This is a genomic window from Mycobacterium sp., from assembly GCF_002863225.1.
In the GTDB taxonomy this organism is placed as follows: domain Bacteria; phylum Actinomycetota; class Actinomycetes; order Mycobacteriales; family Mycobacteriaceae; genus Mycobacterium.
On record NZ_PKEK01000041.1, the window covers coordinates 173014 to 230684 of the forward strand.

The following is a 57671-nucleotide window of genomic DNA, read 5'->3' on the forward strand; positions in this document are numbered from 1 at the left end:
GGGCTTGCATCACGGCGTCGAGCTCACCCGCCGTACCGGACAGCCGCGGGACCACCTCGGTCGCGGCGAAGCGCAGGCAGGCACGGACATCCGGTGCCTCGTGCAGCGCGTCGACGGCCGCGGCGTCCCAGCCGGCGGCCTCCATCGCCTCGACCAGTGCGCGCGCCCGGCCCTCGATCTCGTCGACCGCGGCGATCTCGGCGCCGTCCTTCAGGCCGAGAGCGGTGCGCAATCCCGGCACGGCGTGGTCCTGCCCGCCCCACACCTGAGCGGCCCGCAGGATCGCCAGCACCAGGTTGACCCGGGCCGTTCCGGCGGGCGCCTCGCCCAGCACGTGTAGCCCGTCGCGGATCTGAGCGTCTTTGATCTCACACAGCCAGCCGTCGACGTGCAGGAGGAAGTCGTCGAATTCCTCGTCGTCGGGCCGGTCGTCGAGGCCGAGGTCCCGGTGCATCTCCGCGGCCCGCATCAGGTTCCAGATCTCGCCGCGGATCGCCGGCAACTTGGCCGGGTCCATCGCCGCGATGTTGCCGTACTCGTCGAGGAGTTGTTCGAGTCGCGCGATGTCGCCGTATGTCTCGGCGCGTGCCATCGGCGGTATCAGGTGGTCGACGATGGTCGCGTGGGCGCGCCGTTTCGCCTGCGCTCCCTCGCCGGGGTCGTTGACCAGGAACGGGTAGATCAGCGGCAGATTTCCCAGCACGGCGTCGGTGGCGCAGGCCGCCGACAGCGCGGCGTTCTTGCCTGGCAGCCACTCCATCGAGCCGTGCTTGCCGAGGTGCACCACCGCGTGGGCGCCGAAACCGTGCTCCAGCCAGCGGTAGGCCGCGAGGTAGTGGTGGGTGACCGACAGGTCCGGGTCGTGGTAGATCGCCACCGGGTTCTCCCCGAATCCGCGCGGCGGCTGGATCATCAGCACGACATTGCCCGAACGCAACGCCGCGATCACCAGATCACCGTCGTCGTTGACGAACAACCGTCCCGGCGCCGGGCCCCACGCCTGCGCCATCGCGTCGCGCAGTTCGGCGGGCAGGTCCGCGGTCCACTCGGCGTACTGCGCCGGTGTCACCTTCACCTGTGCGCCGGCGACCTGTTCGGTGGTGAGCCACTGCTCGTCCTGGCCGCCCGCGTCGATCAGCGTGTGCATCAGACGGTCGCCGGCCTGTGTCTCGTCTTCGATGCCGAGCACCCCGAACCCGTCGCCGACCTGGTAGCCCTCCTGCGCCAGCCGGTGCAACAGCCGGACCGCGGACGCCGGGGTGTCGAGGCCGACGGCGTTGCCTACCCGCGAATGCTTGGTGGGATAGGCCGACAGCACCAGCGCGAGCTTCTTGTCGGCGTTGGGGATTCGGCGCAGCAGCGCATGGTTGACCGCGATCGCGGCCACCCGTGCGCAGCGCTCGGGGTCGGCGACGTAGTGGGGTAGGCCGTCGTCGTCGACCTCCTTGAAGGAGTACGGCGCGGTGATGATGCGGCCGTCGAACTCGGGAATGGCGATCTGCGTCGCAGAGTCGAGCGGTGTGACACCGTCGTCGCTTGCTTCCCACTCCTCGCGGGATGACGTCAGGCAAAGTCCTTGCAGCACAGGGATGTTCATCGCGGCGATGCGCTCGATGTCCCACGACGCGTCGTCCTCACCCGCGCCGGCGCCCGCCGCCTTCGACCCGCCGGCCGCCAGCATGCTGACCACCACGGCATCCAGCGAGCCCAGCGCGTCGAACAGTTCGTCGGGTGCGCTGCGCAGCGAGGACGCGAAGATCGGCACGCCGACCGCACTGCCGGTTGCGTCGACCGCGTCGGCAAGCGCGTGCGCGAACCCCGAGTTGCCGCTGACTTCGTGCGCCCGGTAGTACAGCACCCCGATCCGGGCCGGTGCGCTCACGTCGGCGGCCCGGGCGCCGTAACCCCACTCGGGGATCACCACCGGCTCGTCGAAGCCCTGACCGGTCAACAGCACGGTGTCGCACAGAAAGGCATGCAGCTGAGCGAGATTCGTCGGCCCACCCTCGGCGAGATACGAGTGTGCTTGCGCCGCAAGCCCGATCGGCACCGTCGAGCATTCCATCAGCTCGGCACTGGGTGTTCGTTCGCCGCCGAGCACGATCAGTGGCAGCCCGGTGGCCCGCAGCGTGCCGATTTCCGCGGCGACTTCCGCCGATGAACCCAGCACCCGCAGCACCACCAAGTCGACGCCGTCGAGTGCGTCCTCGACGGGTTGGCGCGCCGGGTTGCCTAGGCGGTACGGCGCCAGTGACGCGCGCGCCGACAGCAGATCGGTGTCCGACGTGGACAGCAACGCGATGCGATGGGTCGGCGTATCGACGGTGTTCACTCAGGTCCTCCCCGGGGTTCTCGCCCCGTGTAGTGGAGCGCCCCGTGACCAGTGTCTGGCTCGGACCGCCGGCTGGACGCCGAGGCCCTCACAGTGGCGGAACCGCCCCGGGCTTTCACCGGATTCCTGTTGCCACGAGACGTGCGGGAATGAGCTTAGTAGGGTGAGCGCGATGAACGCGATCCTGAACTGGTGGGACGGCGTCGAGCTGTGGCTGTCTGGCCTGGGGTTTGTGTTCCAGACGATCGTCGTCATGCCGGTCGTGCTGGTGCTGGCGTTCGTGATCGCGGCAGCCCTGGACGGGGCGTTGGGCCGGGGCCTTCGGGTGATGCGCGGCATCCGGCACAGCGATGACGATGCCGGATGAGCGGAAACACCGGAATGCCGCGATCGAGGGTCACGCTGGTGCTGGTCGCGCTGATCGTGCTGGTCATCGTCGCCTGGCTGTTGACCCGCTGACCTGCATCGGGCTTGCGCTGCGGGCCGAAAAGATTCTGTTACGCTTCGGCCATGCACGCAGTCTCCGGTAGTACCGAGTGCCACATCCTGGCGCTCATTGCCGTGGGAAATTGCGCCGTCGCTGACGTGCATTGTTGTCGCTGACCTTCTGCCCACGCGCGCCGAAACTCGCTTTCCTTCGCACTGGGATCCGTCAGATGTCAGGCACACCCTCCGAAAGGTCGACCATTGTTCGACGACAACAAGAAACCCGTCGGGTGGCGGCACGTTGTCGCGTTGAGCCTCGCCTCGGGTCTGATCGCGGCGTGCCACGGCGGCGCCAGCGATGTCGTCGGAGGTGGGGGACCCAGCGGCGCGAACACCAGCATCACGCTGGTGGCCTACTCGGTTCCCGAACCCGGCTGGAGCAAAGTGATCCCGGCGTTCAATGCCTCGCCCGAAGGCAAGGGCATCCAGGTTATCGCCTCCTACGGCGCCTCGGGTGACCAGTCTCGCGGTGTCGTCGACGGCAAGCCCGCCGACATCGTCAACTTCTCGGTCGAACCCGACGTCGCGCGACTGGTCAAAGCCGGCAAGGTCGCCAAGGACTGGGATTCCGACGCCACCAAGGGGGTCCCGTTCGGGTCGGTCGTCACCTTGGTGGTGCGGCCCGGAAATCCGAAGAACATCAAAGACTGGGACGACCTGCTGCGGCCCGACGTCGACGTCGTCACCCCGAGTCCGTTGAGTTCGGGCTCGGCGAAGTGGAACCTGCTGGCGCCCTATGTGGTCAAGAGCAACGGTGGCCACGATCCGCAGGCCGGCCTGGACTACATCCGCAAGCTCGTCGGTCAGCACGTCAAACTCCGGCCCGGGTCGGGACGCGAAGCCACCGACGTGTTCGTCCAGGGCAGTGGCGATGTTCTGATCAGCTACGAGAACGAGGCCCTCGCCACCGAGCGACAGGGAAAGCCGATCATCCACGTCAACCCGCCGCAAACCATCAAGATCGAGAACCCGGTGGCGGTGGTGACCAGCAGCCCCCACCTCAACGCCGCCGTCGCGTTCAAGAACTTCCAGTACACCGCGGCGGCCCAAAAGGTCTGGGCAGCAGCGGGATTCCGCCCGGTCGACCCAGCAGTCGCCGCCCAGGTTCGTGACCAGTTCCCGGCGCCGCAGAAACTGTGGACGCTGGCCGATCTGGGCGGCTGGCCCACGGTCGACCCGCAGCTGTTCGACAAGAAATCGGGCAGCATCACCAAGATCTACACGAAGGCCACCGGATGACGACGGCGATCTCCCGACCGATCCCGGGCGGCAGCGGCGGCGGTAAACCGCTGGGCCGCAACAAGTTGATCAACAACGGCACATCGCTGCGGGTCGGCGTTTCGGTGGTGTGGCTTTCGGTCATCGTGTTGCTGCCGCTCGCTGCCATCTTGTGGCAGTCGATCGGCGGCGGCTGGGACGCGTTCTGGCTCGCGGTCACCTCGAACGCGGCGATCGAGTCGTTCCGCGTGACCTTGACGATTTCCGCGGGCGTGACCGTGGTCAACATGATTTTCGGGCTGTTGATCGCCTGGGTGCTGGTGCGTGACGACTTCCCGGGCAAGCGGGTGGTCGACGTTCTGATCGACCTGCCGTTCGCCCTGCCGACCATCGTCGCCAGCCTGGTGTTGCTGGCGCTCTACGGCAACCACAGCCCGGTCGGCGTGCACCTGCAGCACACCAGTTGGGGTGTGGGCGTGGCCCTGGCCTTCGTCACGCTGCCGTTCGTGGTAAGGGCCGTGCAGCCGGTGCTGCTCGAGATCGACCACGAGACCGAAGAAGCGGCGGCGTCGTTGGGCGCCAACAACACGACGATCTTCACCACCGTGGTGCTGCCCTCGCTGACCCCGGTGCTGCTGACCGGAGCGGGCCTGACGTTCGCGCGGGCGATCGGCGAATTCGGTTCCGTGGTGCTGATCGGTGGCGCGGTGCCGGGCAAGACCGAAGTGTCCTCGCAGTGGATCCGCACCCTGATCGAGAACGACGACCGTACCGGTGCCGCCGCGATCTCGATTGTGCTGCTGCTCATCTCGTTCGCGGTGCTTTTCGTGCTGCGCACGGTGGGATCACGCGCAGCCAAGCGTGAGGAGTTGGCCTCGTGACCCTCTCGCCCGCCGTCAAATACCTGCTTCGTTTCCTGGCGCTGGCGTATGTGTCGGTTCTGCTCGTCGTCCCGGTGGGGCTGATCCTGTGGCGGACGTTCCAGCCCGGCATCGGTCAGTTCATCGACTGGGTCAGCACTCCGGCGGCCGTCTCCGCGCTCAATTTGTCGGTGCTGGTGGTCGCGATCGTGGTGCCGCTCAACGTTATCTTCGGAATCCCGACCGCGCTGATGTTGGCGCGCAACCGGTTCCGCGCCAAAGGCGTGCTGCAGGCGATCATCGACTTGCCGTTCGCGGTGTCACCGGTCGTGGTCGGTGTGGCGCTGATCGTGTTGTGGGGATCGGCCGGGCTGCTCGGTTTCGTCGAGAAGGACTTCGGCTTCAAGATCATCTTCGGGCTGCCGGGAATCGTGCTGGCCAGCATTTTCGCGACGCTGCCCTTCGTGGTGCGCGAGGTCGAACCGGTGCTGTACGAGATTGGCACCGATCAGGAGCAGGCGGCCGCGACGCTGGGTTCCAATTGGTGGCAGACGTTTTGGCGGATCACCCTGCCGTCGATTCGCTGGGGATTGACCTACGGCGTCGTGTTGACCATCGCGCGGACACTCGGCGAGTACGGCGCGGTGCTCATCGTGTCGTCCAATCTGCCGGGGCAGTCGCAGACCCTGACGCTGCTGGTGTCCGACCGCTACAACCGCGGCGCCGAGTACGGCGCCTACGCACTTTCGACGCTGCTGATGGCGGTGTCGGTACTGGTTCTGATCGTTCAGGTGATTCTGGATGCTCGCCGCAACCGCGCAGCCAAGCAGGCATGACAGGGAGGAGTGGCGCTAGATGCGCGCCAACGACGATGCAGAGCGACGCGATGAGGAGGAGTGGCGCTAGATGACTGAGAATGCGATCACCGTGCGGGGCGCCAACAAGCGCTACGGCGACTTCGTCGCACTGGACAACGTCGACTTCGACGTCCCCACCGGATCTTTGACGGCGTTGCTGGGGCCCAGCGGGTCGGGTAAGTCGACCCTGCTGCGCGCCATCGCCGGACTCGACCAACCCGACACCGGGACTATCACGATCAACGGCCGCGACGTCACCACCGTCGCGCCGCAACGCCGCGGCATCGGTTTCGTGTTCCAGCACTACGCGGCGTTCAAGCACCTGACCGTGCGCGACAACGTCGGCTTCGGTCTCAAGATCCGGCGCAAGCCCAAAGCCGAGATCGCTGAGAAGGTCGACCATCTGCTGGGGGTCGTAGGCCTCAGCGGCTTCCAGACCCGTTACCCCAGCCAACTTTCCGGCGGTCAACGGCAGCGGATGGCGTTGGCGCGTGCACTGGCGGTCGACCCACAGGTGTTGCTGCTCGACGAACCTTTCGGCGCCCTCGATGCCAAAGTCCGCGACGATCTAAGGGCCTGGCTGCGCCGACTGCACGACGAGGTGCACGTCACCACCGTGCTGGTCACCCACGACCAGGCCGAGGCGCTGGACGTCGCGGATCGGATTGCGGTGCTCAAAGACGGGCGCATCGAACAGGTGGGATCGCCGAGCGAGGTCTACGACACCCCGGCCAACCCGTTCGTGATGTCGTTCCTGGGTGCGGTCTCGTCGCTGAACGGGACTCTTGTTCGCCCGCATGACATCCGGGTGGGCCGCAACCCCGACATGGCGATCGCGGGCGACGGCGCCGCCGAGGCCACCGGCGTGATCCGGGCCACCATCGACCGGGTCGTCGTGCTGGGCTTCGAGGTGCGCGTCGAACTCATCAACGCCGCCACCGGCAGGCCGTTCATCGCTCAGATCACGCGTGGCGACGCCGAGGCCCTCGGCTTGAAGCAGGGCGACACGGTCTACGTCCGCGCCACCCGGGTGCCGACTCTGCCGCACACGACCCTGCCGGGCCACGACGCGGACGTCGACGCGGAGGCGGACGGGCTCAGGGTGAGTTCCAGCTGAACGCTGGTCCGAGCTTGATCGACTGGGCCCGGGCATTACTGGAATGGGCGACGCATCCGGCCGCGTGAGTGTCGAGCTGTTTCCACTCCGCGCCCGGCGACCACGCGTCCACCCGGATGCTCGGGTCGCGACTGGCGATCGGTGAATACTTCGGGAGCTCGGTCTTACATCGGTTGTCGATCTCCCGCTGTTCGGCGTCGTCGTCCGGGAAGCGCGACAACCCGAGCATCGCGAAAACCTCGTCGGTGTGCGGCTTGTCGCAGCTGACCGGTGAATTGACGTCCCCACGGAAGCACGTGCCGACTCGGTCGGAGTTGAGCGTGCCGGTGATCAGACCGTTCTTCGGCCAAAAGCTGTACGCCCACACCGCCGCCCACAGCATGCAGATCACCAGGCCGGCGAACGCGAGGCCCCGTCCGGACTCCTTGCCATCCCGGGTCTTGACCAGCGCGACGACGCCGGAGAGCAAGCTGAGCGGGATGAGGCTGACCAAGCCGAGTGCAAACGTCGCAACCGCCCATCTGTTGACGGGGCGATCGGGACCGGGCGGGCCGAGTTCCTCGGGTTCTGATGCTGCTGGCGATGTCATGATGCTGGCTACCGTAACCCTCCGTTAAGGCTGCATCAACGTACCCGCAACCCCCGCCGGGCGTGTTCGGTTACGCCGCGACGCGCTGAGCAATCGCGGTGTCGAATCGGTCCAGCACTGTCTCGGCGACCAATCGATGCGCGCCGAGCGGCGCCGCCATCGGAATGGACTCCGCGGCCGCGTATCTCGCGACCCGATCGGTCAGCAGGCCGGGTGCCAGAAACCAGGGCACGATGACCAGGCGCTGGGCACCATGCCGGCGCAACTGGAGCGCGGCCTCGGCCGGCGATTGCCCGCCACCGGTGGCGAACGCCATCGTCGTAGCGGCCCACTGCGATCCTGTGCTGAGCTTGTCGGCGACCTGCGCGGTGCGGGCGTTGGCCGCGGCATGCGTCGAGCCGATCGCGACCACGATCACCCCACACTCCGGGTCGTGCGCGCCGACACCGGCTTCGGCCAGCCGCTGCCGCATGACCGCCACCAGTCGGTCGTCTTCACCGAGCACTGCGGCCTGCCGGGCGGGGACACCACTGCTTGCGATCTGCTGCGGAATGTCGACCTGTGCGTGGAACGCATCGGCCAGAAGAAAGGGCGTCACCACCGCGTCCGGGGTCAGAACGTCCGGTATGCGCGGCGAATTCAGATCGCAGAACGCGACGCGGACCCGCAGGTCGGGTCGCATGAAGCGAATCTGGTTGGCCACGGCGCGAGCATTGGCGGCCGACCGCGGATCCCTGCTTCCGTGGGCCGCAAGGACGAGTGACGTCACGACGCGTGCAGCCCGCATTCCGTCTTCGACAGGCCCTGCCAGCGTCCGCTGCGCGGGTCGGCGCCCTCCACCGGCTTGGCCGTGCACGGCGCGCAGCCGATCGACGGATAACCTTCGTAGACAAGCGGATTGACCAGCACGTCGTTGTCGTCGATGTAGGCCTGGAATTGTTCGTCGGACCAGGCGGCCAGCGGGTTGATCTTCACCAGGCCGAACGCTTCGTCGAAGCTGACCACCGGCGCATTGGCGCGAGTCGGAGCTTCGACCCGCCGCAGACCGGTGACCCAGGCTGAGTAGCCGCGCAGCGCCTTACCCAGCGGGGCGACCTTGCGCATCCGGCAGCACTCGCTGGGTTTGCTGGCGAACAGGTCCTTGCCCAGCAACTGGTCCTGCTCGGCGACGGAATGCTCGGGCGTGACGTTGAGCACGCGAATGTCGTAGACGGCCTCGACCGCGTCCCGGGTGCCGATGGTCTCCACGAAGTGATATCCGGTGTCCAAGAACAGCACTGGCACACCCGGGCGGACCTTGGCGGCCAGGTCGACCAATACGGCGTCTTGCATGTTGGAGGCCACCACGTAGTTGCACGTGGCCGAGGACCGGGGGCCTCCGACACCGCCGAAGTTCTCGTCGGTCCAGCGCAGCAGGTCGTCGGCGCTGGCGCCTTCCAATTCTGCGGCGCCCTTGTCGGCCAGTTCCCGTAGTTCCGCTTCTGTCAGGTTGCTCATCGCAAATCTGCCTCCTCGGCACGCAGTGCCCAGTTCGCGAAACGCTCGTCACCGTCGCGTTGCTTCACGAAGTTGCGTACCACCCGATCGATGTAGTCGCCGAGCTCGTCGCTGGTGACCTTGTGCTGGCGCAGCTTTCGCCCGAATCCACTGTCGAGTCCCAGGCTGCCTCCCAGGTGAACCTGGAACCCTTCGACTGAATTCCCGTCGCCGTCGTCGACCATCTGACCCTTGAACCCGATGTCGGCCACCTGGATACGGGCGCAGGAGTTCGGGCAGCCGTTGATGTTCACCGTGACCGGCACGTCGAGCTGTGTGTTGAGGTCCTCGAGCCGGCTCTCCAGCTCGGGTACCAGCGTCTGCGAACGCACCCGCGTTTCGGCAAACGACAGCTTGCAGTATTCGATTCCGGTGCAGGCCATCAGGTTTCGGCGCCAATGTGACGGCCGCGACTGCAGACCCAGCGCATCGAGGCCGGCGGTCAGCGCGTCGAGCTTGTCGTCGGCGACGTCGAGGATGATCAACTTCTGGTACGGGGTGAAGCTGACCTTCTGCGATCCAGCCTGCTCGGCGAGGTCGGCGACAGCGGCCAGGATGGTGCCGGACACTCGGCCCGCGATCGGCGCGACCCCGACGGCGTTGAGGCCGTTTTTCAGTTTCTGCACGCCGACGTGATCGATCGGGCGGGTGAGCGGCTCGGGGGCCGGGCCGTCGATGAGTTTGCGCTGCAGGTACTCGGTTTCGAGCACCTCGCGAAACTTCTCGATGCCCCAGTCCTTGACCAGGAACTTGAGTCGGGCCTTGGCCCGCAGCCGTCGGTAGCCGTAGTCGCGGAACAGCGAAGTGACGGCCTCCCAGACATCGGGAACCTCATCGAGCGGCACCCAGGCGCCGACTCGTTGCGCCAGCATCGGATTCGTGGACAGCCCGCCGCCGACCCACAGGTCCAGACCGGGACCGTGTTCGGGATGGTTCACGCCGATGAACGCGATGTCGTTGATCTCGTGGGCGACATCCTGCAAGCCCGAGATCGCGGTCTTGTACTTGCGCGGCAGGTTGGAAAAGTCGGGGTTGCCGACGTAGCGCCGGACGATCTCCTCGACGGCCGGCGTGGGATCGAGCACCTCGTCGACGGAGAGACCGGCCAGTGGGGAACCGAGCACGACACGCGGGCAGTCGCCACACGCCTCGGTGGTCTGCAGGCCGACCGTCGCCAACCGCTCCCAAATCTGTGGAACGTCCTCGATCCGGATCCAGTGGTACTGAACGTTTTCGCGGTCGGAGATGTCTGCAGTGTCCCGGGCGAACTCGATCGAGATCTCCCCGAGGGTGCGCAGCGCCGCGGTGCTGATCGCGCCGCCGTCGCAGCGCACCCGCATCATGAAGTACTTGGCCTCGAGCAGGTCGATGTTCTCGTCGCCGGTGTAGCTGCCGTCGTACCCCTGCTCGCGCTGGGTGTAGAGCCCGGCCCAGCGCATCCGCCCACGCAGGTCGTTCTTCTCGATGCTGTCGAAGCCCGCGGCGGAGTAGTGGTTCAGGATTCGGTCGCGCACGTTGAGTGCGTCGTCGTCCTGCTTGAACTGCTCGTTGGGGTTGAGCGGTTCGCGCTCACCGAGCGCCCACTGGCCTTGGCTCTTCGTGGGGCGGGGTGACGTCATTCGGCAATCTCCTCTAGTGGAGCAGCCGGCGTGGGACGCGCAACCACCGGAAGGCTGTACCGGCGGCGCAGATCCGGAAGCCAGCTGAAGGTGCAGGTAGGCGGGTCTACGACATCAAGCCGGACAGCGACAGCTGCAAACACGCTTGAAATCGACATGACGACGCGCCACCAATGGGATACGAACTTGGCTGTGGTGGGCGACGGTCACTCGTCCATTGTGCCACGGATATCGCCTGGCTCTGCTACCAGGGGTGACTTTCGCTCACCATGAGCGAAAGTCGGGAAGACTGCCCAGGTGAGCCCTGCTGTGGTGGTGAAGCGCGTACTGCGGAATATTGAGCTGACGTGACGGCATCCTCGGCGCCGGCCGCCCTGCCCGGTGTGCAGGTCAGCCCTGACGCGCCCTTCGGTATCTACCTGCACGTGCCGTTCTGCTTCACCCGCTGCGGTTACTGCGACTTCAACACCTACACCCCGGCTGAGCTGGGCGGCGTCAACCCCGATGCGTGGCTGCAGAATGTCGCGGCTGAGCTCGAGCTGGCCGCGGCCAGGCTCGGCGGACCGACCGTGCAGACCGTCTTCATCGGCGGTGGCACCCCATCGCTGCTCGGCGGTGAACGCCTGGCCGCCCTACTGCGGGCAGTGCGCGACAACTTCGAACTGGCCGACGACGCCGAGGTGACCACCGAGGCCAATCCCGAGTCGGCGTGGCCGGACTTCTTCGCCGCTGCCCGCGAGGCGGGCTGCACCCGGGTGTCACTGGGCATGCAGTCGGTGGCGCCGCATGTGCTGGGCGTGCTGGACCGGATCCATACCCCCAACCGTTCGGCGGCCGCGGCCCGCGAAGCGCTGGCCGAGGGCTTCGAGCACGTCAGCCTCGACCTCATCTACGGCACACCGGGGGAGTCCGACGACGACCTGCTCTGGTCGGTCGAGACGGCGATCGAGACCGGCGTCGATCACGTGTCCGCCTATGCCCTGGTGGTCGAGGACGGCACCGCGATGGCGCGCCGGGTTCGCAGCGGCGAATTGGCCGCCCCGGACGACGACGTGCTGGCGCACCGCTACGAACTGCTGGACGTCCAGCTGTCGCAGGCCGGCCTGGATTGGTACGAGGTATCCAATTGGAGCCGCCCCGGTGGGCAGTGCCGACACAATCTGGGCTACTGGGACGGCGGACAGTGGTGGGGCGCAGGCCCGGGCGCACACAGCTTCGTCGGTGACACGCGCTGGTGGAATGTCAAGCACCCCAACGCGTATGCCCAGCTGCTCGGAGAATCGACGCTTCCGGTCGCGGGTTTCGAGCAGCTGGACTCGGTCACCCGCCACACCGAAGACGTGTTGCTACGAATCCGGTTGCGTCAGGGTCTGCAGGTGGACCTGCTGGACGAAGCCGAGCGCGAGCGCGCCGGCACGGCGATCGCCGATGGCTTGCTGACTCGCGAGGGCGATCGACTGGTGCTCACCAACCGGGGCAGGTTGCTGGCCGATGGAGTTGTCCGCAATCTGCTGGGGTGAGTCAGGCGGCGTGTCGCGCCAAGGCTATGCCGACCCTGACTTCGAGTTCACCGACCACGATGGCGGGGGCGCGTGGCGGCGCAGCTGATCGGTGACGCCCGCCGGTCGGAGTGATGTATTCGGCCGTGTGCCGGCCCATTTCGTCAACTCGAGCGTGCACTTCCCACCCGGCGGCTTCCTTGGCGTAGTTGCAGCGTGCACACGTCCCCAGCCCGTTGGCAACCGCGGTCAGCCCTCCCCGGGCGTATGGGGTGGCGTGGTCACGGTGTCGGATCGGAGCGTCGCAATACGGGGTGCGACATCGTTCGTCACGCAGTCCGATGAAGTCGGCAAGTCCCTTCGGAAAATTCCGCGCCCGCGACTCCATGGCCACCAGTGCACCGGACTGAGGATGGGCGTACAACCGTCGCAACGTCGCCCGCGACCGCGGGTCGGTGACGGCCGATGACACCAGTCCGCGGGCGACTTGGGCCGGAATCGGGCCGTAGTCAACAACATTCGCCGGCGTGGTGTCGTCGCTGAGCAGCGCGCGGTCCGTGAGGACCAGGTTGACGGCGATCGGCGCGGGTGTGTTTGCACTGCGGCCCGTCACGCGTTCGATGAGGGTGTCGGCCATGACCTGGCCGCGGGACCGGTCGTCTGACGTGGTGTCCGCCACGCGACGCAGCGCCGCGTATACCGAGACGCCCTGGGCGACAGGCAACAACGCCGTCAGATACGTCATCGTGTCGGGGGCGGGCCGAATGGTCACCGTGCGTTCGGTTTCGGCTCTGGCAGCTCGGTCGACAACCGCGCGCGGATCGATTCGGTAGGCGATGGACTTCGCCGCGGCCGCAATCCGCGCATCGCCCAGGCCGTCCAAAGTGGTTGGATCGGAACATAATTCGGCATCGAGAACTCGCCTGTCCTCTACGTCCAAGCAGGCACTTTCCCGCACGATGAGAGTGGCCCGCCACTCCGACAGCACGCCGGTCGTCAGTGCCGCCAGCGTGTGCGGCATCTCGTGCACCAGCGCCTTGGCAAAGCCAAGGTGCCGACCGCCCCTGGCTGGAGAGTCGCGACGCGCCAAAGCGATTTCGCTGCCAACTCCGCGTCCGCGTCGTGCGGCCGGCATACCCGCCGCGGCTTCCGCCGTTCGCCGAGCGGCATCGAGAGCGGCCGCCGCTCGAGCCTGGCCGGCAGCCGCAGCAGATTTCAGCCGTTCCAGCTCGGCGATGCGCTCAACCAGGACAGATTCCGGGGCCGAGACGTCGACCGCCACGATGCTATCGAACATACATTCGATTGTAGCGACGGCCACCGACAGGTAGATCAATATGGCACCGCTGGAAGGAGAATCGATGCCACCGACCCCGACCCCGACGCCGAAGCTGCCGCCGGTCAGAGTGGCCCGTGCGATCGAACGAGTCCGTCACCACGTGGGGCGGTTGTACCAGCGCCTGGCGCCTCCGCCGATCACGGTCCTCGACATCATCTTCGGAGCTTTCCTGTCGCAGGCCGTCTCGGCGGCCGCGCAACTGGGCATTGCCGATGCGCTCGCCGCGGGCCCATTGACCAAGGAGGAACTGGCGCAGCGCGTCGCGGCTGATCCCGACAGCCTGGCGCGGCTCATGCGTCTGCTCGTCAGCCGTGGCGTGTTTCGCCGACGTCGCGACGGACGTTTCGCGCTCAATGCGCCGGCCGACACACTGCGGACCGACTCGCCGACCTCGATGCGGGCGGCCGCCCTCTTCTACGGATCGTCGCCGCACCGGGCGAACTGGACGCTGTTGGCCGATGCGGTGCGCACCGGAGAGCCGAACCCGCCGAAAGTGTTCGGGAAGGAGTTCTTCGAGTACCTACCCGAAGACCCGGCGTTCGCGGAGATTTTCAACAACGCGATGACCTCGACCTCGGCGGTATTGGAAGCGGCCGTGATTGCGGCGTACGACTTCAGCACGTTCGATGTCATTGCCGATATCGGAGGTGGCCACGGCCTGCTGCTGTCGTCGATCCTGACGGCCGCGCCCGATGCCCGCGGCATCCTGTTCGATCTTCCCGAGGCGGTCGAGGGTGCACCGCCCGTGTTGTCCGCGCACGGTGTCGCCGATCGAGTCACGGTGACCGGGGGGTCATTCTTCGACAGCGTGCCGTCCGCTGACGCATACGTGCTGAAGAACGTCATCCACGACTGGGCCGACGACAAAGCCACCGCCATTCTCGCCACCATCAAAGCCGCGGCCCCGCCGGGCGCAAAATTGCTGCTGCTGGAGATGGTCGTTCCAGACCACGACCGCGAATTCCTGGGCCATTACGTCGATTTGGAGATGCTGGTGCTGGCGGGCGCGTTGGAACGCAGCCTCGGGCAGTGGACCGATCTGATGCGGCGGGCCGGTTTTCGGCTGCAACGCGTGGTGCAGACGGCAGGGCCGCTCTGCGTCATCGAGGCCGTGCCCGAATAGGCGCCTACCTGTTGTTGGCCCCGGCCAGCGGTCGCCGCACGACCGGCTCCTTGACCCGATGCGTCACCGAAGCCCACGCCGACGGCGAATAGTGGGTGGTGACTTCCTCGAACCCATCGACCCGGTGCACGGTGAGCACGCCGGTGTTCTCGTTGACGGTCAGCTTGTCGTTCTCGGACGCGCGGATCTCTTCGCCGTCGAGCAGTCGGATCACGAACACAGTGCTGTCCTCTCGTCTGAGCGCGGCGTCGCACGAGCCTTCCGGCCGGCCCGCCGCAGGGCTGCAGTCATTGTGGAGCCGGGGTGTGAACGGAGCGGAAACGCCACGTGACAACGTCGTCGACGATTGGCGCCACGGTGCGAAAAATAGTGATCGACCAGCGCAACAGTGGTTGCGGGTGGCTGGCGGTGGACCGGAGTTACCCGTCCGTTAATAGGTTAGGCTAAATTTACTAAGCGTGACCCAAGTTGGCGTCGAAACCAGCCCGGCAGGTGCCGCTTCGTTGTCGTTTCCGCTGCCGGCCGGTATCGCGCCCGCGGATCTGGCGGCCGAGCTGGTGGCCGTCCTGGCCGAGACCGCCGGTGAGGAATACCTGCTCTACGAGCACGACGGCGAATGGGTGCTGGCCCTCGGTGCGCTGGCGACCGTCGAGCTGGACAGCGACGAGTTGCGCATCATCCAGGATGGTGTCACGCAGCGGCAGACCTGGTCGGGTCGTCCGGGACAGGTCCTGGGGGAGGCCGTCGATCGATTGCTGCTGGAGACCGGCGAGGCGTTCGGCTGGATAGCCTTCGAATTCGGCGCCTACCGCTTCGGACTGCAGGAGCGCCTTGCGCCGAAGACTCCGCTCGCGCGGGTGTTCTGGCCGCGCACGCGCATCGTTGTCGCCGACGCGGTCACCGTGTTCGATGCTGACCATCGTCACATCGCGGCGCTGAGCCAAATACTCAGCGTCGGTGTGCAACCCGCACCGACCCCCTCCGGTGTGGATGTGTCGGCCGACGACTCGAATTACCGGGCTCGCGTTGCCACCGCGATCGACGAGATCGTCGCCGGTGACTATCACAAAGTGATTTTGTCCCGCTGCGTCAATGTGCCGTTCGCGCTGGACTTTCCGGCCACCTATCGGGTCGGGCGCAGGCACAACACCCCGGCGCGCTCATTTCTCTTGCACCTCGGTGGTTTTCGCGCCCTGGGCTACAGCCCGGAACTGGTGGCAGCGGTGCACGACGACGGCCTGGTGGTGACCGAACCGCTGGCCGGCACCCGGGCATTGGGCCGCGGCGCCGAGCTTGACCGTGAGGCCAGGGAGGACCTGGAGTCGAACACCAAAGAGATTGTCGAGCATGCGATGTCGGTGCGCAGCTCAGTGCAGGAGATCGACGAGGTCTCCGAACCCGGCAGCTCCGCCGTCGTCGACTTCATGACGGTGCGGGAGCGCGGTAGCGTGCAGCATCTCGGCTCGACAGTCACCGGGCGGCTCGACGCGTCCAAGGACCGGATGGATGCGTTGGAGACGCTCTTTCCCGCGGTCACCGCCTCGGGCATCCCGAAGGCGCCCAGCGTGGATGCCATCCTCCGGCTCGATGAAAGCCCCCGGGAGTTGTATTCCGGTGCGGTGGTGCGCTTCTCGTCCGACGGAGCACTGGACGCGGCATTGACGTTGCGGACCGTCTACGAGCGTGACGGCCGTACCTGGCTGCGCGCCGGCGCGGGCATCATCGCCGCTTCCGATCCCGACCGGGAGTTCGAGGAGACCTGCGAGAAGCTGACGACGCTGGCGCCCTACCTGGTCGCGCGGCGCGAGACGACCTAGCCGGCGTCGGCCTCGGGTGAGCGCTCGAGATATTCGCCCAGGATCTGGCTGACCAACGACTCGATGGTCGTCTCGATCGACGACGCCAGCGTGGCGGTCACCGACGACACGGCCTGCGTGCGAAAGCGCACCAACATGGTTATCAGCTCAGCGATTTCGGTGTCGGCGGGCAGTGCCTCCCCGGGTTTGATCCGGTCGGAGACGTGTTCGGCTCCGGCGCGCACCAGCATTTCGCTGATCTGGTCGATCAGCGGGCTGATGTTCTCGTGCAGGTCGACGAGCGTGTCCATGCTCATGCCGTAGCCGCGAACCTCGTTGAACGCCTCGATCAATTTCGGCCGGGTGATGGTGGCCTGCGCATCGTCGACGTGGATCACCTGCAGATTGACCAAGCGGTCGAAAGCTTTCGGGTCGTTGATCAGTCGCTGGGCCTCGGCTACCGGCATGGTCTGGGATTTCTCGCTGGTCCAGGTGCCGACGATGGCAGTCTCGAGGCCGAGCACGTCGCCGAGGTTCTTGCCTTCCTCCCAGGCGCTGAGCATCTCCCGGACGTGGGCGATGTTGTAGCCCCGGTCGAGCATCGAGGTGATCAGCCGCAACCGGGTCAGATGCGTGTCATTGAACAGCGCGATCCGACCGACCCGCAACGGTGGCGGCAGCAGGCCACGGTCGCGGTAGACCCGGATGTTGCGGGTGGTGGTACCGGCGAGCCGGGCCAGATCCTCGATCCGGTATTCACCCGAGCCGAGTGCACCGTGGGGGTAGCGGACGGCGGCGTCGAACAGCTGCGAGACCGCGTTCTCGATGACCTCCCGCGACTGGCGGCGCACGCGTTTGGGCGCGCGCCGCAGGTTCGCCAAGACACCGGCGATGGTGCCGGTTTCAGGGCGGTGCGGCCGGTCAGGCGACATCGTGTCAGGCAGACGAACTCACGCGGACGGCGGCATGTTCGACCGCGTCGTAATCGGCGTACTGGAAATCGCGCATCTGTCGAAGATACTGGGTGGCGAATCCCGGGTACATCGAGACGTTGCGACCGTCCTTGGTCAGGTACCAACTGCTGCAGCCAGACATCCAGGTCGTCTTGGTGAGCCGCGCCTGGATGCGTTCGTTGTAGCGCTGCTGCACGTCCTGGCGGACATCGAGGTAGCGCAGGTCGCTGTCCAGAATCGTGGTGATGCCGCGCACCGCGTAGTCCAGCTGACCTTCGACGTAGACCAGCAGCGAGTTGTGCCCGGGCCCCGAGTTCGGGCCGGTCATGAAGAACAGGTTCGGGTAACCGTGTGCGCTGGCGCTCTTGTAAGCCTGTGCGCCATCGACCCATTCGGCGCTCAGCGAGCGACCACCCAGACCGGTGACCGGGAAGGGCGGACCGGTGAGGTGCACGTCGTAACCGGTGGCGAACACGATGCAGTCCAGGTGGTGCTCGATGCCGTCGCTGGTGCGCACACCCACCGGGCTCAACGTCGCGATGGGCCAGTCGATCAGCTTGCAGTTGTCGCGCTGCAGCGCGGGGTAGTAGTCGCTCGACACCAGCATGCGCTTGCAGCCCGGGGTGAAGTCGGGCGTCAGCTGGCGGCGCAGCCAGGGATCTTTGACTTGGCTGCGCAGGTGCATCTTGCCGAGCCTGGCCACCACTGACGTCAGCGGTGTATTCCACACCAACGCGGTCGCGCTCGCCTCGTGACCCCAGAACAAGGCCTGGCGTGCAAGCTGTTGCACGGCAGGCACTTTGCCGAATACCGATTGGACGGCAGGCGGCGTCGCGAAATCCAGGCGGGGTAGCACCCAACCGGGGGTGCGCTGGAACACCTTCACGAATTCGGCTTGCTTGACCAGTTCGGGGATGATCTGGACCGCGCTGGCGCCGGTGCCGATCACGCCGACCCGCTTCCCGGCGAAGTCGTAGTCTTTGTCCCACCGGGCGCTGTGAATCTTATGGCCCTCGTAGGTGTCCAGGCCGCGGATGTCGGGGAAGCTCGAGTCCGGCAGCGGCCCCGACGCCAGGATCACCGTGCGGGCGCGAAAACGCTTGCGGGTGGCCGTGGTTGCGGTCCAGACGCCTGCGCTCTCGTCGAAGGACAACCCCGTCACTTCCTGGCCGAACTGGATGTGGCGGCGTACGTCGAACCGGTCGGCCATGTCTTCGATGTGGTGGCAGATCTCCTCGGCGGGCGAGTAGGTGCGCGACCAGGTCGGGTTCTTGACGAACGAGAACGAATACAACAGCGACGGGATGTCACAGCTGGCGCCGGGATAGCCGGTGTCGCGCCAGGTTCCGCCGACGCGGTCGCCGCGCTCGAGGATGACGATGTCGTCGACGCCGGATTGGGCCAACCGGATGGCTGCACCGAGCCCGGCGAATCCGGCTCCGACGATCAGGGTTGCGTAGGTGTGCGTCTTGGCCACGGTCATGCCGCCGGCTCGTGAGTGACTTCGCGGACCCAGCTCGGTACCGACGGCAGCAGCGGCCGCGGATAGCGGTCGGACAGCCAGACCATCGAGTTGGCCAGCAGGTGATAGGGGTGGTTCGGGTTCGTCACCACGGCGGCGTAGCGCCGCAGGAACCGGTACGTCGGTACCCGGCTGGTCTTTTCGCCGCGGTCGCCGAGTTCCTTGAACCGCTTGACGGCCTTGAAGAGCCGCTCGGGCTCCAGACCCATCGCGGTGATCTCGTTGGCGATCCGGTTGATCAGCGGTGCGCCCATGATCGCGCCGATGATCAGACCCGGGGTGGCGTTGCGGCCGATGAAGTCGATCAGCAGCCGGCGGATCTTCGCGTGTCCGATCATGTCGAGAACTTCGAAATCGACGACCAGGTGCCGTGACTCGTCGTTGTTGATCTTCTCGAACACCTGATGACAGACCGGGTCGTGCACCTCGTCGAGGAGGAACTTCAACAGGGCGCCGTCCAGTGCGACTTCGAGCATCGGGATCACCGTGCCCAGCAGTGACAGCGGCATGTCGTCGGCCCAGCGGTCCAGCCAGTCGATGGCCAGCCGGATGTTGACGTTCGGCTCCGGGACCTCACCGTCTTCGAGCATGCCCCAGCGCTTCATCAGTGCCAGCTCGGCGTTGGCGTGGCGCTGCTCCTCGGCGTGGAAATACCGGTAGATCTCACCGATGGTCGGCGTCGGCGCTTTCTTCGCCAGCGCCGCGAAGCCCCGGGCGCCGATGTTCTCGATCCAGCACAGGTCGGCCATGAACGCCTTGAGCTGCGGTCGCTGCTCGTCGGTGATCATCTCGGCGCCCGGTGCGTCCCAGTCGATGTCGGCCAGCGCCCATTGGCGGTCTTTGATTTTGGCCAGCATCTTGTCCATGTCGATAGCCATCAGTGCCACTCCTTCATTCGATCGGTCTTGGTCAGAGCCCAGAAATGCGGCCCAGCAGGCCGGCCGCGCGGGTGTAGGTGCCGGGCACGAGTCTTTTGATGCTCCAACCGATCTTGGCCTCGAACTGCGGCATGCAGTACAAGTCGCCACGGTCGTGGGCGTCCAGGCAGGTCTTGGCGACTTTCTCCGCGGTCAGCCCGGTGAACCGCATGACCTGGTTGGCGAGGCGAGTCGCGCCCGCTGAGATGCGGCCGGATTCGACGATGTTGGTCTTGACGAACGTGGGGCACAGCACGGTGACTTTGACTCCGCTGCCGGACAATTCGGCAGCCAGAGTTTCCGACAGCATCAACACACCAGCCTTGCTGACGTTGTAGGCGCCCATCCCCGGTGCCGCGCCGAAAGCCGCGGCTGAGGCGACGTTGATGATGCCGCGCGGCACATTCGGCTCGCCGGTCCGCAGGATCGGAGCGAACACGTGCGAGCCGTGGATGGGGCCCCACAGATTGATGCCGAGCACCCACTGCCAGTCCTCCAGGGGGAGTTCGCCGATCGGGGCGCCGCCGGAGCCGACACCGGCGTTGTTGATCACCAGCGTGGGTGCGGCGCCGAACCACGACTGGGATTGGGTGGCCAGATCCTGGACGGCGTCGAATTGGGTGACATCGCAGGCGATTGCGATCGCTTCGCCGCCGCGGTCGATGATCGAGGTGACGGTTCGCTTGGCAGCGACTTCGTCGATGTCGCTGCACACGACCCGGCCGCCGCGCTTGGCCAACTCGGTGGCGAACGCCGCGCCGATCCCACTGCCCGCACCGGTCACCACCGCGCGCGCGTGGTGGCTCACCTTGGGCGATCTGCCGAACGGTCCGATCATGCTCAGCCCGCCTTTCCTGTGACGTTCTCGATGTCGTGCTCCTGCAAGGCGGTCTCGACGAACGAGGCGACGTGCGCCATGGCCTTCGCGGCTTCAGGCGTCAGCCGGGGAAGCGCCTGGAACACGTGCACCTGGTCAGGCCAGACCTGGAGGGTGCAACGGCCACCCGCGGCGCGGATGTCGGCGGCCAGGTGCCGGGAATCGGCGAGCAGGAATTCGGCGCCGCCGGCCTGAATGAGGGTGCGCGGCATCGGCGGCCCACCCGCCACGTCGAGTCGCAGTCGCGGATGGGCGGGATCGATTCCGTTGCTGTACAGCCGGACCAGCCGGGCCGCATCGGTGGCCCGGATCGCCGGGTCACGGCGCAAAACCTCACGCGCACGGGCAAGCTCGAGGGTGAGGTCGATCAGCGGCGAGAACAACACCAATCCGGCCGGACGGTGGGTGGCCACATCCGGCTGCAGCAGCAGATCCACTGAAAGGTGGCCGCCGGCCGAATCACCGGCGATGACAAGGCGTTCCGCGGGCACCTGGGCGGTCAGCCAGTCCCACCCGGCCCGCACGTCCTCGGCTGCGGTGGGGAAGCGGTGGCGCGGCGCCAACCGGTAGTCGACGGTGAACACCGGTAGCCCGGTCAACCGGGACAGCCACGCCGTCAGTCGACGGTGGGTTCTCGGTGAACACAGCGCGAAGCCGCTGCCGTGAACGAAGTAGATGGCGCCCCGGCTCGTCGAGACGCCGGGCGCGCGCACCCACTCACCGACAACGCGACGCCCATCGTGGTGCACGTCGATGTGCTCGATGCGGGTCCCGGCCAGTGAAGGACCGAAGGTATCCATGATGCCGGCGATGATGCGGCGCGATGCCCACAAGCCCCAGGCCCGTTCGGGCGGAAGTACCGCGCTGAGCTGCCGTAATGTCGCCATGCTCGCCAGCGCCGCGGAACGTGATCGCAGCGATCCGCGAGTCGGCATTGACTCCGTCATGCAGGAGAGTCAACACGGAATGGTGACATTCGTCAATGGCAACGTCGGAGCGGCGTGTCGCTGGGCCCGCTATCTCGGGCCCGCGCCGACCGTGCCGATGTGGTCGAAGACGCAGCCGATGAAGGCCTGCGATGCCGGCGACCGCTGCGCATCGCCCGGCGCGACGAGATTCACCTGACGATGCAGATCGGCGCCGGCCACCGGGCGCAGCACCAGTGTCGGATCGGCGCCGACGCGCGAGACGGCGACCGACTCCGGTAGCAGCGCGACCCCGAGATCCCTTCGGACGAAATGGATTACCTCGTCGACGCGAGTCACCTCGAACGCCACCCGTCGGTGCACGTCGGCGAACCCGCGATCGGTTTCGTGACGCAAGCCGTAGCCAATCGGGAAGTCGATGAACGGCAGCAACGCCAATTGGTCGAGGCGTACCGCATCGGCGGCGGCCAGCGGATGGCCGGCGGGCAGCACCGCGACCAGAGGCTCGACGAACAACTCGGTGAAGGTCAGCCGTCCGGCGCTCGGCGGGCGATTCGACCCGACGATCGCGACGTCGAGCCTGCGATCGCGAACAGCGCCGATCAGAAGGTCGCTGCCGCCGCTGCGCAGCGTCACGCTGACCTCGGGATATCGGGTGTGGAAGGTGGCCATCAGGGCCGCGACGTCGAGGCTTTCCGACGGCACCTCCATCATCCCGACGGTGAGCCGGCCGGCGATGGTGCCGCTGATCGCCTGGGCACCGGATTTGATCTGGTCGATACCGGCCAGTACCTGCCGCATCAGGGGCAGCAGCGTCTCGCCGGCCGGCGTCGGCGTGACCTTACGGGTGGTGCGTTCGAAGAGACGGACGCCCAGCTCGTCCTCGAGTTTGCGCAGCTGCTGGCTCAGCGCCGACTGCACGATGTATTGGGCCGCGGCGGCCCGGGTGAAGCTCTGGGTGTCGGCCAGGGCGACCGCGTAGCGCATCTGCTGCAGGTTCATCTTTGTTCACTTTCAGTGATCAATCGCATCATATCTATGCGTTGGACTGAGCAGTGGTCCGACGCCAGAATCGTGAAATGCCATCCGTGCCGCCGGTTCGAATCTCCGCGCGTGCCGCCGGCGGGCCGGACACCAACGACTGCTCCGACCTGAGCGTGCGCGAAGCCGTCACCGCCGAGCTGACGGCGCTGCCGTTCCTGGGCGAGCTGAGCTGCCCGACCTCGACCGTCGTCGCGGGATCGACAGAAGAATTGTTGTTCACCTACACCGTCGGCCAGTCCGGTATCGCCGACAGCGGGTGGCTCAAACTGTGCTTCCGGTTCTACTCGGACTGGGATCTGCAGACCGACGATCCGCAGGGACGGGACTTTGCCTCGGCGCGGCTGCTCAGTCGTTCGTTGAGTGGCCGGGCATCGGAGCAGTCGGCGGCGACGGCTCGACAGCTCAAGATTCGCTATGACGTCAAGGGTGGCGAACGTCCGTTCCAGAAGGCGTTGGTGATGCATGTCGTCGACGGCTATCTGCGACCCGGGGACGTCGTCGAGATCCGGCTGGGGGATCGACGTTTCGGCGGTCCGGGCACCCGGGTCCAGACTTTCGTCGAGGACGAGTTCGAGTTCCATCTCTTCGTCGATCCATTAGGGACATCGCGAATGGCCCGCGCCGCGCGCTCGGTGCTCGCGATCGTCCCGGGCCCGCCCGCCCACCTTGCGGTCCATGGCCCGCGACTGGTGCGTTCGGATTCCGGGACGGCCGATCTGCGTCTGCACCTCCAGGATCGCTGGGGCAACGCATGCCGCGACATCACCGCACACGCATCGGCCCGGGTGAACGAAAAGACAGTGGCTGCAGCGGAATTCCCCGCCGAGGGATGGGTAGCTGTCGCGCTGACGGTCCCGGCCGGCTCACCCCGCGTCGACGTCGCCGCCCGGACCGCGACCGACATCGTCGGTGAAGCCACCTGCTACCTGGACCAGATCGACGACTTTCCCTCGCCGCGGGCGCTTTTCGCGGACCTGCATGTGCACTCCAACGACACGGTGGGCACCCAGAACACCCCGTGGAATCTGGCCTACGGCCGCGACATCGGCGCACTCGATGTGATCGGCTACACCGCCAACGATTTTCAGATCACCGACGACGTCTGGGCCGATGTGGTGCAGGCCTGCCGCGATGTCAACGATGACGGGCGACTGGTCTGCTACCCGGGAGTCGAATGGTGCGGCACGGCCGGTGTCGGCGGCGACCACAACGTCGTATTCCTCGGCGACGACACCACCTTGGCGCGATCGCTGGAATGGCACTCGGGCATGGCCTCGTCATCGCCGGTGCCACAGACCTGGCCGATCACCCAGCTGTACGCCGCGTACGACAAGGACCCGGACTCCTATCTGCTGATCCCGCATGTCGGTGGACGGCGGGCGATTCTCGACTGGCATCACCCGCAACTGGAGCGGTTGATCGAGGTGCACTCCGCGTGGGGCACCAGCCCCTGGTTCTTCGAGGACGCCATGGCGCGCGGATTGCGACTGGGCGCCAGCGCCGCCAGCGACGAGCATCGCGGCCGGCCGGGCGGTGGTGCGCCCGGTGCGAACATCTTCGGCGGCAACGGCGGACTCACCGGCGTACTGGCGCCCGAGCTCACCCGCGAGGACGTCGGGAAATCGCTGCGTTCCAGACGGACCTGGGCGACCACCGGTGCACGCGCGGTGGCGCTGCTGCGCAGCGGCAAGCACTGGATGGGTGACGAGATCGACTGCACCGCAGACGAATTGACCGCCCAGTACGCGCTCTACGGGACGGCGGGGTGGGAGGATCTCCAGGTCTGGGATGCCTCGGGACTGCTGTATCGCCGCGACCTGCACGGTGAGACCGGACTGTCCGACACGCTGGTGCGGATCCGCTGGGGCGGTGCTCGGCACAAGGACCGCTACCGGTGGGCGACCTGGACGGGTGGGCTCAGGGTCGACGGTAGTGCTGTCGACGCCGTCATGCCTTGGGCGGCAACGCATCCCGAGCAGATGATCGCCCGCGACGGCGACGGTGTCAGCTGGCGCACCCAGACATTCGGAAGCGATATGGGTGTCATCGTCCGACTCGCCGATCTGGCCGGCGCCCGACTCCGAATCGACACCAGCGTCGAGGAGGACGGCCTGCGCGCCGAACTGGCGGTCACCGGTGCCGAACTGCTGGACACCGGTGCGCGGGAGGTCGCCGTCGGCGGACTCAACCTGACCCTGCGGGTGGAGCGCATCGCCGACCCGACCGCCCTTCCCATCACCGTGAACGGAACCCTGGCGATCGATCTACCACCCGTCGACAGTGCGGTCTACATGCGCGCACGCCAAGTCGACGGGCACCAGGTGTGGACCAGCCCACTTTTCCTCAATCGCGGCCGGGTCGAATAATGCTGGGCACCAAGGCCTGCTACCTGACTCGACGTCTGTACGTCGACCTGCATCGCGTCACCTCGGCCTCCTGTCGCTGACCGGACGGTCAGGCCCCGTCTCACCCGACGCGGTAAATGGCCGCAGACCGATCATCCCTCTCGCCTCAAGGAGAACCATGGCGCCTCGCCCCCTCGCTCGCTCGGTGATGGCGGTCGCGCTCACCGCCGCGACGCTGACCGGCTGCGGACACTCCGCCTCGACCGACCGCGGCGCTCACCTCACCCTGCGACTCGGCTATCTGACCCGGATCACGCACGCCTCGGCGCTGGTCGGTATCGACCGAGGCCTGTTCGCCAAAAACCTCGGTCCGGGAACAACGCTGGACGCCCAGCCGTTCGGGCAGGGCACCGCCGAAGCGACTGCACTGTTGTCCGGCAAGATCGATGCCGCCTACGTCGGGCCCAACCCGGCGTTCAATGCGTGGCAGAAATCCGGCGGGACGGCGATCAAGATCGTCTCCGGGTCCGCGCAGGGCGGAACGTCATTCGTCGTCAAACCCGACATCAAATCCGCTGAGGATCTCCGCGGCAAGACCGTGGCCGACCCGGCGCTGGGCGGCAACCACGATGTCCTGCTGCGAAGTTGGCTGAAAGAACACGGTTTACAGACCAACAAGCAGGGTGGTGGTGACGTCTTCGTCAAACCCACCAAGCCGGAATCGGCCATCGTGCAGGAGTTCACCGCCAATCAGATCGCGGGCGCCGTGGAGTCCGCTCCCTACGACGTGCAGATGGTCAAGGACGGCGGTGTCCGACTGTGGCCAGACCTCGGAACGATCACCATCCTGGTGGTGCGTCAAGAATTCCTGGCCGCACATCCCGACGCCGTGGCGGCGCTGCTGCGCGGTCAGATCGAAGCCGACGAGCTGATCCACACCAACCCCGTTGCGGCGCAACAATCGGCGAACAACGCACTGGCCAAGAGCGTCGGCAAAGGCCTGGACGCCGATGTGCTCGACGCCTCTTTTCGGGAGACGACGTTCACCAACGATCCCGATGCCGCATCCCTCAACGACCTGGCCCGAAAGTCGGTATCGGTCGGGTTGCTGGACCCGATCGACCTGAAAGGCCTTTTCGATCTCGCACCGCTCAACCGCGTGCTGCAGTCGACCGGTCGCCCCCAGGTCAATTCATGAGTCCGGCGACGACCACCGACCGGAAAGTGGTGGCGGACGGCGTCGTCACGCTCGAGTCCGTTTCGAAGACCTACGGTCGCGGCGGCGCGGCGGTCGAGGCCCTCACCGACGTGTCGATCGCCGTGGCGAGGGGTGAGTTCGTCTGCTTCGTCGGGCCGTCGGGTTGCGGCAAGAGCTCCCTGCTGTCGTTGGTCGCCGGACTCGACCAGCCCACCTCCGGCGAGGTCCGCACCGCAGATCGACAGATAGCGTTCATGTTTCAAGAGCCGGCACTGTTTCCGTGGCTGACGGCGGCCGCCAACATCGAGCTGGCGCTGCGGGCCCGCAAGCTGCCGAAGGGTGAGCGACAGACCCGGGTGGCCGAACTGCTGGAGATGGTGGGTCTGGCAAGCTTCGCCGCCGCCCGGCCCCATCAGCTTTCAGGCGGAATGCGGCAGCGGGTCGCCCTGGCGCGGGCGCTGGCGCAGGACGCCGACGTGCTGTTGATGGACGAACCCTTCGGTGCGCTCGACGCGATCACCCGCAATCTGCTGCACGGCGAGCTCGAACGTTTGGTGGCCGAAACGGGTTTGACAGTTCTGTTCGTGACGCACAACGTCGGTGAAGCGGTGCGACTCGGCGATCGGGTGATCGTGCTGAGCGGCCGCCCGGGCCGGATCGTCGCCGAACACACCGTCGATCTCCCGCGACCGCGACGCACGGAGAGTTCGCAGTTCGCCGGCCTGACGGCGGCGATCACCGCCGGCCTGCAGGGGACACACGATGGTGCTTAGCGAGGTGACCGGCACGGCCGCGGACGAGTCGCGTCGGCCCACCGAGTCGGCGGTGCGGCGACGGGCGCGCTCGCTGTGGGCCCCGGGGGTGGGACTACTCGTGGTGCTTGCGCTGTGGCAGATCGTGTATCTGACCGGGTGGAAGCCGTCCTTCGTGCTGCCCAGCCCGGCGGCCGCGCTGGCCAGCCTCTGGACCCAGGCTCACCAGCCGGTGCTGTGGCAGGCCATCGCGACCACCATGGGCAGGGCCGTCTACGGATTCGGCTTGGCGGTGGTGATCGGCCTCGCCGTGGGAATTGTGGTCTCGCGCAGCAGGATCGTGCGGGCGGCGTTCGGGCCGCTCATCACCGGCATGCAGACGATGCCGGCCATCGCGTGGTTTCCCTTCGCGATCATTTTCTTCGGTCTCACCACGTCGGCCATCTTGTTCGTCATCGTGATCGGTACGGCACCCGCGATTGCGGTGGCGGTGATCGCCGGTAGCGACCACATCCCGGTGCTGCTGCGCCGTGCGGCAACGATGATGGGGCTGCGAGGTTTCGCCCTGTACCGGCATCTGATCCTGCCGGCCTCACTGCCCGTCTTCGTGACCGGTCTCAAACAGGGCTGGGCGTTCGCCTGGCGGAGCCTGATGTCCGGGGAGTTGGTCGTGATCGTGGCCAACACGGCGTCCATCGGCGTTCTGCTGGAGAACGCGCAGAACCTCTCCGACATGCCGTCCGCGATCGCGATCATGATCGTCATCCTGGCTCTCGGAATAGTCATCGACGGGCTTTTCACGGTTCTGGACAACGCGATTCGTCGTCGGCGGGGCCTGCTCGGGGCCGACGACTCGTGACACCCCAGCCGTTGCGGTTGTGGGCGTTCGGAGACGCCCATGTCGGTACCGATCGGCAGCACGGCAGAAGCAGCCTGGCCGAGGCGATTTCGCAATCCGAGCTGGGTGGGGCCGAGGGAGGTCCGCCGTTCGACTGGGACATCGCCATCGACGTGGGCGACATGTCCGGATCGCATCACAGCTTGCCCGACGACACCGAGGGCGAAGAAGTGGTCAAGCAGTTCGCCGCGCTGCGGAACCATCGCCGCGAGGACGTCTACAGCGTGTGCGGCAACCACGACCGCAGCGGGCTGGACGAACCCGAGGCGTGGTGGTGGCGCAAGTGGGTCGACCCACTCGGCGAGCACACCGAGTTCTCCGGTGTCGACCCGGCCGCCCGCCCCTACCGGGTGCAGGGCAGCTGGGAGCGGTACAGCTTCCGGGTGGGCAATCTGCTGTTCCTGATGATGAGCGACCGCAACGAGCCCAGCCAGCACGTCGGCCGCGGAACGCTCGGTGGCAATCCCGGCGGGGTGGTCAGCGGTGAGACGTTCGACTGGTGGGCGTCGATGGTCGACGACAATCCCGACGCGGTCATCGTGTCGGTGCATCACTACGTCCTCAAGGACACCACCGTCGCCTCGGGCGAATGGGAGGGCGTCCGCCGCTCTGCCACCGGCGAATTGGTCGAGCACTATCACCGGCCGTTCGAACAGGGCACGCCCAACGGCGCCTCATACCTCTACTGGGTGGACAGCAAGCCGGATTCGGCGGCGTTCGAATCGTTTCTCGCCACCCGTCCGGGCCGGGTGGCGCTGTGGCTCGCCGGTCACACCCACACCCATCCGGAGGATTCTTTCGGCGGCAAGACGCACATCGAACAGCGTTGGGGGACATGGTTTCTCAACGTCGCATCGCTGAGCCGCCATCACATGCCGATCACCACGCTGCCGATCAGCCGGCTGTTGACGTTCGAGCCGGGTAGCGCTCAGGTGCGGGTGCAGTGCTATCTGCACACCAGTCAGTTCGCGCCGCAGGGTTGGTACGAGAAGTCCGAGCAGACGCTGACGCTGAATCGACCGTTCAGCTGGACCTGATGTCGGCCAGGAGTTCCTCGGTGGAGACCACGGCAGTCGCATAGTTGGGAATGTTGACTTCGAGTGCGGCGTGCATCTCGGCGTCGGAGTAGCTGGCGGTCGCGTCGTTGACCACGGTGACCTCGTAGCCCAGTTCCGCGCCGAAACGAACGGTCGCCTCGAGACAGGTGTGGGCAATCAACCCGATCATGATCAGCTGGTGAATTCCGTACCTCTTCAGCAACACGTCCAAATCGGTATTCGCGAAACCGCTCGAACACCAATGTTCTTGCGCGACGACGTCTCCTTGCCGGGGTTCGAACTCGCTGCGCAGCCGACCACCCCACGTTCCCTCTTCGAAGGTCTTTCGCGACCAGGCCGCTTTCTGAATCGGCGCGATGGACCGCCAGTTCTCGTAGTCACCGGGCCGGTATCGGTGATGCAGTGCGTAGAAGACCTGGATCTCGGCCGACCGGGCCGCCTCCAGCACCTGGCTCATGTGCTGCACACAGCCGTTGGCTTCGGCGATTCCTTTCAGGCGGTCCCACACCTTGCCGCCCTCGGAGATGAAGTCGTTGTACGGGTCGATGACGATGAGGCCCGTGGTGGTGCTGCGGTATTTCATCCGCTCGACTCTGCTCCACCACCGCTGAGAGCACCAGTGTTTACATATCGAGGTGCGTATGTAACATTGCTGACTATGGTCGCGTCGGCGAGGAAGCTGCGGGTCGGCGTCATCGGCGCCGGTCCCGGTGGCATCGCGATGGGCATCCAACTGGCGCAGGCCGGCTATGACTTCACCATCTTCGAGCGTGGCGACGGGTTCGGCGGGACCTGGCGCAACAACACCTACCCGGGCGCGGCCTGTGACGTGCCGTCGCACTTCTACTCGTTCTCGTTCGCGCTCAACCCGTACTGGAGCAAGACCTACGCGAACCAGCCGGAGATCCTTGCCTACTTGGAGAAGGTCGCCCACGACCACGGCCTCGCTCAGCATCTGCGGACCGACACCACCGTCACCGCGTTGCGATGGTCGGATGCCGACGCCCGCTGGACGATCGACACCGAGCAGGGGGAGCGGCACGAGGTCGACATCGTCGTCAGCGCCGTCGGCATGCTCGACATCCCCAACATTCCGGCCATCCCGGGCCGGGAATCCTTTGGCGGCAGGGTGTTTCATTCGTCGCGGTGGGACCACTCGAAATCGACGGCCGGGGAGCGGGTTGCGTCGATCGGCACCGGGGCCAGCGCTGTGCAGTACGTTCCGGCGATCGCAGCGGAGACCGAGCACCTGACCGTTTTCCAGCGCACCCCGATCTGGGTGGCGCCGCGGTTCGACGATCCGTTCACCCCGGATCAGCAAGCGTTGTTCGCGAGCGATCCGGTTGAGGCGCTCAAGGTTCGCGACGCCGCCTTCCAGCAGTACGAGGCAGCCGACTTCGACGCGGAATCCGACATGACCAAGATGCTGACCGACATGTCCTACGGCTACCTGATGAAGAAGGTGCAAGACCCGGAGTTGCAGTCGAAGTTGTTGCCCGACTACCCCGTCGGATGCAAGCGACCGCTGCAGTCCAAGACGTGGTTCCCGGTGTTCGCGCTGCCGAACGTCCGATTGGAAACCGAGCCCATCGTCGCCTTCACCGAACAGGGTCTGCGCACCGCGGACGGTGTGGAGCATCCCGTCGACACGGTGATCTTCGGAACCGGTTTCAAGGCCGCGGATTATCTGAGCAGTCTCGAGGTGTACGGCCGCGGTGGTCGACGACTCCACGACGAATGGTCGGACGGCGCCGAGGCCTATCTTGGTACCGCGGTGCCGGGCTACCCGAATCTGTTCACCCTCTACGGACCGAACACCAACGGGATCACGTCGATGATCTACATCCTGGAGGCGCAGGCCGAATTCGTGCGCCGGCTGCTCGACACGATGGGCAGGGAGGCCATCGCGGCGGTGGACGTCAAGCGCGGCCCGCACGACGAGTTCAACGCCGAGATACAGGCCGCGCTCGACACCACAGTATGGGCGGCCAACTGCAGCAACTACTTTCGCCATCCCAGCGGCAAGATGGTGACTCAATATCCCTACAGCGGGGCGATGTTCGCGCAGCGCCTGGCCGCGGTGACCCTGGACGTCTTCGATACCTCTGCACAGGGGGAGAGCGCGTGAACGGTATCCACCACACAGCGATCGTGACCACCGATGTCGATCGCGCGCTGCGCTTTTGGCGCGATGGTCTGGGTCTCGAGATCATCTTCGATCACGTCTTCCGGGGCGATTGGCCGACGCTGTTCGACGCGACGAACGACAAGCTTCGCTCGATCTTCCTCGGCGATCCGGCCGCGCTGGACGGTGGACTGGTCGAACTGGTCGTCTTCGACGAGTCGGCGCCCGCGACCGAATCGGTTGCGGGACCGACGCCGGGGTTCTTCCTCGTCTCGTTGAACCGTGACGTCGGGCCGGCACTGGGCCGACTGGCAGAGCTGGGATTCGCCGACGGAGTCCGGCGGATCACGGTCCCGGCACCGGAGGGCAAACAGGTGGAAATGGCCGTGGTGGTAGCGCCGGACGGTGTCCGGGTCGAGTTGATCGGCCCGGCGCGATGAGCGCGATCGTGACCGGTGGGGCGTCGGGGATCGGTCAGGCCGCCGCCGATCGGTTGCGCAAGGCCGGGCATCACGTCGTCACCTGGGATCTGCGCGGCGGCGACATCGACTGCGACATCAGCGATCCCGGCCAGGTGGCGGCGGCGCTGGAGCAGACGTTGAAGGCCGCCGGAACGCCGGATCGTCTGGTGGCGTGTGCGGGTATGGGTGCATCGGGCTTGCTGCTGGCGCAGGACCCCGCCGAGTGGAAGCGGGTCATCGACGTCAACCTCACCGGAACGTGGCTGACGATGCGGGCGGTGGCGCAGTCGATGATCGACGGCGGCGGCGGCGGATCCATCGTCGCTGTGTCGAGCATCAGCGGCACGGTGGCCGACCGCGACATGGGCGCGTACTGCGTCTCGAAGGCCGGGGTCGACATGTTGGTGCGGGTGGCGGCCAGCGAATGGGGGCCGCACGCGATCAGGGTCAACGCGGTGGGGCCGGGGGTTACCCGGACACCGATGCTGGCCGGGGCCGAGCAACTTCCCGGCTGGCTGGATGCGCTGAGCGAACGGACCGCACTCGGCCGGGTCGGTGCGGCCGACGACGTCGCCGAGGCGGTTGTCGCGGTGCTCGAGATGAGTTGGGTGACAGGACAAACCGTGCTGGCCGACGGTGGCTTGGCGTTGCAGAGCCCGATCGACACCTATGGGCAGGTGCAGCGGCTGCGCGCCAAGCACAGGAATAGCTGACCAGCCGGGCGCGTTGCGGGCAGCATGCCTGCTGGAGTACTGCTCATTCCGCGTCCCGGTGCCGTCAATCTCGTCGACGATGTCCTCGACCAGGCCAGACGGGCTCACGAGCTCGGGGTCACGAAGGTGTGGCTGGCGCAGCAGCTGAACTACGACGCGATCTCGTTGGCGGCGGTTGTCGGAGCCGCTGTTCCGGGGTTGGGTGTCGGCACCTCGGTGGTCCCGATCAACCCGCGACACCCCTTGATCGTCGCTCAGCTGGCGCAAACGGCACAGGCCGCCACCCACGGCAACTTCAGTCTCGGGCTCGGGCTGGGCGCGCGCCTCATCGAACGCCCGGCTTTCGGTACCGACTGGACCAACGTCATCACCCGGCTTCGGGAACATCTGACGATCCTGCGTGCCGTCTTCGACACCGGAAGCGTCGACTTCCACGGCAGCGAGATCAGCGCCAGCCCGACCTGGCCGGTGCAGGTCTTCGGCGGCACTCCGGTTCCGGTGTACGTCGCGGCCATGGGCCCCAAGGCGTTGCGGGTCACCGGCGAACTGGCGGACGGGACCATCCCATATCTGGCGGGTCCGCGGACCATCGGTGAATTCATCGTGCCCACCATCAACAAAGCCGCAGCGGAAGCCGGCCGCCCGACACCGCGGGTGATCACCGCCGTCCCGGTTCTGGTGTCAGACGATGTCGAGAGTGCCCGCGCCGCGGCCGCCGAACAGCTGGGTTTCTACGAAGCGATCCCGTCGTACCGCAATGTCATCGCGCGGGAGGGTGTCGAGAGCATCACCGAGCTGGCTGCGATCGGGCCGGAGCAAGCAGTGCTGCGGAAATTGAATTCGTATCTGGACGCCGGCGCAACCGAGTTGACGCTGAGCCCGCTCGAGCGGACGGACTCGGCGGACCGGGAGGTGCTGTGGAGGCTGGCTGCGGCGCTGTGAGCGACCGAATTACTTGACGTGGAACGCGAGCAACGCGTCACCGGGAACCATGCTGGACGGCGAGGCCATCGCCGCGCCCGCTCCGAAGAGCGCCGCGCCGGCGGCCAGTACCGAAAAGGCGAGCGACACAACTGACCGCTTCGTCTCGATGCGGCCGCTAGCCGCCGACGAACTGCTGTCAACCTGTGTTTTCATGTCCTTGACGGTAATGCTGAAAGATAAAGGATCTCTGTCCGAACTCGGTGAATTCGGCAGCGAATTCTAAGACTGTAATTGCCGCACAATGGCCTTCTTGTCGACCTTGCCGATCGGCGTGGTCGGCAGTGTGGGCAACGCATTGAGCACGTCCGGCCGGGCATGTCGCGCCACGCCACGCTGGTCGAGGTAGGCGTTCAACTCGGCCAGTGTTACCGGTTTTCCGGAGAAAACCACTGCCGCGCAGATCTTTTCACCCAGGTACGAGTCAGGCACCGGAACCGCCGCGGCCGCCGAGATCGACGGATGACTACGCAGATGCTCTTCCAGATCTGCTGCCGGAACGGTCTCGCCGCCGCGATGGATGACGTCCTTCACCCGGCCGGTGACCTCTAAGTTTCCATTGGTGTGCAGACGGACCAGGTCGCCGCTGCGATAGAAGCCCTCGGGGTCGAACGAGTTCGCATTGGCCTCCTCGGCGCGGAAATACCCGTTGAAGGTGTACGGACCCCGGACCAGCAGTTCGCCTTCGGTACCGGCGGTCACGGGTAGGCCGGCGTCGTCGACGACGCGGAGTTCATCGGCAGCGCACAGCGGCCGTCCCTGGGTGTTGTCGACGACCTCGGGCGGGTCGCCGGGGCGCGTGTAGTTCAGCAGTCCCTCGGCCATGCCGAACACCTGCTGCAATCCCGGCGTCAGGGTCTCGCGGACTCGTTGTGCGTCAACGGCTTCCAGCTTGGCGCCGCCAACCTGCAACAGCCGCAACGAGGTTGGCGCCTCCGGCTCCCATTCGGTGGCCTGTGCCCACAGGTTGGCCAGTGCCGGCACCAGCGCGGTGACCGTGACGCCGTGGCGGGCGATCGCGCCGAACGCAGACTCCGGGCTGGGGTTGGTGAGGAACACCGTGGTCGCACCGGCCGTGATGGCGCCGAGCAGGCCGGGGCAGGCCAGCGGAAAGTTGTGTGCGGCAGGCAAAGCCGCCAGGTAGACGTCGTCGGCGGTCAGTTTGCAGAGTTCGGCGCTGGCGGTGGCGTTGTAGACATAGTCGTTGTGGGTGCGGGGGATCAGCTTGGGGGTGCCGGTGGTGCCGCCCGACACCAGCAGCAGTGCGGGGGTTTCCGGATCTGGTTGATGTGCCGGCCTTTCGGCGTTACCGGTATCGATCTGCGTCCACGCGGTGAATGGCCCCGGGTCGCCGTCGACGATGACGTGACGCAGCCCGGGATGGTCGCGCACCAGTTGCTGCGCCATCGGGCGGTAGTCGAAACCGCTTGCGGTGTCCGGGATCAACAGCGCTGTTGCTTCACTGACCGCGGCGAAATGTCCCAGCTCGGCCGCACGGTGTCCGGTCAGGCACATCACCGGGACCGCCCCCGCGCGTAGCAGGGCGAACAACGCCACCGCGAACTCGCACCCGTTGGGGAATTGCAGCAGCACCCGATCGCCGACGGCGATGCCCAACCCGGCCAGCCCCGCGGCGGCACGACTGGCGCGCTGGTCGAGCTCGGCGAATGTCAGCCGGTGCGCTCCGTCGGCGTCGACCACCGCGGCGCGGGTCGGCCACCGATGCGCCGCGTCGGACAGCAACGAGTCGACGGGCCTGCCACTCCAGTACCCCTCGGCGCGGTACCGGGCCGCTCGGTCGGGCGGAAACGGCACGAAACCGTCGAGATGGGACGAAGCCATCGCTTGCCTCCGATTCGGTGGTCCGAAACGCAAAGGGCGGGATGGGCGACGCACGCCCGTCCCGCCCCGGCGCATTCTCGCCTAGAGGCTAGAACAACCCCCCGAACAGGTCGGGCAGTGTCGCGGTCACGGCCTCGGCGGTCCCGGTCGTCACCGATTCCGTTGCCAGCGTGCCGAACGCGTCGATGAACTGTGTGGTCCAGGTCGTGTACAGCTCGTCGAGGAAGCTGCCCGCGTTGAGCAGACCCGGGAACAGCTCGGCCGCTCCGTTGAACGGGTTCGTGCCGGCGTCATAGCCGTTGACGATGGCGTTGAGCACGTCGGAGCCGAGGTTGTTCAGGTCGGACAGCCCCAGGGTGGCGGTGTCGGGATTGGCGAGTTCGGTGCCGATGTTCTGCAAGTCGCCGCTGAGCGCGAAGAAGCCACTGATCTCCGGGGACAGCACGGTCTCGGCAAACCCCTTGAGCTCGATGTAGCTGCCGAAGGATTCGAGCAGATTCGTCTGAATCTGCGACAGTTCGACCGGTATCGAGAACGTTGTGACGCCCTTGGTGGTCTCGTCGAGCAGCGGCGCCAGCAGCGGCTTCAGCGTGTGGTCCAGCAATTCCAATGAGTAGGCGTTGAAGTCGCTGTACAGCAGCTGCAGTTTGCCGTCCTGCAGATCGCCGGCGAGCGTCGCAAGCAGGCTGCCGGTGGGGGCGACGGCATCGGGGCCGCCGAGGACGGGCTCTCCGCCGAACAGCCCGAAGACGTAACCGTCGTCGCCGCCGTACCAGCCTCCGAACAGGGCGTTGTTGATGCCCGTCTCGAAGCCCGTCAGTGCCGTGCCGATCTGGGTGCCGAAGTGGTCTGACACGTTGCCGAGCGCTTCGGAGAGCGCCGCGCTCGAGGCGGCGCCTTCGGTGTTCAGCGTCCCGAGGTTGTCGCTCACGTTGGCCAGAAATGTCGTCCAGTCCACCTCACCGGAGACCAGCTTCACGTCCCGGTGCGCGGGCAGCGGCCCCGTGACGGGAGTCGCGTTCATTGCGAACACTCCCGCGCCGGCCACTGCCAGGCCGGCGATCACGAGCCGGCTCCGCCGAGCCGTGGTGGAGGGGGACGAGACAGCTGGACGCACGGCATCTCCTTAGATCGACATAAGTGAATTTTTCGCCCTGAGCAGGCGGAACGGGACGCTACCTAGGATTTAGCTGAGACACAATAGGTAAACCTAACCTAATTGTTAAACGCCTAATCAACTCACATTTTTGTCACATAGACGCTGCTCTGGAGTAGGGCACTGGGTACGAAGACGCACCGCGTCGCGGTGCCGGCAGTCCATGGGACGGCGGGATCCTTGGTGCAACCTGAGGGCGGTAGCGTCCTAGGTACCCCGACTACTAAAGTTTTTAGCAATTTAGGCTAGCCTCAACTAACCAGTAGGAGGGTTGAGTAATGACTGGCGGGGTCGAGGCTTCCGTTGCAGGTCGCCCAGGTGACGTGCGCGCTGAAGTAGCCGAATTGCTCGGCGTCAGCGCCGATTCCGTTGACCCCGGTGGCAACCTGATCAGCCAGGGGCTGGATTCCATCCGGATGATGTCGCTGGCGGGTAAATGGCGCCGTCGCGGTATCGATGTGGATTTCGCCGCGCTGTCCGCCGACCCGACCATCGAGGCGTGGTCTCTGCTCGTCGGTGACGGCGCGGACGCAATTGACTCGAAGGCGCCGCCGACGCCGCCGGCGGTCACGTCCGACGGCGCATTTCCGCTGGCGCCCATGCAGCACGCCATGTGGGTGGGACGCCACGACAGTCAGCCGCTCGGCGGGGTGGCCGGCCACCTCTACGTCGAATTCGACGGTGGGGCCGTCGATCCCGAGCGGTTGCGTCGGGCTGCGACCGCGTTGGCGGCGCGGCATCCGATGCTGCGGGTTCGGTTCCTGTCCGATGGAACGCAACGAATCGAGCCGCCCGTCGCGTTTCCGGTCACCGTTCACGATTTCGGTGGCCTCAGCGACGACGACGCCGCCGAGCGGCTGCGTGGCATCCGGGAGGCCAAATCGCACCAGCAGCTCGACGGACAGGTGTTCGAGCTGACGCTGTCGTTGCTGCCGGGCGAGCGCTCTCGGCTGCATGTCGACTTGGACATGCAGGCTGCCGACGCGATGAGTTACCGCACCCTGATGACCGACCTGGCCACGCTGTACCAGGGTCGCCGGCTTCCGGAGTTGGGCTTCAGCTACCAGGAGTACCGCCACGAGATCGTGCGGCGCGAAGCGCAGCCACGGCCGGCCCACGACGCCGATCGGGACTGGTGGTCGCAACGAGTCCCGGAGTTCCCGGACCCGCCCGCACTGCCGTCCACGAACCGAAAACTGTTGTCGCGAAACAGTACCCGGCGCTGGCAGTGGCTCGACCCGGAGACGCGCGACCAACTTTTCGAACACGCCCGCTCGCGCGGGGTGACTCCCGCGATGATGTTCGCCGCGGCCTTCTCGCACACCCTGGCGTGCTGGTCGACCACGTCGCGATTCTTGTTGAATGTCCCGCTGTTCGGGCGTGAGGCGCTGCACCCCGACGTCGACCTGCTGGTCGGAGATTTCACGTCGTCGCTACTGCTCGATGTCGACCTGACCGGCACCACCGACGCGGCGTCGCGGGCCCATGCTGTGCAGGACGCCATGCGGACGGCCGCCGCGCACGCCAATTACCCGGGCCTGTCGGTGCTTCGGGACCTGGCCCGCCACCGCGGGACCCCGGTGCTCGCCCCGGTCGTGTTCACCAGTGCGCTGGGACTCGGCGAGTTGTTCGCCGGCGACGTCACCGACGCATTCGGTACGCCCAGTTGGATCATCTCGCAGGGGCCGCAGGTGTCGCTGGACGCTCAGGTCACCGAGTTCGACGGCGGTGTCATGGTGAATTGGGATGTGCGCGAAGACGTCTTCCCGGCGGGCGTGATCGACGCGATGTTCGCTCATCACATCGACGAGCTGCGGCGGATGGCCGGTTCCAGCGACGCGTGGACGCAGCAGGACCCGCCGGCACTGTCCGCGGACCAGCGCGCGGTGCGTGACGTGGTCAACGGCCGCGTCGCCACCCCCAGCGGAGAGGCGTTGCACGACGGCTTCTTTCGACGCGCCGAAAGCCAGCCGGACGCACCCGCCGTCCTCTCCGGCTCCGGCGACCTGACCTACAGCCAGCTGCGGCGTCAAGCACTGGTGTTGGCTACGGCGTTGCGCGACAACGGAATCGGCACCGGTGACACGGTAGCCGTCGTCGGCCCCAAGACCGCCGAACAAGTCCCCGCCCTGTTGGCAATCCTCGCCGCTGGTGGCGTCTACCTGCCGATCAGTGTCGACCAGCCCCGTGACCGTGCGGAACGCATTCTGGCGGCGGGTGAGGTCAAGCTGGCCCTGGTGTGCGGTGGCCGCCCACTCTCGCTGCCGGTTCCGGAGCTGACCATCGCCGACATCCTGGGCGGGGCGACAGCCGACCCGGAATTCACGCTCGCGCCGGTCGATCCCGCCGCGCTTGCCTACGTGCTGTTCACGTCGGGTTCGACCGGCGAGCCCAAAGGCGTCGAGGTCACCCACGACGCCTCGATGAACACCGTCGAATTCATCGGGCAGCATTTCGAGATCGGGCCCGCGGATCGCTGCCTGGCGCTGTCGACGCTCGAAGGCGACATCTCGGTGATGGACATCTTCGTCACGTTGCGGACCGGTGGCTCGATCGTCGTGGTGGACGAAGCGCAGCGACGCGATCCCGACGCGTGGGCCGACCTCATCGAGGCCCACCAGGTGAGCGTGCTGCACTTCATGCCCGGCTGGCTGGAGATGCTGACCGAGGTCGGTGCGGGACGTCTGTCGTCGGTGCGGGTGGTGCCGACCGGCGGCGATTGGGTTCGACCCGAGGTCGTCCGTCGGCTGCGCGCGGATGCGCCCGGGCTTCGGTTCGCCGGCCTGGGCGGTGCGACTGAAACCGCCACGCACAACACCATTTTCGAGGTCGGTGAGCTTGATCAACTGTCGCCGGAGCTGACGGCGCTGCCGTTCGGTACACCGCTGGCCAACAACGTCTGCCGGGTGGTGAACGAACGAGGTGGCGACTGCCCCGACTGGGTGGCCGGCGAGCTGTGGATTTCGGGCCGCGGCATCGCGCAGGGATACCGGGGGCGCCCGGATCTCACCGCCGAGCGTTTCGTCGAGCACGACGGCCGGACCTGGTACCGCACCGGCGATCTGGCTCGATACTGGCCGGACGGCGTCTTGGAGTTCGTCGGGCGGACCGACCACCGCATCAAGATCAGCGGCTATCGTGTCGAGATCGGTGAAGTGGAAGCGGCCCTGCGCCAGATTCCGGGCGTCGCGACAGCGGTGGCCGCACTGCTGACCAGCGCGGGCGGCGCCGAGGTGCTGACCGCCGCAATCCATGCCGACGATGCGGCGCTCACGCCGGACACGATTCGCGCGGCGGTGGCCGACCTCGTTCCCGCACACATGATTCCGCAGCATCTGACGTTCGTCGAGCGCATTCCCTACACCCTCGGCGGGAAGATCGACCGTCGCGTCGTCGCCGCTCAGCTGGCGGCAGCCGTGGCAGACTCCGCGGCGCCCGACCGCCGAGCGCCCTCGACGCCGGTGGAATCCGCGGTTGCGGCGATATTCGGCGATGTGCTCAGCACCGACGCGGTGGCTGTGGACGACGACTTCTTCGCCCTCGGCGGTGACTCGGTACTGGCCACCCAGAGCGTCGCGCGGATCCGGGCGTGGCTGGACACCCCGGACATCATCGTCGCCGACATCTTCGCCACCCGAACCGTTTCCGCGCTGGCCGCTCTGCTGGTCCGACGCGAATCCGACCCGGGGCGGCTCGAGCAGGTCGCCGAACTCTACCTGGAAGTCGTCGGCATGGACGCCGGCCACGTGGTGGCGGCCATCGCCGGAAGCGAAGCAGCGCAATGATCTTCGACAACCTGACCTCGGTTCAGAAGAAAGACTTCCCGTCCTGGATCAAGCGGGTGCCCGGACGGAACGCGGCGGGGCGGGGCGCCACCGTGGTGTTCCCGCACGCGGGCGGCGCGGCGACGGGTTACCGCAAGCTGGCCGCGGCATTGGCGGCCGGCGGCGGTGACACCTACATCGTCCAATATCCGCAACGCGCCGAACGCCTCAGCGCGCCTGCTGCCGAAACGGTGCAGGAGCTGGCCCGCAGTCTCTTCGTGTCCGGCCCGTGGCGTCAGGTGGCACCGCTGCGGCTGTTCGGTCACAGCATGGGCGCCGTCGTCGCCTTCGAATTCGCCAGGATCGCCGAATCCCGCGGCGCCGCGGTGCACAAGCTGTGGGCCTCGGCTGCTCCGGCGCCGTGCGCCGTCGAAGCCAAGCCCGAACTGCCGACCAGTCACGACGACCTGCTGGTCGACATGACCGACCTCGGTGGGACCGACGCGGAATTGCTCGCCGACCTTGAGTTCGCCGAGCTGCTGATCGCGGCGATGCGAGCGGACTACGCGGCGATCAACCGCTACTCCTGCGGCACCGACGTCCGAATCGCCGCCGACATCTCCGCGCTCGGAGCGCACGACGACCTTCGCGTCGACGCCGCCGAACTCGAACTCTGGCAACGTCATACAACCGGCGCCTTCGACCTCGACTGGTACGACGGCGGGCATTTCTACCTCGACGACCACCTCGACGACATCGCTGCGCGAGTGAATGCCGATGGCTGACCGCGAGCGTGCGATCGACCCGGTTGTCGTGGTCGGGATGGCGCTGGAAGCGCCCGGTGGAATCGACACCGCCGACGGGTTCTGGGAACTGCTGTCCAAGGGCCGCGAGGCGTTGACGCCGTTCCCCGTCGACCGCGGCTGGTCGGTTCGCGAACTGTTCGCCGGCTCTCGGCGCAGCGGATTCAAGGAGATCCACGATCGCGGTGGATTCCTCAGTAATGCAACGATGTTCGATCCGGAGTTCTTCGGCATCTCACCTCGCGAGGCTGTCGCGATGGATCCCCAACAGCGAGTCGCGCTGCGGGTGTCCTGGCGGGCTCTGGAGAACAGCGGCATCAATCCCGACGACATGGCCGGCCATGAGATGGGCTGCTACCTCGGCGCATCCGCGACCGGATACGGGCCACAGATGGCCGAATTCTCGGAATACAGCGGCCATTTGCTCGCGGGCACCGCGCTGAGCGTGATATCCGGACGAATCGCCTACACGCTGGGATCGACGGGTCCGGCGGTCACGATCGACTCGTCGTGCGCCTCGGCGCTGGTGGCGTTTCATGCGGCGGTGCGCGCGGTGCAGAACGGCGACTGCGACCTGGCCCTGGCCGGCGGTGTCAACGTGCTCGGATCGCCCGGCTTTTTCGTCGAATTCTCCAAGCAACACGCGCTGTCGGATGACGGCCACTGCCGGGCCTACAGCGCGCAGGCCAGCGGGACGGTCTGGGCCGAAGGAGCGGCGGTCTTTGTGCTGCAGCGAAAGTCGGCGGCGCTTCGCGACGGCCGGCAGATCCTCGCGGAGATTCTCGGTAGCGCCATCAACCACGATGGCCGGAGCGCGGGCCTCAGCGCTCCCAGCGGCACCGCTCAGGTCAGTTTGTTCCGCCGTGCGATCGCCGAGGCCGGGATCCGTCCCGACGAGGTCGGCATGATCGAGGGGCACGGCACCGGCACCCGGCTCGGCGACCGCACCGAACTGCAGTCGCTGGCGCAGACCTACGGCGACACCGAGCCCGAGAGCGGGGCACTGCTGGGGTCGGTGAAGTCCAACCTGGGTCATGCCCTGGCAGCCAGCGGCGCACTCGGGCTGGCCAAGATCTTGGTCTCGGCCGAACACGGCGCGATACCGGCCACCCTGCACGTCGCCGAGGCGAGTCCCGAAATCGATTGGGAAAAACAAGGTTTGCGGCTGGCAACCACATTGTCGCCTTGGCCTGCGGTCGACGGTCACCGGGTGGCGGCCACCTCGGCCTTCGGCATAGCCGGCACCAACGCCCACGTCATCGTCTCGCTTCCCGAGGTCGCGTGATGATTGCCCAACCCTTGCCCGACGGCCGCGTTCCGGTGTTGCTCTCGGCGCACCACGAACAGTTGATCGGCCAGGACGCGTGGGCGATTCTCGATCGTCTCGACCGGCTCGGCGACCATCGTGATCCGACCGTCGAGGTCGCGTCCACCGTGCTGCGACTGCGCCGCATCCGGCGGCACCGCGCCGTGATTCGGGCCGCGGGCCGGGGCGAACTGGTGGCGGCGCTCTCCGCGCTGGCCCACGACGAACAGCACCCCCTGATCGCACGATCGTCGAAAAGCGTGACGCCGTCGGTGGCGTTCGTCTTCCCGGGCCAGGGCAACCAATGGCAGTCGATGGGTGCCGACGCCTACCGGCAACTCGCGGCCTATCGCGCCGAGGCCGACCGCTGCGCGGCGGCATTCGTCGCGGCCGGGTTCCCGTCACCGCTGCCGTATCTCCAGGGCGATCACGGCCAGGACTGGACGCGGGTCGAGATTCAGGGCGCGCAGTTCACGCACGCGGTCGGGCTGGCCGCGCAATGGCGATTCTGCGGCTTGCTACCGGCGATCACCGTCGGGCACAGCCTTGGCGAGGTGGCGGCCGCCTATGTGGCCGAGAAGATCTCGTTGAGCGACGCCGTCACCCTGGTCGGTGCGCGAGCCACCGTGGTCGGACGACTGAACGGGCACTACGCCATGGTGGTGCTCGGCCTCGGTGTCGACGAGGCCCAGACCATGATCGACGAAACATCGGGTTGGCTGGAGATCTCCGCGGTCAACGGCCCGTCGGCGACCGTGGTGTCGGGTGACCACGACGCGGTGGTCGCGGTGACCGAGCTGGCCCAGACGCGGGGTGTGTTCGCCCAGAAGCTCGTCGTCGACTACCCGGGCCATACCAGCGCGCTGCGGCCGTTGGGCTCCGAATTGGCCTCGCTGCAGCCACGATCGGCTTTCCGCGACGGACCGATGGCCTTCATCGGCTCGGCCGTCGGCGCCGAACTCGGCAGCGATGTCGACTTCTCCCAGTACTGGTACGAAAGTCTTTGCAGCACGGTTCGATTCGATCGCGCCGTAATCGCCGCCCAGAAGTGCGGCGCCGACGCGTTCGTCGAGATGTCCGCGCATCCGTCGCTGCTGTACCCGCTCAACGACCTGGTTGGCGACGACTCGGCGCTGATCCTCGGATCGGGACACCGCGACCAGTCGATCGTCGAGGTATTGTCGGCCAACATCGCCGCGGCTGCTGTCGCCGACCCGCACTACCCGTGGGCCGACGCCTTTCCCACCGCGGTGGTGCCACCGCTGCGCGGGTTCCCGAACGCGCCGATGCGGTCGGTACACCTCTGGGCCGCACCGGATCCGGTGACCACTAGGGTCGCCGAGAACACTGAACCCCTGACCGTTGCCGTCGAGGATTGGCAGCAGGTCGATGTGCCGACGCCGGCCGCCGCGACACGGTGCGGCATCGCGATCGTCGGCGACACCGCTGTGGCGCAGCTGTTGACCGCCGCCGCAGCAGCGCACCGCGGTTACGACGTGGTGCCACCACACGAGGCCGAAATCGTTGCGGTGGTGACGCCCGCCCTCGACGCGTTGGACGTGACAGAGGCCGTCGCACAGATCGCCGGACGCGACGACGTCGGCCTGCCGGACTACGACGCGGTCATCGGCGCACGTTGCCGCGCGGTGTGGCTACTCACCTCGGGTGGCGAACGGGTCGCGCCCGGCGATGCCGCCACCCGGCCCGCCCAGGCGGCGCTGGCGGCGATGCACCGCAGTGCTGGTTTTGAATTCGGCGACCAGACTTTCGGGAGCCTCGATCTGCCGGCGGGGGAGCTCGACGAAAAAATCGCCGAAGCCGCTCTCGACGTACTGCTCCACGACGCCGGCGTGATGGCGCTGCGCGCCCACGGTGACGACGCCGAGCCACGCCGCTACACCCGAACCCTGCGCGAGCACCGCGAGCAGGTCGTGGCGCGACAGCTCGATGCGGCGGCTCTGGAAAACGTGGTGATCACCGGCGGAAGCGGCGCCATCGGCCTGCGCTACGCGCGGTACTGCATCGAGCGTGGTGCGCGCCGGGTAGTCCTGTTGAGCCGCAACGGGGTACAGCCCGAGGTGGTCGACCAGCTGATCGGTCGCCATCACGTCGAACTACACGCCCCGCACTGCGACATCACTGATCCTGCCGCGGTCGCCGCCGTCGCGGCTGAATACGCGGGGGCCGGAGCATCGCTGCTGATTCACACCGCCGGAATCGCCTCGGCGGCCGGGCGAGCCGAACTCACCGGCGCTGACGTCGCCGCCGTGTGCGCCGCAAAGGTCGCCGGCCTGGCCGCGATGGCCGACGGATGGCCGCTACAGCCGGAGTGCCGAATCCTGGCCTGCTCGTCGGTGTTCGGCGTCTGGGGCGGCCACGGCCACGCCGCCTACGCGGCCTCGAACCGCATTCTCGACGTGCTGGCCGCGCAACTGCGCTCCACCGGATTGGACTGCACGGCGATTCGCTGGGGTCTGTGGCAGGACGCCGGCGTGGTCGCGGCGGCCGAGATCGCGCGCACCGAGCGATCGGGACTCACCGCGATGCGTCCCGAGGCGGCGGTGACCGCGAGCCTCGGCCGGTTCATCGACGACCCGTTGATCTTCGACGCCGACTTCGACCGGCTGCGGGTATTTTTCGAAAGCCAGGGGATTCCGATGAGTTTCCATCTTTCGGCGGACGCCGAGAACACCGAGCAGCACCGCGACGACGACACCCGGCCGCTGGTCGAGGTGGTGTGCGCCGAACTTGCGGCCACTCTGCATTTGGGCAACTCGGTGTCGATCGACGCGACCGCGTCGCTGATCGACCTCGGGTTGGACTCTCTGCTGGCACTCGACCTGCGGCGCCGGCTGCGCCGGACGATCGGCCACTCGGCTCCGGTCGCGCGGATGCTCGGCGGAATCACCGTCAACGAACTGATAGACGTCCTGGGCGCGGCCGCACCCGACGGCCAGGACACGGGGAAGGTTGGAACTCGCGCGTGACTGACACCACCGACCTGGACACACTGGACGCGCAGCGTCTGGAGTTGTTGCGGCGCAAGATGGCCGAGCGTGGGCTCACGCGACCGGAAGCCACCGCAGACGTCGCCGAGGACGGCGGACAGCGCACTGAGATGTCCGATGGGCAGCGCCGGATGTGGTTCGTGCAGTCGGTCGACCCGGACGGTGCGCTGCTCAACATCTGTGTGTCCTACCGCGTGACCGGCGACGTCGACCTCGCTCGGTTGCATAGCGCGGTCGACGCGGTGGCGGTGCGCCACCCGGTGCTGCGCACGACGTATCAGACCGACAGCGACGGCGATCCACATCCGGTGGTCAGCGACGACCTGCGGCCGAGCTGGGCCGAGCACGATCTGTCCGGTCTCGCGGAGCAGGCTCGCCAGCTCAGGCTGGAAGTGCTTGCGCAACGGCAGTTTCGGCAGTCGTTCGACCTGACGCGGGAGTCGCCGCTACGGATCGAGGCCGTGCGGGTCGGCGCCGACGAGCTGATGCTGCTGTTCACCGCCCATCACATCGCCTGGGATGACGGGTCGTGGGCACCGTTCTTCACCGATCTGATGCGCGCGTACACCGAGGAAGACTTCGCCGCAACGGCACCCGTGCTGCAAGTCGCGGCAGAGGCGGTGCGCAGCAGCGAGGACGACCTGGCTTACTGGCGCTCGCTGATGACGGATCTGCCTGAGCCGCTGGAACTTCCGGGCGCATCTGGTTCGGTCGTGCCCACTACGTTGCGCGCCCAGCGTGCCACCGTGCAGCTCTCGCCCGACACCGTCGAGCGCGTGGCGGCGCTCGCCCGGGAAGTCGGGGCTACGCCCTACATGGTGTTGATGGCCGCGTTCGGTGCGCTGGTCCATCGCTACACCCACGCGTCGGATTTCCTGGTCGCGACGCCGGTGCTCAACCGTGGCGCCGGAACCGAGAATGCGATCGGCTACTTCGGCAACACCCTGGTGATGCGGATGCGTCCCGAGCCGCGCCAGACGTTCCGGGAACTGCTCAGCCAGACCAGAGACAACGCGGTCGGCGCGTTGGCGCATTCGCGGGTCGACCTGGAGTGGCTGGTGCGAGCCTCCAACCCGGACCGCCGGCACGGGGCCGAGCGAATGACGCGGGTCAGCTTCGGGTTACGCGAGCCCGACGGTGGCGGCTTCAGCCCGCCCGGTGTCCGGTGTGAACGCGCCGATCTGCGGGGCCATTTCAGCCAGTTGCCACTGAGCGTGATGGTCGAACTCGACGGCTCGGGACACGGCGCCGTCGTGGAAGCCGAATACCTGGTCGAGGTACTCGACCGTCCACTGGTCGACCAGCTGCTGCGTCACTTCGGGGTCCTGTTGGATCATGCGCTGGCGCAACCGGATACCACGTTGTCGGCGTGCGGGCTGATGAGCGAGCCCGACGAAGAGTGGCTGCGCGCCGTTTCGTCCGGTGAAGATTTCAGCACCCCGGCCAGCACGCTGCCGGAGATGGTCGCACGGCGGGCCGCCCTGACCCCGGATCCCGTCGCCGTGGTCTACGAGGGGCGGCAGTACAGCTATCGCGAGATCGATGACGAGGCAAACCGGCTGGCGCACTGGCTGATCGAGCAGGGCATCGGCACCGAAGACCGGGTGGCGGTGCTACTGGACAAGTCGCCGGAACTGGTCATCACAGCACTGGGCGTTCTCAAGGCCGGGGGAGTCTACCTACCCGTCGACCCGACCTACCCGGACGACCGGCTGACCTTCATCCTCGACGATGCCCAAGCGAAACTGGTTCTGCGCGAACCGGTTACCGGATTGGCGGACTATCCCACCACCGAGCCGGGCGAGCTGATCCGGCCGCTGGGGCCGGCCAACACCGCGTACCTGATCTATACCTCCGGCTCGACCGGACTGCCCAAGGGTGTCCCGGTGCCGCACGCACCGATCGCCGAATACTTCGTCTGGTTCGGCGACGAGTATTCGGTCGACGAAACCGACCGCCTGCTGCAGGTCGCCTCGCCGAGTTTTGACGTGTCGATCGGCGAGATCTTCGGAACGCTGATCTGTGGTGCGCGGCTGGTCATTCCGCGTCCGGATGGTCTTCGCGACATCGGCTACCTGACCGAACTGCTGCGCCTCGAAGGCATCACCTCGATGCACTTCGTGCCGTCGTTGCTCGGGCTCTTCCTGTCACTGCCGGGCGTCAACCAGTGGCGCACGCTGCGCCGGGTGCCGATCGGTGGCGAACCGCTGCCCGGCGAGATCGCCGACAAGTTCCACGCCACCTTCGACGCCTTGCTCTACAACTTCTACGGCCCCACCGAGACGGTCGTCAACGCCACCAGCTACCCGGTGGAGGGTGCGCAGGGCACCCGCGTGGTACCGATCGGACGCCCGAAGATCAACACCCAGATCCACCTGCTCGACGATGCGCTGCAGCCGGTACCGGTCGGCGTGATCGGTGAAATCTACATCGGCGGAACACATGTCGCACGCGGCTACCATCGCCGGCCCGGTCTGACCGCCGAACGCTTCATCGCCGACCCGTTCATTCCCGGTGCCCGGCTCTACCGGTCCGGCGACTTGGCCCGTCGCAACGCCGACGGCGACATCGAATTCGTCGGTCGCGCCGACGAGCAGGTCAAGATCCGCGGATTCCGGATCGAGCTGGGCGAAGTCGGTGCGGCGATCTCGGTCGACCCCAGCGTCGGCCAGGCCGTCGTACTGGCCAGCGATCTGCCCGGACTGGGCAAGAGCCTGGTGGGCTATGTGACTCCGGTCGACGGCAGCGAACGAGACACCGTGGACCTCGAGCGGATTCGCGCGCGGGTGGCCGCGGCGCTGCCCGAATACATGACCCCGGCGGCCTACGTGGTGATCGACGAGATCCCGATCACCGCGCACGGAAAGATCGACCGGACCGCGCTGCCGGAGCCGGAGATCATGGCGAAGGCGCAATACCGCGACCCGTCGACCATCACCGAAAGACGTGTCGCCGCACTGTTCTCCGAACTGCTCGGCCACGACAAGGTCGGCGTCGACGATTCGTTCTTCGACCTGGGTGGACATTCCCTGGTGGCCACCAAGCTGGTCACCGCCATCCGCTCAGAATGCGGTGTCGAGCTCGGTATCCGCGACGTCTTCGAGTTGGGCACCGTCGGAGCGCTGGCCGAACGGGTCGACGATCTGCGTTCCGGTGCTCGGGGGCAGACGCGGCCCAAGCTGGTGGCCACGGTCCATGACGAACCGCTACCGCTGTCGGCATCGCAACTGCGGAGCTGGTTCGCCTTCGGCGTCGACGGGCCGAGCCCGGTGAACAACATTCCGTTCGCCGCGCGACTGACCGGGCCGTGGGACATCGATGCGCTGATCGCCGCGGTCGGCGACGTGGTCGCGCGTCACGACATCCTGCGCACCACCTACGTCGACGACGACGGAGTGCCGTACCAGGTCGTCGGCGCGGTGGCCGAGCCGGCGGTGCGCCGGGCCGCGGGCAGCGGCGAACAGTGGCTCCAAGAGCAGCTCGAAGTCGAACGCCGGCACTGCTTCGAGCTGGACCGGGAATGGCCGATCCGGGTCGCCGTACTCGACAACGGCGGCGAGCACGTCCTGTCGCTGGTGGTGCATCACATCGCGTCCGACCACTGGTCGGCCGGGGTGCTCTTCGCCGACGTGATGAGTGCCTACCGCGCCCGACGCGACGGCGAGTCCCCGTCCTGGGCGCCGCTGCGTGTTCAGTACGCCGATTACGCTGCCTGGCAACGTGATTTCCTGGGTGAGCCGGGCGGTCAGGAGACCGCGGTCGCAGCCGAGCAGCGGGACTACTGGACGAGCCAGCTGGCCGGCCTCCCGGAAGACAGCGGTCTGCGGCCCGACTTCCCGCGCCCGCCGCTGCCCAGCGGCGACGGCGAGTCGGTGACGTTCAGCATCGACGCGGCCACCCGCGCCAAGCTCGCCGACCGGTGCCGCGAGTTGGGCGTCACGGAATTCATGGCGCTGCAAGCCGCCGTCGCGGTGGTGTTGCACAAGGCAGGCAGTGGCGTCGACATCCCGCTCGGCACACCGGTCGCCGGGCGCACCGAGGCCGAGCTCGATCAGCTGATCGGGTTCTTCGTCAATATCCTGGTGCTGCGCAACGACTTACGTGGCAACCCCACCCTGCGCGACGTGCTTGTCCGGGCGCGGGAGACCGCGCTGGCCGCCTACGCGCACCAGGACCTGCCGTTCGACCGGGTGGTCGACAGCGTCAGCCCGGTGCGATCGCTGTCCCGCAATCCGCTGTTCCAGGTCATCGTCCACGTCCGCGACCACCTGCCGGCCACCCGGGTGATCGAGACGGCGCCCGACGGCGGGCAGGACACCGTGTGCACGTCGCTGGACCCGGTGTTCGACATGGCGCACGCCGACCTGAGCGTCAACTTCTTCGGCACCGACGGTTCCGGCGATGTCGGCTACAACGGCAACCTGATCTTCCGCACCGAGCTCTACCGGCGGAACACCATCGAGCGGCTGGCCGGGTGGCTGACGCGCGTGGTCACCGAGTTCGCCGACGACATCGACCAGGGTCTGCGCGATGTGGTGTTAGCCGACGGGCAAGAGCAGCAGCGCATCCTGACGCAGTGGAGTCGCGGCGACCAACCGCCCGCCGACCGGCCGCGGACCGTCACGGAGCTGCTCGCAGCCGGCAGGCCGGGTGAGGCGGGGCGGGTCGCGGTGCGTTGCGCCGGCCAAGACCTGGATTACGCTGCGCTGCACCGTCGTTCAGATAACTTGGCGGCGCTGCTCGCCGAGCGCGGGGTGCACCCCGGGGACTTCGTCGGGCTGTCGACGCGGCGCGGCATCGACATGGTGGTGGCGCTGGTGGCCATCGTCAAAGCCGGTGCGGCGTATTTCCCGATCGATCCCGGTTATCCGTTGGCCCGCAAGCAGTTCATGCTCGACGACGTGCGACCGCCCGTCGTGATCGCGACCGTCGAGGCGCTCGACACCATGCCGGCCGACTCCGAAGCGTCGATCCTGCTACTCGACGACACGGACGTGCGGGCCGCGGTCGAAGGGCCGGTCTGCACGGCGGCCCCGCCGCGCCCACCGCATCCCGACGACGCGATGTATCTGGTGTTCACGTCCGGATCCACCGGAAAACCCAAAGGAGCCCTGGGGACTCAGCGTGCAATGGCGGCGCGGCTGGACTGGCAGCTGCGCCACTACCCGCCGCGCGCCGACGACATCCGGTTGTCGCAGGCCTCGATGACCTTCCTCGAGGGCGGGATGGAACTGCTCGCCGGGCTGGCCGCGGGCGCCACCATGATCCTGGCCGACGACGTCGAGCATCGCGACGCGGAAGCGCTCGGCGCGTTGATGACACGCGAGTCCGTCGCCCAGATCACCGCGGTGCCCAGTCTGGTGTCCGCGCTGGTGGACAGCTCCCCGGAGGCGGTGCGATCGCTGGCCCGGCTGGTGTGTGGTGGCGAGCCGGTGAGCACGTCGCTGCTGCAGCGATTGTCGGCGGTCTGCGCCGACGCCGGTGCCGACGGCCCGGAGTTGTTGAACAACATCGGCTCAACCGAGACCGCCGGCGCCGTGTCTCGCGGCCGGCTCGGTCTGCCGAGCCCACTGGTGGGTTCACCCGTTGCCGGAGCACAGGCCTACCTGCTCGACGACGGCCTGCGGCCGGTGCCGGTCGGCGTGGTGGGTGAATTGTATTACGGCGGCGATCAATTGGCCCGCGGCTACTGGAAGAGGTCGGCGCTGACCTCGACGCGATTCATCGCCGATCCGTTTTCCGCCGATCCCGGCAGCCGGTTGTACCGCAGCGGTGATCTGGCCCGGTGGACCGAGGACGGCCGGTTGGAGTTCGCCGGTCGCGCGGATCACCAGGTGCAGGTGCGCGGTTTCCGCGTGGAGCTCGCCGAAGTCGAGGCCGCGCTGGCCGCCGCCGACGGGGTGGGCGCCGCCGCCGCCCGAACGTGGGAGGTGCACGACGGCACCAGCCTGGCCGGATACGTTGTGCCGCAACATCCCGTGGCCGACGACGCGGACAAGGCGGCCTTCGCCGCCGCGGTGCGGGCCGCGATCGGCACCACGCTGCCCGGGTACATGATGCCGTCGTCCTTGACCGTGCTCGACGCAATGCCGAAGACGGAGTCGGGCAAGCTGAATCGGCCGGGGCTGCCGCGTCCGGCGGTCAGCACCAGCGGAGTCACCGAGCCGACCCGCACCGACACCGAGCACGCGTTGGCCGCGGTGTTCGCCGAGCTGCTCTCCACCTCCCAGGTCGGACGGTTCGACGACTTCTTCGCGCTCGGCGGCGACAGCATTCTGTCGGTCCAATTGGCCGCGCGGGCAAGGGCGGTCGGTTTGGCCGTCAACCCGCGAATGGTGTTCGAGAATCCGACGGTCGAGCAGCTCGCCGCAGCGGTGGATGCGCTCGGCGCGACTGGAGACGACGGCTCTCCCGGCGACGCGCACCAGGGGGAGGCCCGGTTCGAACCGATGACCGCATCCGGACTGTCGGAGACCGACCTGGCCGCGGTGACACAGCTGTGGTCGAAGTCGCGAGACGGCACGCCATGACAGCCACCGAAACCGGGTCGACCGAGACCGGAGAACGCGACGCGGCGCCCTCCGACATCGAGGACGTGATGGCGCTCAGTCCTCTTCAGGAGGGCCTGTATTCGCTGACCATGCTCTCCGAGCTGGCTGACCCGAGCGATGGCCGGCCGGTCGACGACCCGTACGTGATCGGCATGGCCGCCGACATCTTCGGCTCCCTCGACGTCGGGTTGCTGCGCGACTGCGCGGCCAAGATGTTGATCCGGCACCCGAACCTGCGGGCCAGCTTTTTCAGCCGGAGCATCCCACGGCCGGTCCAGATCGTGCCGTCGCGGGTCGACCTGCCGTGGCGGTCCGTCGTCGCGACCGAAGCGGACATCGAGGAGATCGAACTCGACGAGCGCCGTCGTCCGTTCGATCTCGAGCGACTGCCGGCACTTCGCTTTCTGCTGATCGAATTGCCCGATGCTCATTGGCGTTTGGTGATCACCGCACACCACATTGTGATCGACGGCTGGTCGCTGCCGGTGTTCGTCACGGAGATGATGATGCTGTATCGAGCCGGCGGTGATCTGGATGCGCTGCCGATCGCCCCGCGCCCGTACCGCGACTACATCGGCTGGCTCGCCGGTCGGGATCAGGAAGCCAGTCAGCGGATCTGGCGGGAGCATCTCGCCGGCTTGTCCGGTCCGACCCTGCTGGCCGCAGCTTTCGGCGGCGGGGATGCCGCCCGGATGTCGACGCGGCTGCCGCAGCGCACCGAGGTGAAGCTGGGCGTGCAGTCCACCGAGCGACTGGTCACCGGCGCCCGGTCCCGCGGCATCACGCTCAACACGCTGCTCCAGATGGCGTGGGCGACGATCGTGTCACGGCTGACCGACCGCGACGACGTGGTCTTCGGTGTCACCGTGTCCGGGCGGCCCGCGGAACTGGCCGGTGTCGAGACCATGGTGGGGCTGTTCATCAACACGGTCCCGCTGCGGGTGCGCCTCGACCCTTTCGCCGAGGTCGGTCAGCAGTGCCTTGCGGTGCAACGTGATTCGGCACTGCTGCGCGAGCACAGCTACCTCGGGCATGCACAGCTGCGGGCGATCGGCGGAGTCGGCGAGATGTACGACACGCTGCTGGTCTACGAGAACTTTCCGACCGGGGGCCTGTCCACGGGCGACCAGCTGACCGGCACGGGTGTCACCTTCCGACCGGCGGCCGTTGAAAGCCTGACCCATTTTCCGATCGTCCTCGCAGCGCACATGGCCGACGACGGGTTGGTGCTGATGGTCGAGGTCATCGAGGGTGCGATCGGGAACACCACCGCGGCAACACTCGGCCGGCGACTACTGGCGACCGCCGATCAACTGTTGCAGAGCTGGGACCGTCCGCTGCGCGAGGTCAGCATCCTGTTGGCCGACGAAGCCATTCCGGTGGGCGCGGTATCGTCGGAATCGACTGCCGCGCAAGGTATTCACATCCGCTTCGCCGCGGTCGCCGCTCGCATGCCGGACAGCCCGGCCGTCAGCTGGGCCGACGGTGTCCTGAGCTACCGTGAGCTCGACGAGGCCGCCAATCGATTGGCCCGCGCTTTGGCGAATGCCGGCGCAGGGGCGGAAACCCCAGTCGCGATCAAGCTTTCGCGCGGCCCGCAGTACGTTATCGCCATCCTGGCGGTACTGAAGGCCGGCGCGACATACGTGCCGCTGGAGCCGGCGATGCCCGCAGAACGGGTGGATTCGATTCTGCGTCAAAGCGGGGCCGCCATCGTGATCGACGACGGTTTCACTCCGGTCGACGATGCCGAGGATTTCCGGCCCGTGCAGGTCGACCCCGCCCATGCCGCCTATGTGGTGTTCACGTCGGGGACCACTGGAGAACCCAAGGGTGTCATCGGAACTCATGCAGCGGTTGGTGCCTACGCCGACGACCACATCGATCATGTGCTGCGTCCGGCAGCGGTGCGGCTGGGTCGCCCGCTGCGGGTCGCGCACGCCTGGTCGTTCGCGTTCGACGCGGCCTGGCAGCCGTTGGTTGCGTTGCTCGACGGCCACGTCGTGCATGTCGTCGACGAACACACCCAGACCGACGCCGAGGCGTTGGTCGCGGCCATCGCCGAGCACGCCGTCGACATGATCGACACCACCCCGTCGATGTTTGCTCAACTGAGGTCTGCGGGTTTGCTGAGTCGGGTTCCGCTGGCCGTCCTCGCGCTGGGCGGCGAGGCACTGGGCAGCAGCTCCTGGTCATTCATCCGCGCCCAGTGCGCCCACACCGGCATGGCGGCCTTCAATTGTTACGGGCCCACCGAAACCACGGTCGAAGCCCTGGTGGCCGCCATCGACGACTACGACGAGCCGTCGATCGGGCGGCCCACCAGCGGCACCCGCGGCTACGTGCTGGACTCCGCACTGCGCCCGGTACCCGAGGGCATCACGGGGGAGTTGTATGTCGGCGGCGCGCAACTGGCCCGCGGTTACCTGGGGCGCGCCCCGGAGACCGTTCAGCGCTTCGTTGCCGATCCGTTCGTCACCGGCGAACGGATGTACCGCACCGGCGATCTGGTGCGCCGCCAACCGAACGGCTCGCTGCAGTACGTGGGCCGTGCCGACGCCCAGGTGAAGATTCGCGGCCACCGGGTGGAACCCGGCGAGATCGCCGTCGTTCTCGAATCGCAGCCCGGGGTACGGCATGCCTGCGTCGTGGTGCGAGAGGGGAACGGCGTTCCGTGGTTGGCCGCCTACGCCGCGGGCCAGGGCGTGTCGGTCGACGAGTTGCGGCGTGCGCTGGTTGCCCGCCTGCCGCGCTACATGGTCCCGCAACGCATCCTGGTCGTCGACGAGATCCCCCTCACGGCCAACGGCAAACTAGACGAATCTGCCTTGGCGGCCATCGATTCGGCGTCGTGGGCCGAGTCGGCCGGCAACGGTCCGGACACGGCGACCGAGTCCGTGCTCACCGAGGTGCTGGCCGAGACCCTGCATGTCGGCCGCGTCGATCCCAACGCCGACTTCTTGGAGTTGGGGCTCGACAGCATCGCGGCGTTGTCAGTCGTGCAGTCTGCGCGCCGCCGCGGGATCGCATTGCGCGCCCGACTGGTCCTCGAATGCAGCAATGTCCGCGAACTCGCCGCCGCGATCGACGCCGAGGCCGGCCAGTCCGCGCCGCAGGCCGAAGTCGAGCGGGGCCCGATTCCGCTGCTGGCCAACGCGCACTGGCTGTACGAATTCGGTGACCCGCGCCGGCTGGCGCAGGCCGAAGCGATTCGGCTGCCCGACGGTGTCACCGGCGAGCACCTCAGGACCGCACTGGCCCTGATCGTCGAGGGCCACGACGTCCTGCGCGGCCGGCTCGATCGCTCGACCATGACGTTACACGTCGATCAATCCAGCGAAAGTCTCACTGAGACAGCGGTTTCCGATGACTTACCGGCCGCTGTGGCCGCGGAGACCGCACGCGCGATCGACGGCATCGACCCCGAACGCGGAAAACTGGTCGCCGCCGTGTGGCTACGGCCACCGACCGGCCAGGGCGTGCTGGTGCTGGCCGCTCACGTGCTGGCCATGGACCCGGTGTCGTGGCAGGTGGTGCTCGGTGAGCTCGACGCCACCCTGCACGCACTGATGGCCGGAAAAGCCCCGGCGCCGATCCGCGAGCACACCAGCTACCGGCGCTGGGTGAGCGCGGTGACCGCGCGGGCGGAATCGCTGGACAGCGAATCGCATTGGGCGATGCAACTTGCTGGTGACGATCCCGAGATCGGTCGGCGGCGGCTGCGGCCGGACGCCGATCGCGGCGCCGGACTGCTGGTGCAGACGGCGATGTTGGACGTGGAGACCACGGCGCGGCTGCTGACATCCGGGCTGCCGATGTTCGACGTGCTGATCGCCGCGGCGTCACGGATGGTCACCGGCTGGCGGCGACACCGCGGTCAACCCACCCCTGCGCCACTGCTCGCGCTGGAAACCCACGGCCGCGCCGACGCCCTGTTCGACGACGCGGTCGACACCACCGAGACGGTGGGCCTGCTGAGCGCTATCTATCCGATGCGGGTCGACACCGAGGATCCCCGGGCGGTACGCGAACTGCTGGACGCGATACCCGGTGACGGCATCGACTTCGGACTGCTCCGCTATCTGCGCGCCGACACCGCGGGCCGGCTGGCGAATTTCGCCGGACCGCAGGTGCTGCTGAACTATCTGGGTCGCGCCGAAGTCGGCGGCACCACCGGGTTGTGGCTGGACCGTAGCCTGCTCAACGGTGTTTCCCCGCTGCCGGAGCCCGACTTGGCGGTGCGTTACGAGCTGAGCCTGGTTGCCACCGTGCTGGGTCACGGCGACCACCAGGTGCTGGTGACCCAGTGGCGTGCGCTGCCCGATATCCTCAGCGAGTCGGATATCCGCGCTTTGCAGAACCTTTGGACGCGGGCGCTCGAGGAGATGGTGCCATGACCACGCTCGCGGTGCTGGGCGCCGGCGTGAAAGCGGTGGCGGTGGCCGCCAAGGCGAAGGTGCTGCGCGACATGGGTGTCGACGTGCCGGATGTGGTGGCGATCGAGCGGACCGGGGTCGGGGCCAACTGGCAATCCAGCGGCGGCTGGACCGACGGCGCGCAACGACTGGGCACCAGCCCGGAAAAGGACGTCGGGTTCCCGTACCGGTCGTCGCTGGTGCCGCGCCGCAACGCCGAACTCGACGAGCGGATGACCCGGCACAGTTGGCAGTCATACCTGATCGCGACCAGCCAGTTCGCGCAGTGGATCGACCGTGGCCGGCCGGCGCCGACCCACCGGCGGTTCAGCCAGTATCTGCGCTGGGTGGCTGACGAGATCAACATGAACGTGGTCTACGGCGAGGTCGACCGGCTCGCGGTGGACGGTGACCAGTGGGCGCTGCACACCGACGAAACATGTGTTTACGCAGACGGTTTGATGATCACCGGACCGGGTCAGGCCGAACGATCGCTGCTGCCCGGCAACCCCCGGGTGATGTCGATCGCACAGTTCTGGCACCGCGCCGGTCAACACGACCGGATCAATGCCGAGCGGGTCGCGGTGATCGGTGGCGGTGAGACCGCGGCGGCGATGCTGAATGAGCTCTTCCGGCACCGGGTTTCGACCATCACCGTGATCTCGCCTCAGGTGACGCTGTTCACCCGCGGGGAGAGCTTCTTCGAGAACGCGCTGTTCTCTGATCCCAGCGACTGGACGGCTCTGACCGTGAGCGAGCGCCGGGACGCCATCGCCCGCACCGACCGGGGGGTGTTCTCCTCCAACGTGCAGGACGCGCTGCTGGCGGACGACCGCATCCGTCACCTGCGCGGACGGGTGGCCCACGCGGTCGGCCGCGACGAGCAGATCCGTCTGACGCTGTCCACCAATCGCGGTAGCGAAAATCTGGAAACCGTCCACGGATTCGACCTCGTCATCGACGGTTCGGGTGCCGATGCGTTGTGGTTCACCTCGCTGTTCAGTCAGGATGCGCTCGATCTGCTGGAGTTGGGCCTGGGCGGCCCGCTGACCGGGGATCGAGTCCAGGAATCCATCGGTTACGACCTCGCCGTCGGCGATGTAGCGCCGAAGCTGTTCCTGCCCAACCTCGCCGGGCTCAATCAGGGTCCCGGTTTCCCCAATCTGAGTTGTCTGGGGCTGCTGTCCGATCGGGTGCTGGGCGCCGATCTGGGTTCCAGCGCCCCTGCCCCGACCACCAGCGCCCCGGCCAGCAGAGCCTCGATCAGGAGAGATGATGAGCACCAACCCCTTCGATGACGACAACGGCACGTTCGTGGTCCTCGTCAACGACGAAGACCAGCACAGCCTGTGGCCGACGTTCGCCGACGTCCCGGCCGGTTGGCGCCAGGTGTTCGGAGCGTCCGGACGTGCGGAATGCCTGGCCTATGTCGAGGAGAACTGGACCGACATGCGGCCCCGGAGCCTGCGCGAGGCGATGGATCGCTGATGGCGCGCGGCATACAGGGGGCGATGCTGCGGGGCTTCGGCGCCCGTGACCACACCGCGACAGTTCTCGAAACCGTCCATATCGCACCGCATTTCATCCGAATCCGGATGGAATCGCCCACCGTGTTCCAGGATGCCGATGCCGAGCCGGCGGCGTGGCTCAGGTTCTGGTTCCCCGACCCCGACGGGTCGACCACC

At 67.1% G+C, this 57671-nt stretch carries 44 protein-coding genes and 1 riboswitch (2 of these 45 only partly in view); of the genes, 27 read left to right on the forward strand and 17 right to left on the reverse strand.

Annotated elements, in window-relative coordinates; translation table 11 throughout:
- Positions 1-2332, reverse strand: partial view of a cobaltochelatase subunit CobN gene (gene cobN, locus CYU59_RS13160; RefSeq protein ID WP_292990065.1) — the 5' portion only. Its footprint begins 1262 nt before the window's first position; 2332 of the gene's 3594 nt are visible here — the first part of the coding sequence; it begins with the start codon at positions 2330-2332; the stop codon falls past the left edge of the window.
- 26 nt (positions 2333-2358) lie between these two features.
- Positions 2359-2495, reverse strand: a riboswitch (cobalamin riboswitch).
- A 9-nt stretch (positions 2496-2504) separates the two neighbouring features.
- Here cobN and CYU59_RS13165 point away from each other — a divergent pair.
- From CYU59_RS13165 to CYU59_RS13185, 6 genes are all read left to right on the forward strand, one after another.
- The gene (locus tag CYU59_RS13165; RefSeq protein WP_292990068.1) at positions 2505-2699 is read left to right on the forward strand and encodes a hypothetical protein; all 195 of its coding nucleotides are present in this window, start codon (positions 2505-2507) and stop codon (positions 2697-2699) included.
- A 143-nt stretch (positions 2700-2842) separates the two neighbouring features.
- Positions 2843-2935 (forward strand): Ms4533A family Cys-rich leader peptide, encoded by a 93-nt coding sequence (locus CYU59_RS29010; RefSeq protein WP_363114511.1) that lies wholly within the window; start codon positions 2843-2845, stop codon positions 2933-2935.
- A gap of 132 nt (positions 2936-3067) precedes the next feature.
- Positions 3068-4057, forward strand: a complete 990-nt coding sequence (locus CYU59_RS13170; protein ID WP_292990311.1) for a sulfate ABC transporter substrate-binding protein — start codon at positions 3068-3070, stop codon at positions 4055-4057.
- Complete coding sequence (gene cysT, locus CYU59_RS13175) at positions 4054-4917, forward strand: sulfate ABC transporter permease subunit CysT (RefSeq protein WP_292990071.1); 864 nt, start codon at positions 4054-4056, stop codon at positions 4915-4917. Before CYU59_RS13170 ends, cysT begins: the two co-directional genes overlap by 4 nt.
- Entirely contained in the window at positions 4914-5732 is an 819-nt protein-coding gene (cysW, locus tag CYU59_RS13180; RefSeq protein ID WP_292990073.1) for a sulfate ABC transporter permease subunit CysW, read from the forward strand. The genes cysT and cysW overlap by 4 nt, the downstream gene beginning before the upstream one ends.
- 70 nt (positions 5733-5802) lie before the next feature.
- Positions 5803-6870 (forward strand): TOBE-like domain-containing protein, encoded by a 1068-nt coding sequence (locus CYU59_RS13185; protein WP_292990075.1) that lies wholly within the window; start codon positions 5803-5805, stop codon positions 6868-6870.
- Here the strand turns inward: CYU59_RS13185 and CYU59_RS13190 are convergent.
- The 4 genes from CYU59_RS13190 to CYU59_RS13205 form a co-directional block, all read right to left on the reverse strand.
- Complete coding sequence (locus tag CYU59_RS13190) at positions 6851-7459, reverse strand: DUF4190 domain-containing protein (protein ID WP_292990078.1); 609 nt, start codon at positions 7457-7459, stop codon at positions 6851-6853. The two genes, CYU59_RS13185 and CYU59_RS13190, sit on opposite strands and share 20 nt — an antisense overlap.
- Positions 7460-7529: 70 nt before the next feature.
- On the reverse strand, positions 7530-8228 hold the full coding sequence (locus CYU59_RS13195; protein ID WP_292990081.1) for a sirohydrochlorin chelatase: 699 nt from the start codon (positions 8226-8228) through the stop codon (positions 7530-7532).
- Positions 8225-8956 (reverse strand): phosphoadenylyl-sulfate reductase, encoded by a 732-nt coding sequence (locus CYU59_RS13200; RefSeq protein ID WP_292990083.1) that lies wholly within the window; start codon positions 8954-8956, stop codon positions 8225-8227. The genes CYU59_RS13195 and CYU59_RS13200 overlap by 4 nt, the downstream gene beginning before the upstream one ends.
- Positions 8953-10614 (reverse strand): nitrite/sulfite reductase, encoded by a 1662-nt coding sequence (locus tag CYU59_RS13205; RefSeq protein WP_292990086.1) that lies wholly within the window; start codon positions 10612-10614, stop codon positions 8953-8955. Before CYU59_RS13205 ends, CYU59_RS13200 begins: the two co-directional genes overlap by 4 nt.
- 347 nt (positions 10615-10961) lie before the next feature.
- Between CYU59_RS13205 and hemW the strand changes: the two genes are divergently transcribed.
- Positions 10962-12134, forward strand: a complete 1173-nt coding sequence (gene hemW / locus CYU59_RS13210) for a radical SAM family heme chaperone HemW (protein ID WP_292990088.1) — start codon at positions 10962-10964, stop codon at positions 12132-12134.
- Position 12135: 1 nt separating this feature from the next.
- Here the strand turns inward: hemW and CYU59_RS13215 are convergent, their stop codons facing one another.
- Positions 12136-13410 carry an HNH endonuclease signature motif containing protein gene (locus CYU59_RS13215; protein WP_292990089.1) on the reverse strand — a complete coding sequence of 425 codons (1275 nt, stop codon included), beginning with the start codon at positions 13408-13410 and terminating at the stop codon, positions 12136-12138.
- A 142-nt stretch (positions 13411-13552) separates the two neighbouring features.
- Here CYU59_RS13215 and CYU59_RS13220 point away from each other — a divergent pair, with 142 nt between their 5' ends.
- Positions 13553-14575, forward strand: a complete 1023-nt coding sequence (locus CYU59_RS13220) for a methyltransferase (RefSeq protein ID WP_292990314.1) — start codon at positions 13553-13555, stop codon at positions 14573-14575.
- A 4-nt stretch (positions 14576-14579) separates the two neighbouring features.
- Here the strand turns inward: CYU59_RS13220 and CYU59_RS13225 are convergent, their stop codons facing one another.
- A complete protein-coding gene (locus CYU59_RS13225) occupies positions 14580-14795 on the reverse strand; it encodes a hypothetical protein (RefSeq protein ID WP_292990090.1) in 216 nt (71 codons plus the stop codon).
- 238 nt (positions 14796-15033) lie between these two features.
- Here CYU59_RS13225 and CYU59_RS13230 point away from each other — a divergent pair, with 238 nt between their 5' ends.
- Entirely contained in the window at positions 15034-16392 is a 1359-nt protein-coding gene (locus tag CYU59_RS13230) for a salicylate synthase (RefSeq protein WP_292990091.1), read from the forward strand.
- On the opposite strand, the gene CYU59_RS13235 is transcribed toward CYU59_RS13230, so the two are convergent.
- From CYU59_RS13235 to CYU59_RS13260, 6 genes are all read right to left on the reverse strand, one after another.
- Positions 16389-17303, reverse strand: coding sequence for a MerR family transcriptional regulator (locus tag CYU59_RS13235; RefSeq protein WP_292990092.1), 915 nt, complete (start codon positions 17301-17303; stop codon positions 16389-16391). The two genes, CYU59_RS13230 and CYU59_RS13235, sit on opposite strands and share 4 nt — an antisense overlap.
- 4 nt (positions 17304-17307) lie before the next feature.
- On the reverse strand, positions 17308-18807 hold the full coding sequence (locus CYU59_RS13240; protein WP_292990094.1) for an NAD(P)/FAD-dependent oxidoreductase: 1500 nt from the start codon (positions 18805-18807) through the stop codon (positions 17308-17310).
- Positions 18804-19724, reverse strand: a complete 921-nt coding sequence (locus CYU59_RS13245; protein ID WP_292990096.1) for a ferritin-like domain-containing protein — start codon at positions 19722-19724, stop codon at positions 18804-18806. The genes CYU59_RS13240 and CYU59_RS13245 overlap by 4 nt, the downstream gene beginning before the upstream one ends.
- Positions 19725-19755: 31 nt before the next feature.
- The gene (locus tag CYU59_RS13250; protein WP_292990098.1) at positions 19756-20601 is read right to left on the reverse strand and encodes an SDR family NAD(P)-dependent oxidoreductase; all 846 of its coding nucleotides are present in this window, start codon (positions 20599-20601) and stop codon (positions 19756-19758) included.
- 2 nt (positions 20602-20603) lie between these two features.
- A complete protein-coding gene (locus CYU59_RS13255) occupies positions 20604-21587 on the reverse strand; it encodes an alpha/beta hydrolase (RefSeq protein ID WP_292990099.1) in 984 nt (327 codons plus the stop codon).
- 69 nt (positions 21588-21656) lie between these two features.
- On the reverse strand, positions 21657-22568 hold the full coding sequence (locus CYU59_RS13260) for a LysR family transcriptional regulator (RefSeq protein WP_292990101.1): 912 nt from the start codon (positions 22566-22568) through the stop codon (positions 21657-21659).
- Positions 22569-22645: 77 nt separating this feature from the next.
- Here CYU59_RS13260 and CYU59_RS13265 point away from each other — a divergent pair, with 77 nt between their 5' ends.
- From CYU59_RS13265 to CYU59_RS13285, 5 genes are all read left to right on the forward strand, one after another.
- Positions 22646-24976: a hypothetical protein gene (locus CYU59_RS13265; protein WP_292990103.1), complete on the forward strand. Its 2331-nt coding sequence runs from the start codon at positions 22646-22648 to the stop codon at positions 24974-24976.
- A 157-nt stretch (positions 24977-25133) separates the two neighbouring features.
- On the forward strand, positions 25134-26153 hold the full coding sequence (locus tag CYU59_RS13270) for an ABC transporter substrate-binding protein (protein WP_292990105.1): 1020 nt from the start codon (positions 25134-25136) through the stop codon (positions 26151-26153).
- Positions 26150-26926 carry an ABC transporter ATP-binding protein gene (locus CYU59_RS13275; protein ID WP_292990108.1) on the forward strand — a complete coding sequence of 259 codons (777 nt, stop codon included), beginning with the start codon at positions 26150-26152 and terminating at the stop codon, positions 26924-26926. The genes CYU59_RS13270 and CYU59_RS13275 overlap by 4 nt, the downstream gene beginning before the upstream one ends.
- Positions 26916-27764: an ABC transporter permease gene (locus CYU59_RS13280; protein ID WP_292990111.1), complete on the forward strand. Its 849-nt coding sequence runs from the start codon at positions 26916-26918 to the stop codon at positions 27762-27764. The genes CYU59_RS13275 and CYU59_RS13280 overlap by 11 nt, the downstream gene beginning before the upstream one ends.
- The gene (locus tag CYU59_RS13285) at positions 27761-28840 is read left to right on the forward strand and encodes a metallophosphoesterase (protein WP_292990113.1); all 1080 of its coding nucleotides are present in this window, start codon (positions 27761-27763) and stop codon (positions 28838-28840) included. The genes CYU59_RS13280 and CYU59_RS13285 overlap by 4 nt, the downstream gene beginning before the upstream one ends.
- Here CYU59_RS13285 and CYU59_RS13290 read toward each other — a convergent pair.
- Entirely contained in the window at positions 28827-29444 is a 618-nt protein-coding gene (locus tag CYU59_RS13290; protein WP_292990115.1) for an isochorismatase family cysteine hydrolase, read from the reverse strand. The two genes, CYU59_RS13285 and CYU59_RS13290, sit on opposite strands and share 14 nt — an antisense overlap.
- Before the next feature lie 75 nt (positions 29445-29519).
- On the opposite strand from CYU59_RS13290, the gene CYU59_RS13295 reads away from it, so the two are divergent.
- Genes CYU59_RS13295 through CYU59_RS13310 form a run of 4 tightly spaced genes read left to right on the forward strand, consistent with a single transcriptional unit; the run spans position 29520 to position 33102 of the window.
- A complete protein-coding gene (locus CYU59_RS13295) occupies positions 29520-30989 on the forward strand; it encodes an NAD(P)/FAD-dependent oxidoreductase (RefSeq protein ID WP_292990117.1) in 1470 nt (489 codons plus the stop codon).
- Positions 30986-31426: a VOC family protein gene (locus CYU59_RS13300; protein WP_292990120.1), complete on the forward strand. Its 441-nt coding sequence runs from the start codon at positions 30986-30988 to the stop codon at positions 31424-31426. The genes CYU59_RS13295 and CYU59_RS13300 overlap by 4 nt, the downstream gene beginning before the upstream one ends.
- On the forward strand, positions 31423-32160 hold the full coding sequence (locus tag CYU59_RS13305; RefSeq protein ID WP_292990123.1) for an SDR family oxidoreductase: 738 nt from the start codon (positions 31423-31425) through the stop codon (positions 32158-32160). The genes CYU59_RS13300 and CYU59_RS13305 overlap by 4 nt, the downstream gene beginning before the upstream one ends.
- A gap of 24 nt (positions 32161-32184) precedes the next feature.
- Positions 32185-33102, forward strand: a complete 918-nt coding sequence (locus tag CYU59_RS13310; protein ID WP_292990126.1) for an LLM class F420-dependent oxidoreductase — start codon at positions 32185-32187, stop codon at positions 33100-33102.
- Positions 33103-33111: 9 nt separating this feature from the next.
- On the opposite strand, the gene CYU59_RS13315 is transcribed toward CYU59_RS13310, so the two are convergent.
- From CYU59_RS13315 to CYU59_RS13325, 3 genes are all read right to left on the reverse strand, one after another.
- The gene (locus tag CYU59_RS13315; RefSeq protein WP_292990128.1) at positions 33112-33297 is read right to left on the reverse strand and encodes a hypothetical protein; all 186 of its coding nucleotides are present in this window, start codon (positions 33295-33297) and stop codon (positions 33112-33114) included.
- A gap of 66 nt (positions 33298-33363) precedes the next feature.
- Positions 33364-34983, reverse strand: a complete 1620-nt coding sequence (locus tag CYU59_RS13320; protein ID WP_292990130.1) for an AMP-binding protein — start codon at positions 34981-34983, stop codon at positions 33364-33366.
- A gap of 88 nt (positions 34984-35071) precedes the next feature.
- Positions 35072-36100 carry a hypothetical protein gene (locus CYU59_RS13325; RefSeq protein WP_292990132.1) on the reverse strand — a complete coding sequence of 343 codons (1029 nt, stop codon included), beginning with the start codon at positions 36098-36100 and terminating at the stop codon, positions 35072-35074.
- 317 nt (positions 36101-36417) lie between these two features.
- Between CYU59_RS13325 and CYU59_RS13330 the strand changes: the two genes are divergently transcribed.
- The 9 genes in view from CYU59_RS13330 to CYU59_RS13370 are tightly spaced (each overlapping or abutting the next) and all read left to right on the forward strand, a layout consistent with a single transcriptional unit that may run on beyond the window.
- Positions 36418-39924: an amino acid adenylation domain-containing protein gene (locus CYU59_RS13330; protein WP_292990134.1), complete on the forward strand. Its 3507-nt coding sequence runs from the start codon at positions 36418-36420 to the stop codon at positions 39922-39924.
- Positions 39921-40688 carry a thioesterase domain-containing protein gene (locus tag CYU59_RS13335; protein ID WP_292990135.1) on the forward strand — a complete coding sequence of 256 codons (768 nt, stop codon included), beginning with the start codon at positions 39921-39923 and terminating at the stop codon, positions 40686-40688. The genes CYU59_RS13330 and CYU59_RS13335 overlap by 4 nt, the downstream gene beginning before the upstream one ends.
- On the forward strand, positions 40681-41991 hold the full coding sequence (locus CYU59_RS13340) for a polyketide synthase (RefSeq protein WP_292990137.1): 1311 nt from the start codon (positions 40681-40683) through the stop codon (positions 41989-41991). The genes CYU59_RS13335 and CYU59_RS13340 overlap by 8 nt, the downstream gene beginning before the upstream one ends.
- A complete protein-coding gene (gene mbtD, locus CYU59_RS13345) occupies positions 41991-44999 on the forward strand; it encodes a mycobactin polyketide synthase MbtD (protein WP_292990139.1) in 3009 nt (1002 codons plus the stop codon). The genes CYU59_RS13340 and mbtD overlap by 1 nt, the downstream gene beginning before the upstream one ends.
- Complete coding sequence (locus CYU59_RS13350) at positions 44996-51550, forward strand: non-ribosomal peptide synthetase (protein WP_292990141.1); 6555 nt, start codon at positions 44996-44998, stop codon at positions 51548-51550. Before mbtD ends, CYU59_RS13350 begins: the two co-directional genes overlap by 4 nt.
- Positions 51547-55968, forward strand: coding sequence for an amino acid adenylation domain-containing protein (locus tag CYU59_RS13355; RefSeq protein WP_292990143.1), 4422 nt, complete (start codon positions 51547-51549; stop codon positions 55966-55968). The genes CYU59_RS13350 and CYU59_RS13355 overlap by 4 nt, the downstream gene beginning before the upstream one ends.
- Positions 55965-57284 carry an NADPH-dependent L-lysine N(6)-monooxygenase MbtG gene (mbtG, locus tag CYU59_RS13360; protein ID WP_292990145.1) on the forward strand — a complete coding sequence of 440 codons (1320 nt, stop codon included), beginning with the start codon at positions 55965-55967 and terminating at the stop codon, positions 57282-57284. The genes CYU59_RS13355 and mbtG overlap by 4 nt, the downstream gene beginning before the upstream one ends.
- Entirely contained in the window at positions 57262-57474 is a 213-nt protein-coding gene (locus CYU59_RS13365) for an MbtH family protein (protein ID WP_292990147.1), read from the forward strand. Before mbtG ends, CYU59_RS13365 begins: the two co-directional genes overlap by 23 nt.
- On the forward strand, positions 57474-57671 hold the 5' portion of the coding sequence (locus tag CYU59_RS13370) for an ABC transporter ATP-binding protein/permease (protein ID WP_292990150.1). Its footprint extends 2415 nt past the window's final position; only the first 198 of its 2613 coding nucleotides appear in the window; it begins with the start codon at positions 57474-57476; its stop codon lies off the right edge, out of view. The genes CYU59_RS13365 and CYU59_RS13370 overlap by 1 nt, the downstream gene beginning before the upstream one ends.

Excerpts from the sequence above, each read along its gene's own strand:
- CYU59_RS13190 (WP_292990078.1), bottom strand. The coding sequence starts at position 7,459 with ATGACATCGCCAGCAGCATCAGAACCCGAGGAACTCGGCCCGCCCGGT.
- CYU59_RS13320 (WP_292990130.1), bottom strand. The coding sequence starts at position 34,983 with ATGGCTTCGTCCCATCTCGACGGTTTCGTGCCGTTTCCGCCCGACCGA.
- CYU59_RS13205 (WP_292990086.1), bottom strand. The coding sequence starts at position 10,614 with ATGACGTCACCCCGCCCCACGAAGAGCCAAGGCCAGTGGGCGCTCGGT.
- CYU59_RS13280 (WP_292990111.1), top strand. The coding sequence starts at position 26,916 with ATGGTGCTTAGCGAGGTGACCGGCACGGCCGCGGACGAGTCGCGTCGG.
- CYU59_RS13340 (WP_292990137.1), top strand. The coding sequence starts at position 40,681 with ATGGCTGACCGCGAGCGTGCGATCGACCCGGTTGTCGTGGTCGGGATG.
- mbtD (WP_292990139.1), top strand. The coding sequence starts at position 41,991 with ATGATTGCCCAACCCTTGCCCGACGGCCGCGTTCCGGTGTTGCTCTCG.
- CYU59_RS13255 (WP_292990099.1), bottom strand. The coding sequence starts at position 21,587 with ATGACGGAGTCAATGCCGACTCGCGGATCGCTGCGATCACGTTCCGCG.
- CYU59_RS13240 (WP_292990094.1), bottom strand. The coding sequence starts at position 18,807 with ATGACCGTGGCCAAGACGCACACCTACGCAACCCTGATCGTCGGAGCC.
- CYU59_RS13165 (WP_292990068.1), top strand. The coding sequence starts at position 2,505 with ATGAACGCGATCCTGAACTGGTGGGACGGCGTCGAGCTGTGGCTGTCT.
- CYU59_RS13310 (WP_292990126.1), top strand. The coding sequence starts at position 32,185 with ATGCCTGCTGGAGTACTGCTCATTCCGCGTCCCGGTGCCGTCAATCTC.
- CYU59_RS13270 (WP_292990105.1), top strand. The coding sequence starts at position 25,134 with ATGGCGCCTCGCCCCCTCGCTCGCTCGGTGATGGCGGTCGCGCTCACC.
- CYU59_RS13335 (WP_292990135.1), top strand. The coding sequence starts at position 39,921 with ATGATCTTCGACAACCTGACCTCGGTTCAGAAGAAAGACTTCCCGTCC.
- CYU59_RS13330 (WP_292990134.1), top strand. The coding sequence starts at position 36,418 with ATGACTGGCGGGGTCGAGGCTTCCGTTGCAGGTCGCCCAGGTGACGTG.
- CYU59_RS29010 (WP_363114511.1), top strand. The coding sequence starts at position 2,843 with ATGCACGCAGTCTCCGGTAGTACCGAGTGCCACATCCTGGCGCTCATT.
- CYU59_RS13305 (WP_292990123.1), top strand. The coding sequence starts at position 31,423 with ATGAGCGCGATCGTGACCGGTGGGGCGTCGGGGATCGGTCAGGCCGCC.
- CYU59_RS13365 (WP_292990147.1), top strand. The coding sequence starts at position 57,262 with ATGAGCACCAACCCCTTCGATGACGACAACGGCACGTTCGTGGTCCTC.
- CYU59_RS13315 (WP_292990128.1), bottom strand. The coding sequence starts at position 33,297 with ATGAAAACACAGGTTGACAGCAGTTCGTCGGCGGCTAGCGGCCGCATC.
- CYU59_RS13355 (WP_292990143.1), top strand. The coding sequence starts at position 51,547 with ATGACAGCCACCGAAACCGGGTCGACCGAGACCGGAGAACGCGACGCG.
- CYU59_RS13250 (WP_292990098.1), bottom strand. The coding sequence starts at position 20,601 with ATGATCGGACCGTTCGGCAGATCGCCCAAGGTGAGCCACCACGCGCGC.
- CYU59_RS13275 (WP_292990108.1), top strand. The coding sequence starts at position 26,150 with ATGAGTCCGGCGACGACCACCGACCGGAAAGTGGTGGCGGACGGCGTC.
- CYU59_RS13295 (WP_292990117.1), top strand. The coding sequence starts at position 29,520 with ATGGTCGCGTCGGCGAGGAAGCTGCGGGTCGGCGTCATCGGCGCCGGT.
- mbtG (WP_292990145.1), top strand. The coding sequence starts at position 55,965 with ATGACCACGCTCGCGGTGCTGGGCGCCGGCGTGAAAGCGGTGGCGGTG.
- CYU59_RS13235 (WP_292990092.1), bottom strand. The coding sequence starts at position 17,303 with ATGTCGCCTGACCGGCCGCACCGCCCTGAAACCGGCACCATCGCCGGT.
- CYU59_RS13200 (WP_292990083.1), bottom strand. The coding sequence starts at position 8,956 with ATGAGCAACCTGACAGAAGCGGAACTACGGGAACTGGCCGACAAGGGC.
- cysT (WP_292990071.1), top strand. The coding sequence starts at position 4,054 with ATGACGACGGCGATCTCCCGACCGATCCCGGGCGGCAGCGGCGGCGGT.
- CYU59_RS13260 (WP_292990101.1), bottom strand. The coding sequence starts at position 22,568 with ATGAACCTGCAGCAGATGCGCTACGCGGTCGCCCTGGCCGACACCCAG.
- CYU59_RS13215 (WP_292990089.1), bottom strand. The coding sequence starts at position 13,410 with ATGTTCGATAGCATCGTGGCGGTCGACGTCTCGGCCCCGGAATCTGTC.
- CYU59_RS13245 (WP_292990096.1), bottom strand. The coding sequence starts at position 19,724 with ATGGCTATCGACATGGACAAGATGCTGGCCAAAATCAAAGACCGCCAA.
- CYU59_RS13265 (WP_292990103.1), top strand. The coding sequence starts at position 22,646 with ATGCCATCCGTGCCGCCGGTTCGAATCTCCGCGCGTGCCGCCGGCGGG.
- CYU59_RS13290 (WP_292990115.1), bottom strand. The coding sequence starts at position 29,444 with ATGAAATACCGCAGCACCACCACGGGCCTCATCGTCATCGACCCGTAC.
- CYU59_RS13185 (WP_292990075.1), top strand. The coding sequence starts at position 5,803 with ATGACTGAGAATGCGATCACCGTGCGGGGCGCCAACAAGCGCTACGGC.